Raw genomic sequence first — 54,594 nt, forward strand, 5'->3', positions numbered from 1 at the left:
GCTCGTTGAGCAGCAGCCGGCGCCCCACCCGGTCGAACAGCTGCGCGCCGAGCCCCTGTTCCAGCTTGCACAGCGCCTGGCTGGCGGCCGATTGCGTCAGCGCCACCCGGTCGGCGGCGCGCGTCACCGTGTCCAGCTCCGCCACCGCCACGAATACCTCCAGCTCGCGCAGGCTGATATGCAGGCTCATCCGTGTCTCCGCCATCAATTAATCGATTTTTCTACTGATATCTATTAATTTTATCTGTTTTTCTACTGATATACAGCGGTGTATCTTGGTCATATAGCAAAGAGGCATTAACTTATGACCAAACATTCAAACATCCTGCCCGGCCTGCTGCTGGCGCTGGGCCTGGCCGCCGCCGCCATCTGGGCCGCCGAGCTGCCGGCGATGAAAAGCCTGGGCCTGTCCGCCCTCACCCTCGCCATCGTCGGCGGCATGGTGATCGGCAACACCGTTTACCGCTTCATCGCCGGCCCCAGCCACCACGGCATCGCCTTTTCCAAGCAAAAGCTGCTGCGCGCCGGCATCATCCTGTTCGGCTTCAAGCTGACCTTTCAGGACATCGCCGCCGTCGGCTTCTCCGGCGTGCTGATCGACGCGCTGGTGCTGACTTCCACCTTCCTGCTGGCGTTTTGGGTCGGCCGCAACAAGCTGGGCCTGGACGAGCAGAGCGTGATCCTGATCGGCGCCGGCAGCTCGATCTGCGGCGCGGCGGCGGTGCTGGCCACCGAGCCGGTGCTGAAGGCGCACGCCGAGAAAGTGGCGGTAGCGGTGGCCACCGTGGTGGTGTTCGGCACCGCGGCGATGTTCCTGTGGCCGCTGATGTACGAGGCGGTGCGCTATCTGGGCATTTCCGAATTCAGCTACGGCCTGTTCGCCGGCTCCACCATCCATGAAGTCGCCCAGGCGGTCGCCGCCGGCAAGTCGGTCAGCGACGCGGCGATGAACACCGCCGTCATCACCAAGATGATACGGGTGATGATGCTGGCGCCGTTCCTGATCGGCCTGTCCGCCTGGCTGGCGAAGCGGCACCGCGGCAACAGCCACGAGAAGACCGGCATCACCATCCCCTGGTTCGCCGTCGCCTTCCTCGCCGTGGCCGGACTCAACTCCTTCAACCTGCTGCCGCACGCGCTGCTGCGACAGATCATCGCGCTGGACAACCTGCTCTTGGCCGCCGCGATGGGCGCGCTGGGCATCACCACCCACCTGTCGGCCATCCGCCAGGCCGGCAGCAAGCCGCTGCTGCTCGCCAGCATGCTGTTCGGCTGGCTGATCGTCGGCGGCGGGCTGATCAATGCCGGCGTGGCCATGCTGATCCGCTGAAGCCTTTGCCGGCGCGTCGCGCCGGGTCGTTTTACCGGGACACTATCGTCATATAAGATATTGCCAATTTATTGACATAGATTCCCCGCATGCGACACTGGATCATCGCCCTGCTGGCCCTGCTGCTGGGCACGGCCGCCGACGGCATCGAGCTGGGGCTGAGCCTGGCAGCCATCGCCGGCATCGTCAGCCTGGCCTTCGGCAAATCCGCCGGCGCCGGCGGCAATAGCGAAATCATTCCCGGCCAACCGCCTTCCCGCGCCCTGACCTTATGGCAGATGCAGCAGCGGCTGGAGGCGCTGGAGATAGAAGTGGAGTTGCTGCGCGAGCAAGCGCGCGCCCGCTCAGACGCCGCCCCGGCCGCTCCCGACTACAGCTGGCGGCCCGTGGAGCCGGACGAAGCGCCGCCGCCTGCCCCGCAGGAACCTCCGCCGCTCCCCGCGCCAGAACCTCCTCCCCAGGAGCCGCCGCTCGAGATCGAGTGGGAAGAGGTCGGGCCGCCTCATGCCCAGACCCCGCCGGCGCCTCAACCCGTCCGCGCCGCGCCGGACATCGCGCCCGCAAGACCCTCCGCTCCCACCCTGCTGGAGCGCGGCTGGCAGTACGCGCGCGCCTGGCTGCTGGGCGGCAATAGCGTGGTGCGGGTCGGCATGCTGCTGCTGTTCTTCGGCTTCGCCTTCCTGCTCAAATACGCGGCCGACAACAGCCTGCTGCCGATAGAACTGCGCCTGGCCGGCGTGGCGCTGGGCGGTTGCGCGCTGCTGGCCGCCGGCTGGCGGCTACGGCTGAAGCGCCGCGGCTACGCGCTGATCCTGCAAGGCGGCGGAGTCGGCACGCTGTACATCACCGCCTTCGTCACGCTGAAGTTCTTCCAGCTGTTGCCGCCGGGCCTGACGTTGGCCTTCCTGGTGCTGCTCGGCGCCGCCAGCGCCTGGCTGGCGATACGCCAGGACGCGCCGTCGTTGGCCGGGATGGGCATCACCGGCGGCTTCCTCGCCCCGATCCTCACCTCGACCGGCGGCGGCAGCCACGTGCTGCTGTTCAGCTACTACGCGCTGCTCAACGCCGGCATCTTCGGCATCGCCTGGCGCAGGTCCTGGCGCAGCCTGAACCTGCTGGGATTCTCCTTCACCTTCGTCATCGCCACCGCCTGGGGCGTGTTGCAGTACCAGCCGGAGCAGCTGGCCAGCACGCTGCCCTTCCTGGCACTGTTCTTCGGCTTCTACCTCGGCATCGCCGTGCTGTACGGGCTGCGCCAGGGCCTGGCCCTGCGCCATTACGTCGACGGCACACTGGTATTCGGCACGCCGCTGGTCACCGCCGGGCTGGCGGCCGGCCTGCTGCGCCATACCGATTTCGGCATGGCCTGGTTCGCGCTGGCGTTGGCCGCGGTCTATCTGCTGCTGACCTTCTGGCTGCGCCGCCGCGCCGCCTTGCCGCTGCTGGCGGAATGCTTCCTGGCGTTGGGCGTGATCTTCGCCACGCTGGCGGTGCCGCTGGCCTTCGATGGCCGCGTCACCACCGCGCTGTGGGCGGTGGAAGGCGCCGGCCTGCTGTGGGTCAGCCTGCGCCAGAATCGCCGCCTCGGCCTCTGGTTCGCCCTAGGCCTGCAGCTGTGCGCCGGCGCCGCCTGCCTGAGCCATCTGCCCGCCCAGGCCGCTGGCTGGCCGGTGCTGAACGCTTCGTTGATCGCCTGCCTGCTGCTGGCAGCCTCCGGGCTGTTCAGCGGCTGGCAGTTGCAACGCCGCGGCGGAAACGCCGCCGTGCCGCCGTCCTGGCTGGCCGTCTGGGCCGGCCTGTGGTGGCTGGGCGGCGGCATCCGCGAATTGAAGCTGTACCTGCCGGCCGGTTACCTGGCCGATGGCGTCATGCTGCTGCTCTGCGCCAGCGCGCTGGCTTGCGGCCTACTGCGGCGCCGGCTGGACTGGAAGCTGCTCGCCTATCCGGCGCTGGCGCTGCCGGCGCTGACGCTGGGCTGGAGCCTGCTCGGCGCCTTGCCTTACCTGCAGCGGCTGTCGGAACTGGGTTGGCTGGCGGCGCCCGCCGCGCTGGCCGCTTCGCTATGGCTGCTGCGCCGCCACGAAGAGGAAACCGCCGACGCCGGCTGGCTGCACGCCTGCTGGCAATGGGCGCTGGTCGCGCTGCTGGCGCGCGAAGCCGGCGGCTGGCTGTGGCAATGGCTGCCGGACGGCGTCTGGCGCCACGTGGCCTTCCCGTTCGCGGCCAGCGCGCTGCTGTTGCTGGGCGGACCGCTGAGCCGGCTGGAATGGCCGGTGCGCCGCCACCGCGCCGCCTACCTAGGCTACGGCCCAGCGCCGCTCTTCCCGGCGCTGGCGGGCTGGATGCTATGGTCGCTGCTGTCCGATGGCAATCCAGCCCCGCTGCCGTGGCTGCCGCTGCTCAATCCGCTGGACCTCGCCGTCGGCTTCAGCCTGCTGGCGCTGTGCGCCTGGCTGCTGCGCCTGAACCGGCACTGGCCGACGCAGCCGCGCGCCGCGGCCGCCTGGCTGCTGTGCCCGGCCATCCTGCTGGCGGTCAGCGCCGATGTGCTGCGCGCCTTCCATCACTGGGCCGGCCTGCCCTATTCGCTGGACATGCTGTGGAGCGCTTCCGACAGCCGCATCGTTCTGGCGCTGGGCTGGTGCGCGCTGGCGCTGCTGGCGCCGCGGCTGGCGGCCGGCCGCGAGAGCGGCCGCGTCGTCGCCTGGTGGAGCGCGGCCGCCGGCGCCGTCCTGCTGCTGTGGATGCTGCTGGCCAATTTGGAAACCGGCTCGCCGCTGCTGCTGCCGTGGCTGCCCTTGCTCAACCCGCTGGAGCTGGCGCAACTGGCGGTGCTGGCCTGCGTCTGGCTCAACTGGCGCCGCGCCGGCTTCCCCCGCCCCCGCTCCTTGCCTTGGCTGGACTACGCGATCGCGGCCTGGCTGCTCGCCTTCGGCTGCGCCATCGTGATGCGCGCCTTCCATCACTGGCAGGGCGTCGACTACCGGCTGGACGCCGCCTTGCGCTCGCCGCTGCCGCTGACTGTGCTGATGCTGTGCTGGGCGCTGCTGGCCCTGGCCGCGCCGCGGCTGGCGGCCGGCCGCGAGGGAGCGGCCGCGGTGACCGCCAGCCTGCTGCGCCTGCTCAGCCCGGTGCTGCTGCTGTGGAGCGTGCTGGCCAACCTGCAGGGCGAGCGGCTGCTGCCCTTGCCGCACCTGCCGCTGCTGAACTTGATGGATCTGTCCCAACTGGCCGTATTCGCCGCCTGCTGGCTGAACTGGAAACGCGGCCTGCTGCGCTGCGCGCCGCTGGAGCCCTGGCTGCGCTGGCTGGCCGGCGGCTGGCTGTTCCTGTTCGGCAACGCCGTGGCGCTGCGCAGCCTGCACCATTGGCTGGACATCCCTTACCGCTTCGGCGCGCTGCTGCACTCCACCCTCGCCCAGGCGACGCTGTCGCTGGGCTGGACGCTGGCGGCGCTGGGCCTGATGGTGGCCGCCACCCGCCGCGGCCAGCGCCTGCCCTGGCTGTGCGGCGGCGCCTTGCTGATGCTGGTGGTGGCCAAGCTGTTCGCGGTGGACCTGGCTTCGGTGGGCAGCATCGCCCGCATCGTCAGCTTCATCGGCGTCGGCCTGCTGTTCCTGCTGATCGGCTATCTGTCGCCGCTGCCGCCGCGCGCCCACCAGCCGGAACAGGATAGGCCGTGACCCGCGCCGCCGGTCATCCTGACGCGCGGCCATCCTCGTCTCGCCGTCTCCCGCCCGGCCGGATCGGTTGCCGCCTGATCCGCGAGCCCGCTGGCCAAAACCCACGGCAGAAATGAGAACGCCCGGCTCAAGCCGGGCGTTCTCCAAAGCAACCGCGCTAACTCAGCACGGGCATTTCTTCATGCTCTTGCCGCCGTAGCGCTGCTCCTGGCAGTAGCGGAAGAACTCTTCGCGGCTCATCACCTGGGCGTCCGGGTCGAAACGGCGGCGGCGGCCGACGTACAGATCGTAGTCGCGCTGCCCCACCATCAACCGGGCGGTCTGCACCATCGCCCGCCATACCTCAGCCATCTACGCCTCCTTGCCGGTAAACCGCCGGCACTTCCTTGGCCGTCGCCCACTTCACCGCCAGCGACTTGCGGATCACATGGATGCCGAACACCAGCATCGACAACACCACCGCCATGAACATCGCGGTCAACGCGGCGTCCACATAATCATTGAAGATGATCTGCTGCATCTGCGCCATGCTTTTCGCCGGCGCCAGCAGCTGGCCCTTGGCCGCGGCGGCGGAGAATTTGTCGGCATGGGTCAGGAAGCTGATCTTGGGGCTTTCATGGAACAGCTTCTGCCAGCCCGCCACCAGAGTGGCCAGCAGCAGCCAGGCGGTGGGAATGGCCGTCACCCACACGTAGCGGGTCTTCTGCATTTTCACCAGCACCACCGTGGCCAGCATCAGCGCGATGCCCGCCAGCATCTGGTTGGCGATGCCGAACAGCGGCCACAGCGTGTTGATGCCGCCCAGCGGGTCGACCACGCCCTGGTACAGGAAGTAGCCCCAGGCGCCCACCGCCAGGCCGGTGGCCACCAGGTTGGCGCCCCAGGACTCGGTGTTGGCCATCGGCTTGATGAAGAAGCCCAACAGGTCCTGGATCATGAAGCGCAGCACCCGGGTGCCGGCGTCGACGGTGGTGAGGATGAACAGCGCCTCGAACAGGATGGCGAAGTGGTACCAGAACGCCATCATCGCCTTGCCGCCTATCGCCCCGGACAGGATGTGGGCCATGCCCACCGCCAGCGTCGGCGCGCCGCCGGCCCGCGACAGGATGGTGTGCTCGCCGACGTCGGCGGCCAGCTGGGTCAGCATGTCCGGCGTGACGATGAAGCCCCAGCCGGAAATCGCCTGGGCGGCGTCGGCCGCGGTCTTGCCGATCAGCGCCGCCGGGCTGTTCATCGCGAAGTAGACGCCCGGGTCCAGCACGCAGGCGGCGATCAGCGCCATGATAGCGACGAAGCTTTCCACCAGCATCGCGCCGTAGCCTATCATCCGCGCCTGGGTTTCGCTCTCCACCAGCTTGGGCGTGGTGCCGGAGGCCACCAGCGCGTGGAAGCCCGACACCGAGCCGCAGGCGATGGTGATGAACAAGAAGGGGAACAGATTGCCGGCGAACACCGGGCCGCTGCCGTCGATGAACTTGGTGACCGACGGCATGTGCAGCTGCGGCGCCACGATCAGGATGCCGATGGCCAGGCCGACGATGGTGCCGATCTTGAGGAAGGTGGACAGGTAATCGCGCGGCGCCAGCAGCAGCCATACCGGCAGCACCGAAGCGATGAAGCCGTAGCCGATCAGCGTCCAGGCGAGCGTGGTGCCCTTCAGCGTGAACAGCGGCGCCAGCGTGGCGCTCTTGGCGACGTCGCCGCCGTAGACGATGGCCAGCATCAGCAGGATGAAGCCAAGCACCGACACCTCGCCGATCTTGCCCGGCCGGATGAAGCGGGTGTACACGCCCATGAACAGCGCGATCGGAATGGTGCAGGCGATGGTGAAGGTGCCCCACGGGCTGTCGGCCAGCGCCTTGACCACCACCAGCGCCAATACCGCCAGCAGGATCACCATGATCATCAGCACGCCGATGGAGGCGATGACGCCGGGAATGTCGCCCAGCTCCTGGCGTATCATCTCGCCCAGCGACTTGCCGTCGCGGCGCATCGACAGGAACAGGATCATGAAGTCCTGCACCGCGCCGGCCAGCATCACCCCGACCAGAATCCACAAGGTGCCGGGCAGATAGCCCATCTGCGCGGCCAGCACCGGGCCCACCAGCGGGCCGGCGCCGGCGATGGCGGCGAAGTGGTGGCCGAACACCACCCATTTGTTGGTGGGCACGTAGTCGAGCCCGTCGTTGAACTTCTCGGCCGGCGTCAGCCGGCGCGCGTCCAGCTCCAGCACCTTGTCGGCGATGAAGCGGCTGTAGAAGCGATAGGCGATGGCATAAACCGACAAGGCCGCCACCACCAGCCAGACCGCGTTGATCGTCTCGCCCCGGTTCAGCGCCACCATCGCGAAGGCCGTGGCCCCCGCCAGCGCCACCAGCAGCCAGACGACGCACTGCTTGAGTTGTTGCATAAGGAAGTCCTGTTCTCTCTCTCCCCCAGCTCACGCGATCGGCAGCCCATCTGCCGGTCTGCATCCGGGTGTGGTTCTACATTATTGATTCTGTCGTCATGATAGGTGAAACACAAGCCTGTCAGGCATTCAAACGCGTGTTACTATTTTTGTTCGATGACGCGGAATACGTACGCAATGGCACAACACATTCTCATCGTGGAAGACGATGCCAGGCTGGCCGAGCTGATCGCCGCCTATCTGACCAAGCACGGCTACCAGGTCAGCCTGCACGGCCGCGGCGACACCGCGCCGGCGGCCATCCTGGACACGCGTCCCGATCTGGTGGTGCTGGACGTGATGCTGCCGGGCAAGGAAGGCTTCGACGTCTGCCGCGACGTGCGCCCGCACTACGGCGGCCGCATCCTGATGATGACCGCGCGCGACGAGGATGTGGACGAAATCCTGGGCCTGGAGCTGGGCGCCGACGACTACCTGGCCAAGCCGGTGGAGCCGCGCCGGCTGCTGGCGCGCATCCGCGCGCTGCTCAGGCGCAGCGGCGCCGCCCGCCAGGACGGCGGCGGCGTGGCGGTGGAGAACGATTGCATCGCCTTCGGCCAGTTCAACATCAGCCAGGCCACCCGCGAGGCGCTATTGGGCGATGAGCAGATCGAGCTGACCACCGCCGAATTCGACCTCTTGTGGCTGCTGGCCACCCACGCCGGCCAGGTGCTGTCGCGCGACGACATCATGAGCGAATTGCGCGGCATCGGCTTCGACGGCCTCGACCGCTCGATCGACGCCCGCATCTCGCGGCTGCGCCGCAAGCTGGGCGACAACCCCGACGCGCCGGCGCGGATCAAGACCGTGCGCGGCAAAGGCTATCTGTTCTCGCGCAGCGATTGGGAATAGGCATGCCGTCGAAGAACCTGCGCAGCTGGCTCAAGCCATCGCTGGGGACCTTGTTCGCCCGCTACTTCCTGGCCACCATGCTGGTGCAGCTGTTGATCATCATCGGCTTCGGCTTCCTGGTGACCAAGCTGTACGAGAAGAGCGACCAGGTCAGCAAGCTCGAATTCATGAACGGCACCATCGCGCTGCTGCGCGACCGCCTGCAGGCGCAGCCGCCGCAGGATTGGGACACCCAGCTGGCGGCGATGGCCAGCCGCTTCAGCTACCCGCTGAAGCTGGTCGACCAGCTGCCGGCCGAACTGGAGCGCGACGCCCGCCCGCAGCTGCGGCAAGGCAAGCCTTACCTCGACGGCGACAACCAGCTGCTGTACGCCACCCTGCCCGGCAGCCCGCGCCTGCTGGCGCTGGGGCCGCTGGACGTGCAGTCCAGCGACAGCAACTGGATCAGCGAAGACATCGAAGTGCTGCTGATCTGGATGCTGCTGTCCGGCGCCACGCTGGGCACCCTGCTCTATTTCAGCCTGCAGCCCTTGTGGAAAGACCTGCTGGAAGTGCGCCGCACCGCCGAAGTGTTCGCCGAGGGCGACTTCAGCGCCCGCGCCCGCACCGCCAAGAGCCGGCTGTTCGCGCCGCTGCCGCTGGCCTTCAACAGCATGGCCTCGCGGCTGGAGCGCCAGCTGGAGACGCGCCAGGCGCTGTCGCACGCCATCGCCCACGAAATCCGCACCCCGATCGCCCGGCTGCGCTTCGGTCTGACCATGCTGGAGGAAGAAGAGGATGCGGCCGAATGGCAGCGCTACCGCGACGGCATGGAGCGCGATCTGCAGGAACTGGAAGAGCTGATCAGCACCAGCATGGAGTTCGCCAAACTCAAGCGCAGTGAAGTGCCGCTGCACCTGGAGACGATAGACCTGTTCGACTGGTTCGACGACCTGATCGACCTGGTCACCCCGCTGAAGCCGCCCGGCCTGGAATTGACGCTGGACTGCGCGCGCGAAGAAGGCGCCTTCGACCGCAAGCTGATGTACATCGCCACCCGCAACCTGCTGCTGAACGCCTTCAAGTACGCGCAGCAACAGGTCAGGATGCGGGTCTACCACCAGGGGTCGCAATTGATCATCGAAGTGGACGACGACGGCTGCGGCATTCCGGAGGCCGACCGCGAGAAGGTTTTCGAACCCTTCCTGCGCTTGGACCGCAGCCGCGACCGCGCCACCGGCGGCCACGGCCTGGGCCTGTCCTTCGTGCGGCTGATCGCCGAACACCATCTGGGCCACGCCAGCGCCGGCGCCAGCGAGCTGGGCGGCGCCCGTTTCCGCATGATCATTGCGCAACCGGACGCGCGCCAGCCATAAGTCACTCACTGTCACAATCCGCCGACAGGAAGCCAACAGACCACTTGCGCCGCCTTGCGGATAATTCACACATCTAAAACGTTAAGGATTATTGCGAATGGTTTCCTCAAGACCGGCGGCATTGCTGGTGCACGGCCTGGGTGGCACCGCCTACGATCTGGGCGCGCTCGGCCGCACACTGGAAGACGCCGACATTGTCACCCACTCTCCGGTACTGCCCGGACACGGTGGCAGCCCGGAAGATCTTCTCGGCGTCGGCTGGGAAGAGTGGGTGGAAAGCATTCGCAGCGAATACCGCGCGTTGAAGGCCAAGCACAAGGTGGTGCACCTGGCCGGCGTTTGTCTGGGCGGCCTGGTGGCGCTGGAAGTGGCGCGCCGGGAAAAGCATCAGGACAAGCTGGCGCTGTACGCGCCGCCGATGTTCCTCGATGGCTGGAGCCTGCCCAAGCTGACCTGGCTGCGCCACGCGGTGTACTGCCTGCCGCAGCTGGCCAAGAAGATGCGCGTGCCGGAAGTCTCCCCGTTCGGCATCAAGAACGCCCGCATCCGCAAAGCCATCCAGCAGCGCTTCGAGCGCGGCGACCGCTTCCACTACGCCTACATTCCGCTGATGTGCATCCGCGAAGTGGACCGCCTGCGCCGCCAGCTGATGCCGCGTCTGGCCGAAATCACCTGTCCGACGCTGATCGTCCACGCCGACGAGGACGACATCACCAGCCCGCGCTCCGCCCACTACCTGCTGCAATACCTGGGCGGCCCGGTGGACTTCATGCCGCTGTCCAACAGCTACCACATGGTGATGGTGGACAACGAGCGCGCCGAGGTGCTGCAGCGCAGCCTGAAGTTCTTCAACAGCCACGCCCGCCAGCAAAGCGCCGAGCAACCCTGCGGCTGGACGGCCTTCGCCGCCGCCTGACACCGGCCCCGCCGCGCGCTGCCGCGCAACCCGCCCGCCCCTGGCCGGCGGGCTTTTTTTATTCGCCGCCCGTATCGAACATTCCTTTGGAATTGCAAATTCCATTCAAAAAATCAAATCAAAAACAATAGCTTGCAATAGTTTGCAACCAAGCGGCGTTTGAATCATAATCGCCGCCCTCGTTAACACTTCAGCAACATTTGGCACTGGAAATGAAAAAACCACTCGCTGCTTCCGTAATGGCCCTGAGCGCCCTGAGCGCCCACGCCGCCGATCTTGGCGCCTACGCATTCGGCACTGCCGGCGCATCGTATTCCACCATCGAGCGCGGCGACAACCTGCCGAGCAGCGCCAGCGTCAACTCTGGCAAGCAAACCGACGCCGCCTGGGAAATGGGCGCCGGCTATCGCTTTGACCGCAGCCTGGCCGTCGAAGTCAGCTATGCCGATTTCGGCAAGAGCGACGCCAACTTCAACTTCTGCGGGTTCCTGTCCTGCGTCAACGGCAATCTCAGCGCCGCCACCACCGCGGTGCGCGCGTCGCTGCTGACCTTCCTGCCGATCAACGACAAGGTGGAGCTGTTCGGCCGCCTCAGCCTGAACCGCGTGCAGACCAAGGTCAGCCTCGGCAGCGACAGCCAGGACTTCAACCGCACCCGCGCCGGCTTCGGTTTCGGCGCCCACTACGCGCTGAGCAAGCAACTGGCGCTGCGCGGTGAGTTCGAATATCTGGCGGGCGCCATGGACCTGCAATACAACGGCTACTCGCTGGTCAAGACCTCCGGCCAAAGCGCGCTGAAAGCCGGCCTGAGCTACCAGTTCTAAGCCCGCTCCCGATTGCCCGCCGCCCGGCGGGCAATTTTCATTGCCCCTCCGCCTCATCGCCGCGATGTCGCCTCTGCTACAATCTGCCCCAACTTCCTTGCGAGACAGATCCCACCATGAGCCACCCGCATAGCGACGCCGTCAAATCCTTCCTGCTGGATCTGCAAGACCGCATCTGCGCGGCGCTGGAGCAGGCCGACGGCGCCGGCCAGTTCGCCGAGGACGCCTGGCGGCGCGAAGCCGGCGGCGGCGGACGCAGCCGGGTGCTGAAAGATGGCGAGGTATTCGAGCAAGCCGGCGTCAACTTCTCCCACGTCCACGGCGACGCGTTACCGGCTTCCGCCACCGCGCACCGGCCGGAACTGGCCGGCCGCCGCTTCGAGGCGATGGGCGTGTCGCTGGTGATCCACCCGTCCAATCCGCACGTGCCCACCAGCCACGCCAATGTGCGCTTCTTCATCGCCGAAAAAGACGGCGAGGCGCCGGTGTGGTGGTTCGGCGGCGGCTTCGACCTGACGCCGTTCTACCCGCGAGAAGAAGACGCCGTGCACTGGCATACGGTGGCGCGCGACCTGTGCGCGCCGTTCGGCGCCGAGGTCTACCCGCGCTACAAGAAATGGTGCGACGAATACTTCTACCTGAAGCACAGGAACGAGGCGCGCGGCATCGGCGGCCTGTTCTTCGACGACCTCAACGACTGGGGCTTCGAGCGGAGCTTCGACTTCATGCGAGCGGTCGGCGACGGCTTCCTGGGCGCCTACCTGCCCATCGTCGCGCGGCGCAAGGACCAGGCCTGGGGCGACCGCGAGCGCCAATTCCAGTTATACCGCCGCGGCCGCTACGTCGAATTCAACCTGGTGTGGGACCGCGGCACGCTATTCGGCCTGCAGTCGGGCGGCCGCACCGAATCCATCCTGATGTCGATGCCGCCGCTGGCGCGTTGGGAATACGGCTACCAGCCGGAACCCGGCAGCCCCGAAGCGAAGCTCTATGCCGACTTCCTCCCGCCGCGCGACTGGCTGTGACGCGGCCGGCCGGTTACAAAGCATCAACGTACAAGGCCGGCCAGATCGGTTATGCTAGCCAGTTGGCTTAAACGAACAACCCTGAAGCCCGACTTCCGATGCATACCACCTCCGGCTCCGCCACCGCCCCGCACCGGGCCCTGGAACCCGCCCTATGGCTGCTGTTCGCGCTGATCTGGTTCGGCAGCCTGGGTTATCGCGGCCTGATCCACGCCGATGAAGGCCGCTACGCGACGATCTCGCTGTTCATGCTGCACAGCGGCGACTGGGTCACCCCGCGCCTGAACGGGCTGTTGTATTTCGAAAAACCCATCCTGCAATACTGGATGGGCGCGCTCAGCTTCGCCATTTTCGGCGTCAACGAGTTCGCCGCCCGCTTCTGGCCCGGCCTGACCGGCTTCCTGAGCGTGGCCGCGGTGTCGCTGACCGCGCGCCGTTTGTGGGGCGCGGCCGCCGGCCGCCACGCCGCGTTGGCCGCCGGCGGCATGGCCTGGATCGTCGCCAACAGCCACTTCCTGTCGCTGGACATGGGCGTCAGCTTCTTCCTCACCGCCGCGCTGTGCGGTTTCCTGCTGGCGCAACAAGATAACGCCAGCCGCGCGCAAACCCGCTGGGCGATGTGGATCACCTGGGCGGCGATGGCCGGCGCCACGCTGAGCAAAGGCCTGATCGGCCTGTTGATCCCCGGCGCCACGCTGGTGCTGTACAGCCTGATCAACTGGCAATGGGCGTTCTGGAAACGGATGCACTGGCTCAGCGGCCTGTCGCTGTTCTTCGCTCTCACCGCGCCGTGGTTCGTGCTGGTTTCGGAACGCAACGCCGATTTCGCCCATTTCTTCTTCATCCGCGAGCACTTCGAGCGCTTCCTCACCACCGAGCACAAGCGCACCGGCGCGCCCTGGTATTTCGTGCCCTACCTGATTCTGGGCCTGTTGCCGTGGACCACCTTGCTACCGCGCCTCGTCAAGGATGCCTGGGCCGATCGCGCCGCCGGCCTGCGCATCGGCCGCCTGCTGTTGATCTGGTGCGTGTTCATCTTCGCCTTCTTCAGCAAGTCCAGCTCCAAGCTGCCGTCCTACATCCTGCCGATGTTCCCGGCGCTGGCGCTGATGCTGGCCTATAGCTTCGGCCGGATGCGGCCGGCAGAGCTGAAAAAGCATATCCTCCTGCCCGCGCTGCTGTGGCTGGCGCTGCTGGCCGCCTGGCCGTTCGCCGGCCGCTTCGCCAACCAGGATTCGCCGCTGGACGTGATCCAGCCCTTCGCGCACTTCATCGCCGCCGGCGCGGCGGTGTTTTTGCTCGGCTCGATTTACGCCTGGCGCGCGCTGGGGCAACAGCGGATGCTGGCCGCCATCGCCGCGTTGTCCTTCGGCAGCCTGATCGCCGTCACCTTGGCCGCCAGCGGCCACGACAGCTACGGCCGGCTCAAGGGCAGCAAGGAAATCGTCAAGCAAATCCAGCCCTACCTGACGGCGGACAGCGAAGTCTACTCGGTGCGCTACTACGATCAAACCTTCCCCTATTACGTGGGCAGGCCGGTCAAACTGGTGGATTTCGTCGATGAGTTCGAGTTCGGCGAGGGACAGGAGCCGCAGCGCTGGATGCCGCGGCTGGAGCAGTTCACCGCCGCCTGGCGCGCCGCGCCCAAGGCAGTGGCGATGCTGACCGACGGCACCTTCCAGGAATTGCAAAAGCAAGGCCTGCCGATGAAAGTGATTTATCAGGACCCGCGGCGGATGGTGGTGGCGAAGCCTTAGCCCCCTCTCCCCCAGCCCCTTTCCCCCCAGGGGAGAGGGGAGTACGTTTTGGATAGGAATGCATGAAACTGATTGAATTCGGATTGATACTGTTCGGCGTGCTGCTCAACGCCGCCGCGCAGCTGTGTTTGAAAGCCGGCGTGCGCCAGATCGGCCACTTCGACTTTTCCGCCGCCAACGCGCTGCCGATAGGCTGGTCGCTGGCCACCAACCTGCCCATCATCGGCGGCCTGTCCTGCTACGCGGTCAGCGTGGTGGTATGGATCATGGCGCTGTCGCGGGTGGAAGTCAGCGTGGCCTACCCGATGCTGTCCATCGGCTACGTGGTCAACGCGCTGCTCGCCTACTGGATGTTCGGCGAAGCGCTGGCCGCGCAAAAACTCATCGGCATCGCCGTGATCATCGTCGGCGTGGTGCTGGTCGCCCGCAGCTGACATAGAGGTTAGACATGGAATTTCTGCCCTTCACCCGTCCCGCGATAGACGAGGACACCATCGCCGCCGTCGGCGAGGTGCTGCGCTCCGGCTGGATCACCACCGGCCCGCGCTGCCAGCAACTGGAAGCCGAGCTGTCGGCCTTTTGCGGCGGCCGCCCGGTGCGGCTGGTCTCCTCCGCCACCGCCGCGCTGGAGATGGCGCTGCAAATCGCCGGCGTCGGCCCCGGCGACGAAGTGATCACCTGCCCGCTGAGCTGGGTGGCCACCGCCAACGTGATTTTGAAAGTCGGCGCCACGCCGGTATTCGTCGACGCCGACCCGACCAGCCGCAACATCGACCTGGCCAAGGTTGAAGCCGCGATCACCCCGCGCACCCGCGCCATCATCCCGGTGGACCTGGCCGGCCTGCCGGTGGACCGCGAGCGCCTGTACGACATCGCCCGCCGCCATGGCTTGCGCGTGGTGGAAGACGCCGCCCAATCCATGGGCGCCAGCTGGCAGGGCAAGCGCATCGGCATGGAAGGCGACCTGGTGTCGTTCAGCTTCCACGCCAACAAGAACATGACCAGCGGCGAAGGCGGCTGCCTGGTGCTGAACAACGCCGACGAGGCGCGGCTGTTCGAAAAGCTGCGGCTGCAGGGCGTCACCCGGCTGCCGGACGGCACCATGGACGTGGACGTGCTGGGCGGCAAGGCCAACCTCACCGACATCGCCGCCGCCATCGGCCTCGGCCAATTGAAAAAACTGGACGGCTTCAACGCCCGCCGCCGCGAGCTGGCCAAGCTGTATTTTGCGCATTTCGACCGTGAACTGGGCTGCGAGCTGCCGCCGGCCGACTTCGAGCAGAGCAACTGGCACATGTTCCAGCCGCTGCTGCCGCTGGCCCGCATGAGCATCAGCCGCGGCGAGTTCATCGCCCGGATGAAGGCCGAACAGATCGGCGTCGGCGTGCATTACCCAGCCATGCACTTGTTCACCCTGTTCCGCGCCAAAGGCTACGCCGAGGGCGACTACCCGGCAGCCGAAGACATCGGCGCGCGCACCGTCACTCTGCCGCTGTTCCCGGCGATGCGCGACGACGACGTGGCGCGCGTCTGCGCCGCCTTCAGCCGCGTGCTGCGTCCTGTTTTAAGCTGAGACCCATGAATACAAGCATCCATCTTTCCGTCGTCATCCCGGTCTACAACGAGCAGGACGTGCTGCAGGCGCTGTTCGACCGCCTGTACCCGGCGCTGGACGCGCTGAACGTGCGCTACGAGATCGTGTTCATCAACGACGGCAGCCGCGACAAGAGCGTGGCCATGCTGTCCGAGCAATTCAACCTGCGCCCCGATGTCACCCGGGTGGTGCTGTTCAACGGCAACTTCGGCCAGCACCGGGCCATCCTGGCCGGCTTCGAGCACAGCCGCGGCGAACGGGTGGTGACGCTGGACGCCGACCTGCAAAACCCGCCGGAAGACATCGCCGTGCTGCTGGCCGAAATGGACAAGGGCCACGACTACGTCGGCTCCATCCGCCGCCAACGCAACGACAGCCTGTGGCGCCACCTGGCCAGCCGGGCGATGAACCGCCTGCGCGAGAAGCTCACCCGCATCAAGATGACCGACCAGGGCTGCATGATGCGCGCCTACAGCCGCCGCATCATCGACACCATCAACCAGTGCAACGAGCTGCACACCTTCATCCCGGCGCTGGCCTACCAGTTCGCGCAGAACCCCACCGAGGTGACGGTCGGCCACGAGGAGCGCTTCGCCGGCGAATCCAAATACTCGCTGTACAGCCTGATCCGCCTGAACTTCGACCTGATGACCGGCTTCTCGCTGGTGCCGCTGCAGTGGTTCTCGCTGATGGGCATGGCCATTTCCGCCGGCTCCGGCCTGCTGGTGGCCTACATGCTGCTGCGCCGCCTGTTCCTGGGTCCGGAAGAAGGCGGCCTGTTCACGCTGTTCGCCATCGCCTTCTTCCTGATCGGCATCGCGCTGTTCGGCATCGGCCTGCTGGGCGAATACATCGGCCGCATCTACCAGGAAGTCCGCGCCCGCCCGCGCTACGTGATCCAGGCGGTGCTGGAGCAAGGGGACAAGCGATGAGCCGCGCCGTCGTCTTCGCCTACCACAATGTCGGCGTGCGCTGCCTGAAAGCGCTGATCGGCCGCGGCGTGGAAGTAGCGCTGGTGGTGACCCACCAGGACAACCCCAACGAAAACATCTGGTTCCAGAGCGTGGCGCAAACCGCGCGCGAGCATGGCATCCCGGTGATCACGCCGGACGATCCGAACACGCCGGAAGTGGCGGCGCAGGTTGAAGCCTGCCGGGCCGACTTCCTGTTCTCCTTCTACTACCGCCACATGCTGAAGGCGCCGCTGCTGGAGGCCGTCAAGCGCGGCGCGTACAATATGCACGGCTCGCTGCTGCCCAAGTACCGCGGCCGGGTGCCGATCAACTGGGCCGTCATCCACGGCGAAACCGAAACCGGCGCCACGCTGCATCAAATGAACGTGAAGCCGGACAATGGCCCCATCGTCGACCAGATGGCGGTGCCCATCCTGCCCGACGACAGCGCCGACGAAGTGTTCTCCAAGGTGACGGTGGCGGCGGAGATGGTGCTGTGGCGCAGCCTGCCCGGTTTGATGGACGGCAGCGCGCCGCATGTTCAGCAAGACCTGAGCCTGGGCGGCTACTTCGGCGGCCGCAAGCCGGAAGACGGCCGCATCGACGCGCAGGCGCCGGCCCGGCGGCTGCATGATTTCGTGCGCGCGCTGACCCTGCCCTTCCCCGGTGCCTTTGCCGACACCCGCGCCGGCCGCCTGCTGTTGTGGAAAACCCTGCCGGCCGGCCAGGCCGCGCCGGCTGGAGCCGCCGAGCTGTACCGCGAAGACGGCCGCCTGTGGCTGCGCTGCGCCGACGGCGGCCGCCTGGCGGTGCTGCGCGCCGAACTGGCCGGACAGGCGCTGGACGCCGGCAATTTCGCCGCGCTGGCCGGCGGCGACGCGCTGCCCCTGGGCGGCTAAACAGAATTCGACTATTCCGCCTGCGGGCGAACGAGGAAAACCCAATGAAAAAAGTACTGATCCTGGGCGTGAACGGCTTCATCGGCCACCACCTGACCAAACGCATCATCGAGACCACCGACTGGCACATCTACGGCATGGACATGCACGATGACCGCGTGGCCGAATGGAAAGACCACCCGCGCTTCCACTTCTTCGAAGGCGACATCACCATCAACAAGGAGTGGATCGAATACCACGTGAAGAAGTGCGACGTGGTGCTGCCGCTGGTGGCCATCGCCACCCCGTCCACCTACGTCAACAACCCGCTGCGCGTGTTCGAACTGGACTTCGAGGCCAACCTGCCCATCGTCCGCCAGTGCGTGCAGTACAAGAAGCATCTGGTATTCCCGTCCACCTCCGAAGTCTACGGCATGTGCCACGACGACGAGTTCGACCCGGAAAACTCCGAACTGATCTGCGGCCCGATCAGCAAGCCGCGCTGGATCTACTCCTGCTCCAAGCAGCTGATGGACCGCGTGATCCACGCCTACGGCATGCAGGAAGGCCTGAACTACACGCTGTTCCGCCCGTTCAACTGGATCGGCGGCGGCCTGGACAACATCAACACGCCGAAGGAAGGCTCCAGCCGCGTGATCACCCAGTTCCTGGGCCACATCGTGCGCGGCGAAACCATCAAGCTGGTTGACGGCGGCCACCAGAAGCGCGCGTTCACCTATGTCGACGACGGCATCGCCGCGCTGATGAAGATCATCGAGAACAAGGACGGCAAGGCTTCCGGCCAGATCTACAACATCGGCAACCCGGCCAACAACTACTCGATCCGCGAACTGTCGCAAATGATGCTGGACCTGGCCCGCGTCTACCCGGAATACCAGCTCAACGCCGATCAGGTGAAGGTGGAGGAAACCACCTCCGGCGCCTACTACGGCAAGGGCTACCAGGACGTGCAGAACCGCGTGCCCAAGATCAGCAACACCATGGCCGACCTGGACTGGAAGCCGACCGTCACCATGGCCGACGCGCTCAAAGGCATCTACGACTACTACCGCGACCAAGTCGCCGCCAGCCGCGACCTGTCGGAGTAATATCGGCGCAGGCCGAACTTCGGCCCCTCGCAGTGCCGCTCATTCCCGCAAGGGGTGGGCGGCATTTTTCATGCCTGAAACCCTATGGTGTCCGCTGCGCGGACAGATATTTGCATGGCGGAGGCTGCCCGCCGGGCAGGTCAGGGAGCTGTCTCGCCAGCTCCCCGACCCCCCCAGGCGACCCCTCAGCCCGAGAAACCCCGGCAAAACAGCCCGAGCCCAGGTGCCGCCGATCAAAAAAACGGCGGCTTAAAAGCCCCTGGCCTCAGGCTGTTTTACCGGCACGGGCAGAAGGGGATAATGGCAGCTCCCGACAAACCATTCGCTACATTCGATCCCTGCAGGCAATCCTGACGAAAAGCATCGATAGTCCGCCATGACTACCCATATAGACATCTGCGCCTACAACCCAGCCTGGCCTCCCCGCTTCCAGGTGGAACGGCTGCGGATACTGGCCGCGCTGGGCCCGCTGGCCTGCGCCTGCCGGATCGAACACATCGGCAGCACCGCGGTGCCCGGCCTCGCCGCCAAACCCGTCATCGACATCATGCTGGGGCTGCCGAAGCTAAACGATCTCGAACCGTATTTCCCAGCGCTGGCCGCCGCCGGCTTCCACCGCCAGCCGCAAATGGCCGCCGCCATGCCGGACCGGCATTATTTCACCCAGCCCGTCCTGCCGCCGCGTCAGGCTCACCTGCATGCCGTGGCGCTGGATTCGGACTTTTGGCGCGACAAGCTAGCCTTCCGCGACGCGCTGCGCGCCGACGGCCATCTTGCGGAACACTATGCCGATTTGAAACGGCGGCTGGCGGTCACCCACGGCGGCGACCGCGCCGCCTACACCGATGCCAAGAGCGGCTTTATCGCCTCCGTGTTGGCGATGACAGCCGGAAAACCGCACGGCAAGTCCGCAACACGGTAAACTCGCCGGCGATTCCGAATACTTGAACCTGCCACAACAATGAAAAAACTCGCCCTGAAGATAGACGTCGATACCTGGCGCGGCACCCGCGAAGGCGTGCCGCTGCTGGTGGACATGCTCAAACGTCGCCAGGCGAACGCCACCTTCCTGTTCAGCCTGGGCCCGGACCACACCGGCCGCGCCATCAAGCGCGTGTTCCGCCCCGGCTTCCTGTCCAAGGTGTCGCGCACTTCGGTCGTCGAACACTACGGCATCCGCACCCTGCTGTACGGCACCGTGCTGCCGGGCCCCGACATCGGCAAGCGCGAGGCCGCGCTGCTCAGAAGCGTGCGCGACGCCGGCTTCGAAGTGGGCATTCATTGCTGGGACCACATCAAGTGGCAAGACCATGTCGCCGGCGAAGACGCGGTGTGGACCCGCGCCGAAATGCATAAGGCGGCGCGCCGCTTTCAGGAAATCTTCGGCGAGCCGCCGCGCACCCACGGCGCCGCCGGCTGGCAGATCAACGACGCCGCGCTGGCTTACCAGCAGGAACTGGGCATGCTGTACGCGTCCGACGGCCGCGGCACCCACCCGTTCCAGCCGGTGGACGCCGCCGGCCGCAACCTGGGCGTGCCGCAGCTGCCCACCACGCTGCCGACGCTGGACGAGCTGATCGGCCTGAACGGCCTGACCAACGACAATGTCCACGAACACCTGCTGCGGCTGACCGAAACCGCGCCGGACACCGGCCACGTCTACACGCTGCATGCCGAGCTGGAAGGCATGCGTCTGGCCGAAACCTTCGAGCGCCTGCTGCAAGGCTGGCAGGAGCAAGGCTACCAGCTGGTCAGCTGCCTGGACCTCTTCAACAGCCTGGACCGCGCCGCGCTGCCCAACGGCCGGGTGGCGATGGGAGAAATCCCCGGCCGCAGCGGCACGCTGGCGCTGCAGGCATAAGCCGCGCATCGCCCTCAAGACAAAACCCGCCAATTGGCGGGTTTTCGCATATTGGGCTAGCCACTCACGCGTCTTTTGGCGAAGGGCCATACTGATTGTCGCCCGCTTGGCTATCCTGGCAATGAAACACCAGCAAAACGATGGCGCCGACCACAGGAATGAACAAGATCCACATCCACCAGCCGCTGCGGCCGATATCGTGCAAACGGCGCATCGACACGCCTATGGTAGGCAACACTAGCGCCAGCGAATAAAGATTCGTCAGCCACCGATTGTGATCGCCGAACACATCATGCTGAACAACCAGCAGCATGAGGCTGATGATCAGATTGGTCAGCACGAAATACCAATACTCCTGACGTCGCGCGCGGCCGCGGAACACCGCGTACTTGGACAAAACTGAGAAATACCAATGCATCGTGATTCGCTTTTCAGATTCGCGGACAGGCACGCATGCTGATGCCGCGCCGCAGGACTCCATTTCAAGACATGCCTTTGCATGCTACAAGCATGCTAATGCCATGTAAATGAGCATCCTATGCTCTCGAACCATCCAGGAGCCTCACCGTGGAGATCGCCCAAATCGAACGCCTACTGCTGATCAACCTGGCCTTTCATTACGCCATCCTGATCCTCTGGTTTGGCGTTTTTCATTGCTTCCACGGCTGGCTGTACCGGCTGCACAGCCGCTGGTTCCGCTTGTCCGAACCGGCCTTCGACCTGCTGAACTACGGCGGCATCGGCCTCTATAAAATCCTGGTTCTGGTGTTCAACCTGGCGCCGCTCTTGGCGCTGTGGCTGACCGGGTCCTGAAAACAAAACGGCGGCGGTCGAATGACCGCCGCCGTCCGGCATGCGACGCGTCGCTTCAGCCTTCGCGCTTGTTGAGGAATAGCGTCAGGCTGAGTCCGCCTTCGCCGTCGTTGACCGACTGGATGTTCTTCAGCGTGATGCCGGAGGGCAACAACACGCTGATGCCGTGGCCGACGCCGTAGCGCGACAGCGTTTTTTCCAGCTGCTTTGCCATGCCCTTGGCCGGCAGCTTCGCCTCGTCGTCCAGCTCGAAGCCATAGGATTCGGCGGCGCTGCCCAGCGCCTCTTCCACCTGCGCGCGCGGCACGAAGCGCTCGGCGGCGTCGGTCAGCGACTTGGCCGCCACCTCCTCCTGCTGGCTCTCCACCAGCGTCAACAGCTCGTCCTTGAAGCGCGCCTGCTCCATCGGGTCCTCGATCTCGCCGCTCAGCTGCTCCACCACGCTAGCCAGCATCTTGCTGCTGGACGCCTTGTCCGGCACCCGCAGCGCCTTCAGGAAATCGTCCAGCCAGAACTTGGCCTCGCGGCTGAGGCGGTCCACTGCGTACACCGTCGGGCCGTGCTCCAGGATCAGCGCGCCCTTGTCTATCAGCCGCGGATTGATGCCGGAGGCGTGGCTGATGTCGAACACGCCGGCGCCGTCGATGATGGTGAGGAAATCGTCGCGGATTTCCGACTTGAACACCCCCAGCGCGCGCATGTCGCGGTCGCCGTCGGACAGGCCGGAGAATTCGATGATCAGCAGGTCGCCGGCGCTGATGTTGGGGTGCTGCGAGCGGCCGTACAAATGCTTGGCGATGCGCTGCGACACCGCCAGGAAATCGATCTCGCCGCGGAAGAACTGCCGCGTGTAGTGGTAGATCTCGTTCAGGTTGAGATCGGTCTCATGGACGAACTGATGTTTCTTGCGATCGGAGACGATGCCCTTCAGATAGCCGTCCAGCAGCATGCCCGACACCGCCTCGTCGACCGAAGTGGTGCGCTCAGACAATTGCAGCGGCTCGCCGCGCGTCGGGTTGCCCACCCGATGCACCACCATGCATTCCACCCTGGATTCCGCTATCACCATCGCCATCGCTCCGCAAAAGAATGCGCGATTATTGTCGCCGCTCGCCGCCTTGGCAAGGACTCTATGGCCAGGCCGGCGCCAGCGCCGCCGCCAGGAAATCCACCAGCAGCCTCACCTTGGGGCTGAGCTGGCGGTTGTGCGGATACAGCGCCCAGATGCCCTCCTCCGGTTCGGCGTAATCGGCCAGCACCTCCACCAGCGCGCCGCTGGCCAGATGCGCCGCCACATAATAGTCAGGCAACTGCGCCAGCCCCATGCCGCGCAGCGCGGCGTCGGCCAGCACCTGGGCGTTGTTGCAGCGCAGCGGCCCGCGCACCCGCACCGCCTGGCGCTTGCCGCCCGCCTGCAGATGCCAGCTATCCTGGCCCAGCAGCAGGCAGTCGTGGCCGGCCAAATCCTGCGGCCGCGCCGGCGCGCCGCGGCGCGCGAGATAGGCCGGCGCCGCGCAAATGTGGTGGCGGCGCTGCGACAGCCGGCGCGCCATCAAGGAAGAATCGGTCAGATGCCCTATCCGTATCGCCAGGTCGTAGCCGTCGTGCACCAGGTCCTGCAGTTGGTTGGACAGATTGAGGCCGACCTCCAGCTGCGGGTAGCGCTGCATGAAATCCAGCAGCAGCGGCGCGATATGGCTTTGGCCGTAAGCCAGCGGCGCGGTCAGCTTCAATTTGCCCTGCGGCGCCGCCTGCAGCCGCGACACCGCCTGCTCGGCCTCGGCCAACGATTCCAGTAGCTGGCGGCAGTGCGTCAGATACAGCCCGCCGGCCTCGGTCAGGCTGAGCTGGCGGGTGGTGCGGTACAGCAGACGCGCGCCCAGCCGCGCCTCCAACTGGCTGACCTGGCGGCTGACCTGCGCCACCGAGATCCCCAGCAACCGCGCCGCCTGGGTGAAGCTGCCGCTGTCGGCCACCGCCACGAATTCCTGGATGCCTTCCCAAGCCGCCATTATTTCCCCATGGAAAAAATCATTTACCGATTGGCCCGATTATGAATGCCGAAGAGAAAAATACAATGGCCGATTGCGCGGCGCAGGCCGCCCGACATCCCGCTAGAAAAAAGGAATCCCGCATGAGCCCGTCCGTCATCCGTTGCAAAGCCGCCGTGGCCTGGGCCGCCGGCCAGCCCTTGAGCATCGAAGAAATCGAAGTGCAGCCGCCCCAGGCCGGCGAGGTGCGCGTGAGAATGGTGGCCACCGGCGTCTGCCATACCGACGCCTTCACCCTGTCCGGCGCCGATCCGGAAGGCATCTTCCCCTGCGTCCTCGGCCATGAGGGCGGCGGCATCGTCGAATCGATCGGCCCCGGCGTCAGCAGCGTGGCGGTGGGCGACCACGTGATCCCGCTCTACACGCCGGAATGCCGCGAGTGCAAGTTCTGTCTGTCCGGCAAAACCAATCTGTGCCAGAAGATCCGCGCCACCCAAGGCAAGGGCCTGATGCCGGACGGCACCACCCGCTTCTCCAAGAACGGCCAACCCATCTACCACTACATGGGCACCTCCACTTTCAGCGAATACACGGTGCTGCCGGAAATCTCGCTGGCCAAGGTGAACCCGGCCGCGCCGCTGGAGGAAGTGTGCCTGTTGGGCTGCGGCGTCACCACCGGCATGGGCGCGGTGGTCAATACCGCCAAGGTCAAGGCCGGCGACAGCGTGGCCATCTTCGGCCTGGGTGGCATCGGCCTGTCCGCCATCATCGGCGCGCGCATGGCCGGCGCCGGCCGCATCATCGGCATCGACATCAACGAGGGCAAGTTCGAGCTGGCGAAGAAGCTGGGCGCCACCGACTGCGTCAACCCCGGTCATTTCGACAAGCCTATCCAGGACGTGATCGTGGAGATGACCGACGGCGGCGTCGACTTCTCCTTCGAATGCATAGGCAACGTCAAGGTGATGCGCGCGGCGCTGGAGTGCTGCCACAAGGGCTGGGGCGAGTCGGTAATCATCGGCGTGGCCGGCGCCGGCCAGGAAATCGCCACCCGCCCGTTCCAGCTGGTCACCGGCCGGGTGTGGCGCGGCAGCGCCTTCGGCGGCGTGCGCGGCCGCACCGAGCTGCCGGAATACGTGGAACGCTATCTGCAAGGCGAATTCCGCCTGGACGACTTCATCACCCACACCATGCCGCTGGAGCACGTCAACGAAGCGTTCGAGCTGATGCACGAGGGCAAGAGCATCCGTTCGGTGATCCATTACCGCCCGGCCGGCCAGGACGCGGTCTGATGCTGGAGAAAATCAGCGAGAACCAGGCCTTCGGCGGCTGGCAACAACAGTGGCGGCATCGTTCCGCCATGCTGGATTGCGACATGCGCTTCGGCATCTACCTGCCGCCGGCGGCGCGGTACGGCAAGGTGCCGCTGCTGCTGTGGCTGTCCGGCCTCACCTGCACTGACGAAAACTTCAGCCACAAGGCCGGCGCGCAAAGAGTGGCGGCGGAGCTGGGCATCGCGCTGGCGATGCCCGACACCAGCCCGCGCGGCGAAGGCGTGGCCGATGACGCGGCCTATGATCTGGGCCAGGGCGCCGGCTTCTACCTCAACGCGACGCAAGCGCCGTGGAGCCGCCACTACCGGATGTACGACTACGTGGCCGACGAGCTGCCGGCGTTGCTGGAAGCGCAGTTCCCGCTCAACGGCCGCCGCGCCGTCGCCGGCCACTCGATGGGCGGCCACGGCGCGCTGATCTGCGCGCTGAAGCGGCCGCAGGACTACGTGTCGGCGTCGGCCTTCAGCCCGATCTGCCGCCCGACGGCGGCGCCTTGGGGCCGCAAGGCCTTCGCCGCCTACCTGGGCGCCGATGAAAGCCGGTGGAAGGAATGGGATGCCAGCCATCTGCTGGCCGAACGCGGCTGCAGCCTGCCGCTGCGAGTGGACGTGGGCCTGGCCGACCCCTTCCTCGCCGAACAGCTGCAGCCGGAAGCGCTGGAACTCGCGGCCCAGGCCAGCGGCTGCCGGCTGGAGCTGAACCGCCACGCCGGCTACGACCACAGCTACTACTTCGTCGCCAGCTTCATCGAGGCGCAGCTGCGCTTCCACGCCCGCCATCTGTTCCCGACCTGAGCCGGACGGAAAACGCAAAAAAGCCAGGCATCGCGCCTGGCTTTTTTTCGTATCTGGTGGAGGGAGAAGGATTCGAACCTTCGAAGGCTGAGCCGCCGGATTTACAGTCCGGACCCGTTGACCGCTGGGGTAACCCCTCCAGAGCGGCGCATCTTATCGGCTCGCCCCCGGACTGTCAACCTTGCCGGCGCCGTTTTTTGCTCGCTCCATCCCGATTCACAAGCCCTTCCCGCAGCCGTTTTCCTCTTGCAGGCGCGCCCGCGCCACCACTCAACCTGCTTACGGAAAAACGATGCCTCTCTCCACCCATCGCCCGGTTTGCAGTCTGATCTCCTCCCGCGCCCATACCGACCTCGCCGCCCTGCCGCTGCTGCGGGACGCGCCCGAGGCGCTGATCACCCATCTGGCGCGGCACACCACTCCGGTTGACGGCAAACAGCGCAAACTGCTGTTCCTGCGCGGCGACCCGGAGAATTTCATCGGCCTGGTGCTGCGGGGCGGCGTCTATCACTCGCTGCAGGAGCCGGATGGACACGAGGTGATCATGGACCGCACTCAGCCCGGGGAAATGGTGGGCGAAAGCGCCTTGCTGCAATCCGGACGCCGCAGCAGCAACGCGCTGCTAGGCAGCAACAGCCAGCTGCTGCTGCTGCATCAGCAGCACTTCGCGCCGTTGCAGGACTGCGCGCAGCTGATGAACCGAGTGCAGCAGCAATTGTGCGCGCGGCTGCAGCGCATCAGCAGCTTCGTTGAAACCGTATGCCTGTACCGGCTGGAAGCCCGGCTGGCCCGCCACCTGCTGGCGGAAATGGAGCAAAGCGGCCGCCCCGGCCCCGATGGCGTGACACTGCCGATGCCGGCCAACCAGGGCACGCTGGCCGCCATGCTCAATGCCAGCCGCCCGCGGCTGAACGCCCAACTCAAGCAATGGCAGCGCGACGGCCTGATCCAGCTCTCCCGCCAGACGCTGCGGATACTGGATCCCGATAAGCTGTCCCGCATCGCTCGCCAGCTTCAGCCATGAAGACAAAGGAATATTTTTAATAAAAATAACATTCATTTGTCACCAAAGAGACAGTTCCGTTATGCCTGTTCCGCCATCCTGCAATCCCAAACGTCATAAAGGATGGCCATCATGCAAAGCTTTTCCCAGGCAGCATCGGAATCCACTGACTCCAGCTTCTCCATGGTATGGCGGGAAATACACGCCAAACTGCAGCGTCGCGCGCGGCATCTGTGCAAGGGCGATATCCACCGCGCCGACGAGTTGCTGTCCGACACCGCGTTCAAGGTGCATCTCTACCTGCAGCACTCTTCCGCCCGGGTGCAAAACCTGGCCGGTTTCATGTTCCTGGCGCTCAACCACGCCTTTCTGGACTTGAAGCGGCGCCAGCGCCGGGAAATCAAGGTCATCGATCCCGACTCCGATCCCGACGGCGATCAGGCGCTGTCCTGCACCGGCCATGGCCCCACCCCCGAGCAGCAATTATCCCTGCGGCAACAGCTGGCCGAACTGGAATGCGCATTCGCCGCGCTGAACCCGGACCAGCAGCAGCTGTTCCAGCTGAAATTCGAAGAGGACCTGTCCTATTGCCAGATCGCCGCGCGGCTCGGCATCAACGAAGCGCTGGCCCGCAAGCGGGTGGAACTGCTGCGCAAGGCGCTGCGCAAGCAGCTGAACCCGGGTTTCACGCTCTCCGATGGCAGCCGTCCATATCAGCAGAAGCGCCAGCGGCAGTCCGCCGCCAATGGCCCGCTCTGCGCCCCCTGCGCCGACGACAAGGACAAAGCAGCATGAAATCCCTTCTCCACGCCATGCCGCTCCGGCTGCGCCGGTGGCTTCGCCTCCGGCATATCCTCCCCCGACGGCCCGAGACAACGCCCCCGCCGCCTGCCGCGCGCTATGAACGCCGAAGCCGGCTGGACCGCCTGTCCCGCCTCACCCTGACCTCTTCCGACGAGGAGGGCCGGACATGACCGCCAAACTGGGCAGCCTGATCAGCGGCCTGAAACGCGCCGTGATCGAGGCGCAACGCAGCGTCTGCCACCAGCACATCGAGGAATTGCAGCAATTCTTCGTTCCGGACCAAGAGCAGAACCCGGCGCAAAGCTTCCCCGAGGGCGCCTGGACCGCCCGCATGGTAGGCATGAACGTGCCGCGCGAAGTGAGCCGCAACGGCGTGGTCACGATGGAGCACCACGAGGTTCAGGTGCCGCTGATCACGCTGCTGCCGCTGAAAAGCTTCGCCATTGAAAAAGTGGAGGTGCTGACCACGCTCAGCCTGTCGCTGACCGAGCCGCCCGACGGCCAGCCGGACGCGGATGACGAGGCCGCCGACGTGCTGGTTTCCATGCGCAGGCAGGACGAACAGACCGCCGAAATCAAGATCGTCATCCAGGGTCTGGAGCCTCCAGCCGGCTACCAGCGCGTGGTGGCGGCCTACGAGAAACTGTTGAACGCGCAGCTGCCCACCTAAGCGCCGCGGCCCCCCTCTTAAAAGAAAGGAAACACCATGGCCGATACCTCGGACAACAACCTGTTGAGCATGGCCCAGCAGTTTTCCGGCCTGCCGATGAAATCGCTGATCGGCGGACCGCTGCAGGCCGCCGCCCAGGCGCAGCAGAGCCTGGCGATGACGCAGACCCAGGCCATCCTGGAAACCGGCTTCATCCGCCTCGGTGACCGCAACGGCAAGCTGACCGGCTACAAGCCGCTGACTGCCGTCATCGAGATGGCGTCCAGCCGCCCCGGCCCCGCCGGCCAAGCCTCGTCGGCGCTGACGCTCAATCTGCCGGTGCTGACCTTGATGCACATCCCGTCGCTGGCCATCAGCTCGGTGGACATCGCCTTCGACATGGAGGTGAAGTCCAGCTTCACCCGGGAAACCGACGAGCAGTCGGCGTCCAAGCTGGAAGCCGGCGCAGCCTGGGATGCCCGCGCCGGCTGGGGCGCCTTCGGCGTCGAGCTCAAGGGTTCGGTCTCCTACGACTCCTCCCACTCCCGCGACGACAAACAGGGCGTCAGCAAGAGCAACGACGCGCGCTACCACGTGGAGGTGAAGGCCGAGCAGCAACCGGTGCCGGAAGGACTGAGGCTGCTGCTGCAGGCCTTCGGCAAAAACATGGACATGGCGCAGGCGCCGGCCGACGCGCCGGCCGTCCCGCCGCCGGCCGGCGCCAAGAGCTGACCCCGCGGCGCGGCGGCCGGCGATTCGCCGCCGCGCCCCTTCCGGAGGCCGTCACAGGATGAACGCCATGCTGCTCCATTTCATCTCCCTGCCCTCATCGGCGCAGATCGCCGCCTGGGCTGCGTCCGGCTGCCTATGCGCCACGCTCGTCCATCTGCTGCTGCGCAAGCTGGCGCCCGACCATGTCACCCAGAAGCAGAGTGACGAGGTCGGCGTCATCATCGCCGTGGTCGGCATCTTCTATGGCCTGATCATCGCCGCATTGCTGGTTCGGGCGATCAACCACTTCGACGCCTCGACCGACATCGTAGAGCGCGAAGCCGAGCTGGCCGGCTCGCTCTACCGGATGAGCGCCCAGGGCCTGCCTTCGGCGCGTCAAACGGTGAAGGACAATCTGCTGGCCTATCTGGACGCCGTCGTCGCCCGGGAGTGGCCGCGCCAACAAGGCGGGGAAGAAGTGCCATCCGGCTCGCCCGAACTAGGCCGGTTGAGCCGCGCGCTGGCCGGCGTCCGCCCGGCCGACCGGCGGGAGGCTGAATATCTGAATCTGGCGCAGAGCCAGCTGAACGGCCTCTACGCCAGCCGCCACGCGCGGCTGTCCGACCAGGCGATGACCATTCCCTGGGACATCTGGTCGGTCAGCCTGATCGGCGAAGTGCTGCTGATTTTCTTCGCCTGGCTGATGCACGTGCCGAGCAAGGGCGTGCACTTCTTCCTCACCTGCGCGATGGCCGCCTCCATCTCCATCGTGCTGGCCATCATCCTGATCTACGACACCCCGTTCTACGGCGACATCAGCGTGTCGCCGGAGCCGTACCGCAAGGTGCTGCATGCCATCCGCGCCGACAGCCTGGACGGCTGAGCCGCGATAAACGCCAGCCCCGTTCACGCGCCGGCCTCCGCCGCGTCCATAGGGCAAGCGCGCAGCAGCGCCCTCTTCATCCCATTCGCGATCCAGGAGAAATCATGGCAGACAACACCGCAGTCAACGGACAGATCACCGACGCCGTCACCCAAACCAATGTCAAGGTGGTGGCGGAAGCGCCGGCCCAGGCGATGGCCTCGCTGTACCAGCTGGCCAGCCATTCCGCCGGCTTGGCGCTGCAGAACTCGGTCCACAGCCAGCAAGCGCTGAACCAGATTTCCAGCGCGGTGATTTCCAAAGCGGTGTCGATGATCCTGTCGATCGGCGAGAAAAGCAGCTGAGCCGCCATCTCTCACGGAGAGCTAGATCATGCCCTTCCCCAACTTCAAGAACCTGTTCGGCGCCAAGCCGCCCGCCGGCCAGGACAGCGCCCAGCCCAAACCGGACCAGCCGGCCGCATCCGCCGCCAAAAACGAGCCGGCCCAGCCCCCTGGACCGCCGCCCGCCCCGCCGCCGCCCAGCCCGATGCGCGGCTTCACCAATCAGTTGAAAACCGCGCCGGATGCCAGCCCGGACACCAGCGCGCTCAACAGCCAGATCGTGCAGGCGGTACAGCTTTCCAACAGCGAAACCGCCGCCTACGCCGGCAGCCAGATCGCGGTCGCGCCCAATATGATGATCAGCCAGGCCGGCGGCCTGGTGGCGCAGGCCGGCGCCAACTACTTCGACAGCGCGAGCAAGCTGGCGCTGGCCAGCAAGAGCGTGCTGCTGAAGAACATGACCGAGAAATTCGCCAAGGAGGACCTCAAGGGCGCGGCCGAGGACGCGCTGGGCATTCTGATCACCGACCTGCTGGTCGGCACCGCCGCGGCGGTGGCGGCGGCCGCCGGCGCGATGGAGGGCGAGGCCGCGCACTTCGCCCTGGACAAGATCGATCAGAGCCTGAGCAAGTATCAACAGTTTCTGGATAAAAAAACTAATTAGCGATTTTATTCGATTTTCTAGCGAACAAATTGAAAACCAAACTGAAAGAGAGCAATTTCATGTGCGAAATTATCAACCACATCAAAGACATTGTACCATTGGAAACTCCAACCATTTCTTTACTAACATTGCAGGTTAGCGAAAGGATCCATGAATTAATCTCACTTATCGAACCAAGGCTGCCAACCAAAACCGACCAACAAATGATTATTGAAAAAACATTCTGGCCCAAAGGGCATGCCTATTGCATGGCAAACCTCATCATGCCTTTTACTGGAAATAATTTCCTTCCACAAGAGGCCGATGCTATTGACAGAACAAAAGAATCGATTAGAAATTTCATGGGTGGGAAAACTAAAATGATTGAATCTACCGATTCAGAAAACACTGCTATCTTTCCACAGGGCGACCAAATAGAGTGGAAAACTTTCTCATCAGCACAAAGGGACCAGTCTATCATCAGTGGCATCGTTGCAAAAACCACATCCAACCATGCATTCAATGGCTATCTAGCCCATAGTATCTTTCAAAAAGATGGGAAATATTATGCAGTCAGAGTAGGGGCTGGAGCATACCCAGTCTCTGGCCTAGGCAGCATAATTGATTTCATCAACACACAGCTCGGCCCACAAATATGGCAATACAGCGATTGGGCAGTCGATTATAAAAAACATGGCCGCGAAAAATTCCAACAATTCTATGGTAATGATGCTCTAAAGAAGACCGAAAATCTCTTACGATCAGAAACACCTGACTTTTATATAGACCTACTCCTTGAGAGACAATTAAGACAAGATGATTTTCATGTCCACAACCACCTAGAAGGCGAATCAGAATACAATCTAAAAACTTTAATAAACCTAGGATGGTGCACCAGAACAATTCAAAAAAACATAATGGAAAATATTTAATCAAAACTGCCACGCAGGTATGGTCCATCGGACCATACCGCGATCCATTTACTCCTCCCTGCCATTCTCGCTCGTTTAGGGCGGCTAACAAAATTCCTGATGCGGCGTTGCGCCGGCTTGTCGTACTCAAGTACTGCCTGCGTCGGCGCGCCTTGCCTCAGCCGTGAAACTGATTTTTGTTAGCCACTCTTAGCCCAGTCCCCGCTTCCCCAGATCGCTATTTCCTTCACACCCTCTCTCCCCCGCCGTCCCCATCAAGACAGTCCCGATAGCGAAGCCAGCTCAACACGCCATGGACACACCCGACCAAGACGCCAACGACGCCGCGCCGCGCGGCGGGTTGCTGCGCGGCAGCATCCCGGAATTGAGCAAGAGCCCGGTGCACCTGCTGTCGGCCATCGTCACGCTGGCCGCGGACAAGCTGTGGGACGTGATGCTGCTGGACATGGCGAAGACGATGCCGCTGCAGGAAAAAACCCGCTTCTTGCTGTGCGCCGGCCTGCTGCTGCTGGGCTTCACCGCCCTCAGCGCCTCGATGACCCAACTCTGGGTGGACAAGGACGATCCGGGCATGGCGCTGGCCAAGGGACTGGCGATGGGGATTCTGGCCGGGCTGCCGTACTCGTTCGGCTCAACCGAGCTGGGGCTGCTGTTCATCGGCTGGTCCGGCATCAACGAGCTGCAGAAGCTGGAGAAATAAACCGTTCACTCACCCAAGGAGAACCCGCAATGCGCGTCACCCTCACCTCCCGCAGCCATCTGGCCGCCCTGCTTCTCGCCGCCTGCGGCCAGGCGTCGGCCGCCGCCGCGCCGCTGCCCGCGCTGGGCGCCGATCCCAAGCAGAACACCGTCTCCGGCCTGTCGTCCGGCGCCTTCATGGCGGCTCAGTTCAGCGTCGCCAACTCGGCCCGCGTGGCTGGCGCCGGCATCGTCGCCGGCGGCCCGTTCTACTGCGCCGGCTTGGGCGGCCTCAATGGCCCCGAACGCTTCCTCACCACCGCCACTACCCAGTGCATGCGCCCGCTGGGCGCGGCCCCCTCCGGCGCGGCGGCCTGGCAGGCAGCACAGAAATTCGCCGGCCAGGGCCTGATCGACCCGGTGGACAACATCAAGCGCCAGCGGCTGTACATCTTCACCGGCGCGTCGGACAGCATCGTGCTGCCCAAGGTGGTGGCGCAAACCCGCGCCTTCTACCAGAGCGCCGGGGTGCCGGACGCCCAGGTCCGATACGTGGACAACGTCAACGCCGGCCACGCGCTGATCACCGCCAACGCCACCGACCTGAAATGCCCGGCCAACGCCGCGCCCAATCTCAACAACTGCGGCTTCGTCCAGTCGCAGGACATCCTGCGCCAGCTGTACGGCCAGTTGAAGCCGCCCGCCGCCAAACTGTCCGGCCAACTGAAGGATTTCGACCAGACCGAGTTCTCCAAGAAAGGGTATACAGGGCTGTCCGACATCGGCCACGTTTACATCCCGGCCGCCTGCGCCAAGGACAGCTGCCGCGTGCATGTGGCCTTCCATGGCTGCACCCAGGAAGACAGCCGCATCGGCAACCGCTTCTACGCCACCACCGGTTACAACGAGATCGCCGACAGCAACCGCATCGTGGTGCTGTACCCGCAGATCCGCACCGATCCCAAGCGCAACCCGCAGGGCTGCTGGGATTTCTGGGGCTACAGCAGCAAAGACCCAAGCAACCCCGACTACTACGCCAAGAGCGCGCCGCAGATGTCTGCCGTCCGCGCGATGGTGGACCGCCTGAACAGCCCCCGCAAATGAAGGAGAAAGCCATGGATCCCCAATTCCTGTCCGCCTGGCTCCAGAACGTGAATGACAGCTGGCAGCGGCTGGCTCAAACCGGCCTGCCCGATGAGCGGGAGTGGAAAGGCGCGCTCAAGGCTTGGCTGGACAGCGGCCAGCGGCTGTCGGAATGGCAGCAGGAAGCGCAGCGGCAATGGACCGAAGACTGGCGCGCGCGCGCGGGCGCGGACTCGTTGCTGGCCTTCTACCGCCAATGCGACGAAGTCTGCACCGAATTCGTCCGGCAAAACCTGCTCTGGCAGCTGGAGTGGAGCGCCGGGCTGCGGCGCCAGGCCGGCGAGTTGGCGGGCTCTCTGCTGCAGACGCGGGGCGAAGGCGACGCGCTGCTGGCGCTCAACGCCGCCGTCCAGGGCGGACGAAAAGACTGGGACGAAAAACTGGAGATGTTGCAGCAGACGCTGAGCGAACTGTCGCCGGCGCTGGCGCAAAACCTGCAGCAATGGCTGGCGCCGCCGCCCGCGGACGCGCCCGCCGCCTGAATTCCTCAACCGAAATGGAGAAACCGCCATGAAAACCAACGCAGCCGGCATCAGCCTGATCAAACAATTCGAGGGCGTCCGCCTCGCCGCCTACCAGGACATGGTGGGGGTCTGGACCATAGGCTACGGCCATACCGGTCCGGATGTGAAAAAAGGCATGGCCATCACCCAGCAACAGGCAGACCAGTTGCTGGCCGAGGATCTGCAGACATTCGAAACCGGCGTCGGCAAAGCCGTGACCGTGCCGCTGAACGAAAACCAGTTTTCCGCGCTGGTCAGCTTCAGCTACAACCTGGGTCTGGGAAACCTGCGCAGTTCCACGCTGCTGCGCCTGCTGAACAAGGGCGACTACGCCGGCGCCGCCGCGCAGTTTCCGCGCTGGGATCGGGCCGGCGGCCAAGTCGTGCCGGGCCTGCTGCGCCGCCGCCAAGCCGAACAGGCGCTGTTCCTGACGCCCGCCCCCTGCTGAGCTTCACAAGCCGCTTCATCCTCCGTCCTGACAACAGCCCCCCCGGCTCTGCCGCGGGCTGTTTTCGCATTCAATCTCCGGAGATACGTCATGCAAGACGAACTGAGCACTCTGCACGCCCATGTTTCCCAACTGCTGAGCCAGCACCTGATTGACTGGGCCGGCGAACTGATGAACGGCGCGGCGGGAGAGGACGACAGCCGCCGCCTTACCAAGCTGCGAGCGCTGCTGGCCACCCGCGATGCGCTGGCGCCGCTGCTGGGCGGCGAACAGCAGGATGCCAGTCATGGCTGAGGCGCCGCTGAATCCCGCCCTGCGCCAGGTGGCGGAACAATACCTGGGCCGGCCGTTGCAACTGCAGGAAGCGCAAACCCTGATGGCGTTCCAACAAAACACGCAAAGCCCCTCTCCTCAGCTCGCGCCCATCCAGCAAGCCCGGCAGCAGACACAGCAAGCCATCGCCCAGAGCCAGAGCCGCGCCGGCGCCGGCGTGCGCGACATCCTGGCCTCCATCCAGGCCAGCTCCAGCCAGGCGCTGCAGATTCAGGAGGCCGAGGAGCAGGCGATTCTCAAGTTGTTGGAAGGCACGCAGGACCTCGCCGAGCTTCGCCCCTCCGCGCTGCAGCCGGCGATGGCAAGCCTGCAGCCGGGCAGCCAGCTGGCGCTCGGCCAGATCGCCGAGCATCTGTCCAACCTGGCTCGCCAGGAAGTGGAGAAGTGCTTCAACCAGTACTTCGGTCCGCTATCCGCGCAGTTGCAGGAAGTGGTGCGGAAGCTGCAGGCGCAGGAGGCCGCGCAAGCCTCCACCGAGGCGGCCGCGGCGGAAAACGACATTCACAGCGACGATGCCCCACCGTCCAAGCAGTAGCACCGGGACATGGCGTCCACGCCGGTCGCCATGTCCGACGGTGCGCCTGACCAACACACCGCACTCCAGGAGCCAAGCATGTCCTTCCCGACCACCGTAAACGATCAGATCACCGATGCTGTCACCCAGGCCAACGTCAAGGTGCTGGCCGAGTCGCCGGCCATGGCGATGGGCTCGATCTACCAGAGCATGGCCCACTCCACCGGCATCCTGTTCCAGAACGCCGTCTCGGCTCAGCAGCAGCAGAATACGCTGGCCCAGGCTGCCGCCAATATGGGCGTGATGCAGATTTACAGCATGGACACCATGTCCGGCGCCGCCGCCACCGAGAAAGTCAGCCAAGGCGGCATCGCCGACAACCTGACCAGCCTGCTCACCGTGCTGCAGTCGTTCCGCTGATTCCCGCCTCATCCACGATAGGAGCTAGAAAATGGCTAACAACACCGCCGTAAACGATCAGATCACCGACGCCGTCACCCAGACCAACGTCAAGGTGCTGGCCGAAGCCCCCGCCATGGCGATGGGCTCGTTGTTCCAGACCGCCTCCCACTCCACCGGCATCCTGTTCGAAAACGCCACCTCGGCCCAGCAGCAGCAGAACACGCTGTCCCAGGCCGCCGCCAACATGGGCGTGATGCAGATCTACAGCGTCGACACCATGGCCGATGCCGCCGGCACCGAGAAAGTGTCCCAGGCAGGCATCGCCGACAACCTCAGCAGCCTGATGACGGTGCTGCAATCCTTCCGCCGCTAAGCGCGCGCCGACCGGAGATTAAGGCATGGCGAACAACACCGCCGTAAACGATCAGATCACCGACGCCGTCACCCAGGCCAACGTCAAGGTGCTGGCTGAAGCCCCCGCCATGGCGATGGGCTCGCTGTTCCAGACCATGGCACATTCGACTGGCATTCTGCTCGAGAACGCCACCTCGGCCCAGCAGCAGCAGAACACGCTGTCCCAGGCCGCCGCCAACACCGGCGTGATGCAGGTCTACAGCGTGGACACCATGGCCGACGCCGCCGCCACCGAAAAGGTGTCGCAAGGCGGCGTGGCGGACAACCTGTCCAGCCTGATGACCGTGTTGCAATCGTTCCAGCGCTGATTTTCCACACTCAATAAAGCAGGAGGCATTCAATGGCATTCCCGACCGCAGTCAACAACCAGATCACCGACGCCGTCACCCAGGCCAATGTCAAGGTGCTGGCAGAATCGCCCGCGATGGCGATGGGCTCGATCTACCAGAGCATGGCGCACTCCACCAGCATCCTGTTCCAGAACGCCGTGTCTGCGCAGCAGCAGCAGAACACGCTGGCCCAGGCTGCCGCCAACATGGGCGTAATGCAGATCTACAGCATGAACACCATGGCCGGCGCGGCCGCCACGGAAAAAGTGGCGCAGGGCGGCATCGCCGACAACCTGACCAGCTTGCTGACGGTGCTGCAAAGCTTCCGGAACCGCTGAGCGCCGGCTTTACCCTGCCCTAGCATTTCGCCCCGCTCGCGGGGCGCTTTTTTTGCGGGCCTCACCGCCTGGCAAACACCGCCGCGATCGCTTCCACCGCCGCCCGCACCCGCGCCACCCGCTGCAAATCGGGATGCAGCACCAGCCACATGTCCACCGGATCGGTCCGCTCCGGCCACACCCGCTCCAGCCCGGCGTCCTGATCGGCGAGGAAGCAGGACAGCATGGCGATGCCCATGCCGGCCAGCGCCGCCTGCCGCAGGGCCAGCTGCGAATTGGCTTGCAGCGCGATGCGCGCCTGGTCCACGCTTTCGCCGCACAGCCGCTGCCAGTGGCGCGGCACGGTGTCGCGCGGGAACATCAGCAGCTCGTGGCCGGCGAAGCCGTCGCCGGGCAGCGGCCGCCCGCGCCGCGCCAGGTAATCCGGCGACGCATACAGGCTCATGTCGATGGCGGCCAGCTTGCGCACCAGCACCTCGCCCTTGTCCGGCCGCAGGCTGCGGATGGCGAAATCCACCTCGCCGGCCGCCACATCGCTGAGCGACAAGCCGGTCAGCAGCGTGAACTCCAGCTCCGGGTGCCGCCGCGACAGCTCCGCCAGCGCCGGAATGACAAAGGCTCCGGCCACGGTGTCGGTGGCGGCGATGCGCACCGGCCCGGCCAGTTGGCGGTCGCTGTGCGCGGCCTTGCGGCTGAAGGCGTCGGCGGCGGCCTCCATCCGTTCGGCGTCGGCCAGCAGCATCGCGCCGGATTCGCTCAATTGGTAGCCCTGCGGCATGCGCAGGAACAGCCGGCTGCCGATTTCCTCTTCGAAAGCCTGCAAGCGCCGCCCCACGGTGGCTTGGTCGACGTCCAGGCGCAAGGCGGCGGAACGCAAGGTGCCGGCGCGCGCCAGCGCCAGGAAGTAACGCGCGTTGTCCCAATTCATGCGGATCCCGCCCCAGTAAGAAAATGCAAAATTGCATCACCATTCATCATAATTGTCTATTTTTTCGCATCACGTTATCGCCTAGCATCTGCCTGTCTTGACTTTGCGCGGATCCTCCCATGCCCCACCGTTCCCACCCGCAAGCCGGCTTGCCGGCCCTGCTGACGCTCAGCGCCGGCATGTTCATGGCGATACTGGACACCAATATCGTCAACCTGGCGCTGCCCGAGCTGCAGCGCGGCCTGCACGCCAGCCTCAGCCAGCTCACCTGGGTAGTAGACGCTTACGTGCTGACCTTCGCCGGCCTGATGCTCAGCGCCGGCTGGCTGGCCGACCGCCTGGGCGCGCGCAAGGTGTTCGCCTGGGGACTGGGGCTGTTCGTGCTGACCTCGCTGCTGTGCGGCCTGGCCGCCAATGTGGAGCTGCTGATCGGCGCCCGCCTGCTGCAGGGCATGGCGGCGGCGCTATTCATGCCCAGTTCGCTGGGCCTGCTGCGCCATGCCTTCCCGCAACCGGCCGAACGCGCGCGCGCGGTGGGCGTCTTCGGCGGGCTGGTGGCCACCGCGGCCGCCGCCGGGCCGGTGCTGGGCGGGCTGATCCTGGGGCCATTGGGCTGGCGCGGCGCGTTTCTGGTCAATGTGCCGGTGGGCCTGGCCGCGCTCTTGGCCACCGCGCGCGCGGTGCCGGCCCAGCCGCCCGCGCCCGGACGCCGACCTGATGTTCCCGGCCAGCTGTCCGGCATGCTGACGCTGCTCTTGGCCAGCTGCGCGCTGATAGAAGGCCCGCGCCTGGCCGGCGGCTGGCAGCTGCCGGCGCTGCTGGCCGCCAGCGCCGCCTCGGCCTGCTTGTTCTGCCTGCTTGAACGCGGCAATCCGCAGGCGATGGTGCCGCCGCAACTGTTCCGCCATCCGGCTTTCGCCGCCGCCAACTGGGTGGGCTTCGCCATCGGTGCCGCTTACTTCGGCAGCCTGCTGCTGCTCAGCCTGTATCTGCAGCAAGGCTTGCGGATGGACGCGCTGCGGGCGGGACTGGCGCTGCTGCCGCTGGCGCTGTGCCTGACCGCCGGCAATATCGCCGCCGGGCGGTTGCTGCCCAGGATGGGCGCGCGCCGCCAGATCCGCGACGGCCTGCTGCTGGCCGCCGCCGGCTACCTGCTGCTGGCGCTGGCCAGCCGCCTCGGCCTGCCCTGGCTGCTGGCGGCGATGCTGCCGCTGGCGCTGGGCACCGCGCTGGCCATCGCGCCGATGACGGCGACAGTGCTGGAGAGCGCGCCGCCGCAAATGGGCAGCACCGCGTCCGCCGTGCTCAACGCCATCCGCCAGGCCGGGGCTCTGGTAGGCACCGCCGGCGCGGCGCTGGTCGCCGGCCGCTGCGCGGACCTGGGCCAGGCGCTGCTGTACGGCATGGCGCTGGCGGCGCTGCTCTCGCTGAGCGGCGCGCTGGCGGCCGGACGGATTCCCCGTCCCGACGGCCTGCGCGGCCTGGAGGCGGCCGCGCCCAGCCCCGTCACAAGATGACGCGCCTCGCCGCCGCCTCCCATTGCCGGCGCAGGCCAAGGCGGCAGCCGACGGCGCGTTCGCGTTGAAACAACCACGGGTACAAACGGTATAGATAGCGCATCTTTGGCCGCGCCCTTCATGACATGTTGATGATGGATGTCAGAATAGCCGCTACAATGTTCCAAATAAACGCGCAATCCAGAACCAATTGTCCAGATATGAAAACAATGCCCTCCCCCGACAACCTGCTGGCCTTCGACGCGCTGGCGCGCGCCGGCAGTTTCACCGCCGCCGCCGACCTGCAGGGCTGCCACAAGAGCCTGATCAGCGCCCGCGTCAAGGAACTGGAACGCGAGCTGGGCGCGGTGCTGGTGCTGCGCAGCACGCGCAAAATGGCGCTGACCGAGGCCGGCGAGCGGCTGCGGCCCCACGCGGCGCGGCTTAGGGAAACGATGGCGCAGGCGCGGATGGCGGTGGACCAGACCCAAAGCGGCCTGGCCGGGCCGCTGGCAATCAGCACCACCTCGTCGCTGGCGCAATACGTGCTGGGGCCGGTATTGAGCGAACTGGCCACCCGCTATCCCGATTTGACCCTGTCGCTGCGGGTGAACAACCGGCTGCAAGACCCGGTGGCCGATGTGCTGGACTTCTGCCTGCGCTCGGCGCGCTCGCACAAGGTGCACGATGAAAACCTGGTGGCCAGGCTGGCGGGCTACGCCAGCGAAAACCTGTACGCGTCCCCCGGCTATCTGGCGCGCCACCCGCCGCTGCGGCAGCCGGCCGACCTGTCCCGGCACCGTTTGTTGGTGATGGAGTCGGAACAGCGCGATGGGCTGCTGTTGAAAAAGGGGGAGCAGCTGTTGCGCCAACCCATCGCGGCGCAGCTGTATCTGGATCATTACCCGCTGCGGGCGGAGCTGGCGCTGGCCAGCCAGGGCATCACCCTGCTCGCCGACTACACCGTAGAGCGGCATCTGGCGCGCGGCGAGCTGGTTCGAGTGCTGCCGGAATGGCATTGCGACTACTGGCCCATCTACCTGGTGCATCCGTTCCGCACCCCGCTCACCTGCAAATACCAGACCTTCATCGACTTCGTCTTGCCGCGGGTGGCGGCGGCATTGCCGGACAACCGCGCTCAGGCGGGCAGCGACGGCCGCGCCAGCAGCACCCGGTAAAACTCGACGAAGGCGCGCGCCGCCGCCGGCGCGTGGCGGCCAGGCGGAAACACCGCGTAAACGCCGCCTTTTGGCAAGGTCCACTGCGGCAATAGGTGGACCAGCCTGCCCTGGCGGATGTCCTCCTGCACGCTGAACGAATCCAGCACCGACACGCCGGCGCCGGCCAGCAGCAAGGCGCGCAGCGAAGCGGCCGAATCCACCTTGATCCGCGCCTTCATCCGCACCGCCTGCTCCTCGCCGCCCGGCCCGGCAAACGGCCAGCTCAGCGGCGTTTTCAGCAGCGTCAGCGCCACCCAGTCGTGCTCGGCCAGATCCTGCGGCCGCTCGGGATGGCCGCGCGCTTGCAGATACGCCGGCGACGCCACCGGCAACTGAGCGAATTCCCCCAGCTTCAGCGCCCTGAGCGAAGAGTCTCGCAGCATGCCCAGGCGGATGGCCAGGTCCATGCCGGACGCCACCAGATCCACCATATGGTCGCTGGCGTGCAGCTCCAGCTGCAGGCCAGGGTGCTGGCGGATGAACTGGGTGGCCGCCGGCGCCACCGATTCCGCCATGTGGCTGACCGGCGCGGTCAGCCGCAGCGTGCCGGACAGCGCCGCCGCGCCGTGGCCGGCCTGCAGCAGCGCGTCGCGCAAGGTTGCCAGCGCCGGCTGCGCGTCCAGGTACAGCGCCTGCCCGGCCTCGGTCAGCTTTACCCGCCGCGTGGTGCGGTTGAACAGCGTGGCTCCCAGCTGCGTCTCCAGCCGCCCCACCTGCAGGCTGACGTTGGCCTTGGTCATCCCCAGCCGCTCGGCGGCGGCGGTGAAGCCGCCGGCTTCGGCCACCGCCACGAAGATCTGCAGTCCTTCCAGATTGTTCTCTACGCCTCGCGCCATATCAACTGTCAATTTTTCGATAACAATCAATTATGGTTTCAGCCGTTTATCGAATCAATCGAAAAGCGCATGATGCATTCCATCAGCGCTGCGACGCGGCGCCCCCATCCGATAGCAAACTAAGGAGTCTCACCATGAAAATCGCACTGATCGGCGCCAGCGGCTATGTCGGTTCCGCCCTGTTGCAAGAAGCCCTGTCCCGCGGCCACCACGTCACCGCGCTGGTTTCCCGTCCGGAACGCATCGAAGCGCAAGCCAACCTGGCCGCCGCCAAAGTCGACGTGCAGGACAGCGCCCAGCTGGCGGAACAACTGAAGGGCTTCGACGCCGTGCTCAGCGCCTTCAGCGGCCACGCCCAGGCAGAGCAGTTCGACTACTTCGTCAAGGGCATCCGCTCCATCATCGCCGCGGCCAAGGCCGCCCAGGCTCCGCGCCTGCTGGTGGTCGGCGGCGCCGGCAGCCTGGAAGTGGCCCCCGGCGTGCAGCTGGTGGACACCCCGGAATTCCCTGAGCAATGGAAGGCCTCGGCGCTGGGCGCCCGCGAAGCGCTGAACCTGCTGCGCGCCGAAACCGAGCTGAACTGGACGCTGCTGAGCCCGTCGGCGATGCTGCAGCCGGGCCAACGCACCGGCCAGTTCCGCCTGGGCAAGGACCAGCTGCTGGTCGACGCCGCAGGCAACAGCCACATCTCGGTGGAGGACTACGCCGTCGCCATGATCGACGAGCTGGAAAAAGGCGAGCATCAGCGCAGCCGCTTCACCGTCGGCTACTGATCGCCCATCAACGGGGAGGCCAGACAGCCTCCCCGGTTTCCTGCAGATGGCGCCAGCGCCAGTTGGCGCCATCCCGGAACAGCACGGCGGTCGCGTGGCGGCCGTTGCCGCTGCCGTCGCCCAAGGCCTGCGTTTCGTAGTAGGCCACCGTTGCGGCGTCGCCATCTCCCATCAGCAGCGTCATCCGCTCCAGCGTGATTTCCAGCCCCGGCCGGCTACCTGCCGCGCCCTGGAAGAAGGCCCGCAGCCCCTGCCAGTCCAGCCGCGCGCCGTTTGGCGCCACCATGGCGAAGCCGGCGTCGAAATCCATCATCAGCGCGGCCAGCGCCTCCTCGCCATGCGGCCCGTCGCCCAGCCAGCGCGCGATCTGCGCCAAAGTGTCGCGAACCTGCGCCCATACCGCCAATTCTTCATTCTTCATCACGCTTCTCCCATTTGAGGACGATTCAATAAACGCAATACCTCCGCATTGCCTATCCGGCTGCCCAGCCACAAGGGCGGCAACATGGCCAAGGCGGCGGCCAGAAAACACAGATGGAAGGCCCGCGCCGCCAACTCCCGCGCCGCGGGCGCCGCCGGATCGGCGATGCCTTGCCCGGCAAGCAGCAGATTCAGCAACACGCAAGCCAACGCCATGCCGACGCAGAAGCTCACCTGGCGGTTGATGTTCCACAAGGCGCTGGCCTCGCCCATCCGCGCCGGCGCCACTCCCAGGAAGGCCGTGCTCTGGCTGGCGCTGCTGCACAAGGTGCCGCCCAGGCCCATCAACGCGTAGCTGCCGGCCAGCCAAGGCAGTTGCCCGGAGCGGTCTATCGCCAGCAAGCTCAGGAAACCGATGCCCTGCGCCAGCGCGCCGGCCATCAGCAGCGGTCTCGGCCCCAGGCGGCGGTAACCGCGCCCGGTCAGCGCGATCGCGGCGAACGCGCCCAACGACCACGGCAGCATCAACAGCCCGGCCGCGGAAGCCGACACGCCCAGCACCTGCTGCAGATACAGCATCGCCACCAGGCTGACGCCCATGAAGGCGCCCGGCACCAGCAGATACATCAGCATCGACATCCGCAGCAGCGGATCGCGCAGCAATTCCAGCCGCAGGATGGGCCGCGGATGCCGGCGGCTATGCCGCGCGTAAGCCGCGCCCAACGCCAGGCCCGCAGCCAGCAGCGCGCCGCCGCGCGCCCAGGTGGACGGCTGCGCCAGATCGCCCAGCCCTTGCAAGGCCAGCAACAATGCCAGGCTGCCCAGCAGCAGGCCGAGCCAATCCAGGCCGGCGGCCGGCTCCGGCTCGCGCTCGTCCCGCAGCCAGCGCAGCGCCAGCACCAGCGGCACGATGGCCAGCGGCAGGTTGAGCCAGAAAATCCAGCGCCAGCCCAACGCGTCCAGCGCCAGCCCGCCCAGCGTCGGCGACAAGGCCGGCGCCAGCTGGCCCACCAGCAAAATCATCGCGGTCAGGCCCGGCCGCTCCGCCGGCCGGTACAAGCGATAGGTCATGGTCTGGCCCAGCGGAATCAGCAAGCCGCCGCCCAAGCCCTGCAGCGCGCGCCAGGCGATCAGCGCGCCGAGCGAGCCGGCCTGCGCCGCGCCGGCCGAGCCCGCCATGAACAGCAGCAGCGAGGCGACGAACACCCGCTTGCCGCCCCAGCGCGCCGCCAGCCAGTTGCCCAGCGGAATCACCGCGGTCAGCCCCAGAATGTAGGCGGTGCCCACCCAGGCCAGCTCCGCCACATCGCGATGAAAGGTGCGGGCGATGTCGGGAAAGGCGACATTGCCGACGAAAAGATTGGCCAGATCGATGAAAAACCCCAACAGGTACACTGCGGCCACGCGTTTGCGATACTCCATGCATCCAACCTCCTTGCTTGACGGAGGCCAGCTTAGTCTCGCCCGATGGCCGGAAAAACCACTGGCAATCGATTAAACTGTCAAAATAATTTTGACAATAAGGTCCTTCTGGACATGAGCCTGCAACGCTTCCGCATCTTCGCCGCCATCGTGGAAAGCGGCTCGCTGACCGCCGCCGCCGAGGCGCTGGGCCACAGCAAGGCGGTGGTCAGCTTCAACCTGAAACAGCTGGAGGCCGAGCTGGGCGTGGCGCTGCTGACCCGCAGCACGCGCCGGCTGCAGTTGACCGAAACCGGCCGGCGCTTCTACCAGGACTGCCTGCATGTGCTGCGCATGGCGCAGACGGCGATGGACGATGCGCGCCGCGGCCACGGCGGCCTGCAGGGCACGCTGAGCGTGAGCACCACACCGGAATACGGCCGCCGCCGGGTGATACCGGCGCTGGCGGCCTTCTCCCTGCTGCATCCGCGGCTGGCGGTGCGGCTGGAGTCGTCGTCGCGGCATGCCGACCTGATTTCGCAGCAAGTGGACGTGGCGATCCGGCTGGGCTCGCTGAGCGACTCCAGCTACCGCGCGCGGCTGCTGGAGGAATTCGACATCTGGCCGGTGGCCTCGCCCGGCTATCTGGCGCAGCCGGACAAGCAAGTGGAAAGCGTGGACGGGCTCGCCCGCGCCGACTGGCTGGCGCACAGCCGGCTGGCGGCGCCGCTGCGCTGGAAACTGACGGGAAAAGACGGGGAAGCGATGCTGGACGCGGGCGACGCGCCGCGCATCGTCGCCGACACCTCGGGCGCATTGCTGGACTTCGCGCGCCAGGGCTGCGGCGTGGCGCTGCTGCCGGACTGGCAGGTAACAGACGATGTGGCCGCCGGTGCGCTGGCGCGCCTGCTGCCGGATTGGGCATTTCCACGCCAAGGCGTGTACGCGGTCTACCCGGACACCCGCCACCTGCCGGAAAAAGTGCGCGCCTTCATCGACTTTTTCGCCGACTACCTCGCGCCGCGGCAAGGGGAAGGCTGAGCCTTCCCCCTTCCTGCAACCGGTCATGGTTGTGAATCCGCTACGCGGATAATGCTTTTCATAGCCGGGCCTGCCACCCGGCGGCAGGCTTGAAGGGGCCGGTGGCGCACCCAATACGCGGTTTCTGACCAGCCAAGCCTAAAAAACGGGCAGAAGATCGTTAGCAGATTCTTACAGCTTGAAGCGCGACACCACGCCCTCCAGCGACTGCGACAAGCGCTCCAGATCGGCCACCACCTGGCCGGCGCGGCCGATTTCGGCGTCAGATTGCAGCGCCTGCGACGACATCTGCTCGGCGGTGCGCGCCATGTCTTCGGTGGCCTTGGACTGCTCGCTGGCGGCGTCGCGGATTTCCGCCGCCTGGCGCACCACCAGCTGCATGCTGGAACGGATCTCGGCGATCTGGCGCTGCGCTTCTTCGGCCAGCTCCACGCCGCCCTGCACCGCGCCATAAGTCTTCGCCACCCGCTCGCGCGCCTGGCCCGAGCCCTGCTGCATGCCGCCGACCATGTCGTCGATCTCCACCGTGGCCTGGCTGGTGCGCTCGGCGAGCTTCCTCACCTCGTCCGCCACCACCGCGAAGCCGCGGCCCTGCTCGCCGGCTCGCGCCGCCTCGATCGCCGCGTTCAACGCCAGCAGATTGGTCTGGTCGGCGATGTCCTTGATCACGCCGGCGATGCTGCCCACCTGGGCGGAGCGGCGCTCCAGCTCTTCCATCACCGTCTTCACCTCGTCCATCGACGAAGCGACAGAGCCGATCTCGACGCTGACCTTGCCCACCGCCTGCGCGCTCTGTTCCGACAGCGCGCCGGCCTGCTGCACCGCCTCGGCGGTGCCGTGGCAATTGCCGGCGATGTGGCTGACGCTGACCGACAGCTGCTCGATGGTGGCGGCGGTGGTTTCGCTGAGGTCGGCGTTGTGGCGCGAGCCGGCGGACAGGCGCTCGGTCATCCGCGCCAGCTCGCCGGCGCTGCGGTGCAGCTGGCCGCTTTGTTCGCGCACCTGCAGGAACATCGCGCGCAGCTGCTCCATGAACTGGTTGAACGCCGCCGCAACCTGGCCGGTTTCATCGCGGCTGTCGGCCGGCAGGCGCATGGTCAGGTCGCCGTGGCCGGAGCTGAGCGCGCGCATCGCGTCGCGCAGTTGCACCAGCGGCCGGCTGATGAAGCCGGACACCTGCCAGATCACCAGCAGCGACAGCAGCAGCACCACCGCGTCAATCGCCGCCACCCACCAGATGGTGCGCGTCACCGCGCCGTAGACTTCGCCGGCGTCCATTTCCACCACCACGAACCAGTCGGCGTTGGGCATATAGCTGGAGGCGGCGATGGTCGGGCCATTGGGGCCGTCGAAATGCGCCAGGTTGAAGCCGGACTTGTTCAGCAGCTGCGGCGCGATCGCCGACAGGCCAGGCAGCTCTGCCAGCATGGTTTTCTTCTGCATCGCCGCCGGATCGCGGTGCAGCCGCACCTGGCCGGCGGCGTCCACCACGTAGACCTGGCCGCGCTCGCCCACCGCCATCTTGCGCACGCGCTCGGCCATCTGGGTGACGTCGAAGCCTAATGCCGCCACCGCGCGGTGGCCGGCCTGGCCCTTGTTGGCCAGCACGTTGACGAACATCATCACCTGCTGCTTGCCGGTTTCCGAGCCCAGCGTGAACTGGCTGTCGCGGCCGGAGGCCAGGAAGTCGGCCAGCCACTTGTCGTTGCCCTTGGGGTCGGCCTTGACCGTGGCGTGGTCGATGTAGATGTTGAGCGTGGCTTCGGAAGTCCAGGAGATGATGGACGCGCCCGAGGTCTGCATCAGCGCCTTGGCGTAGCGCTGCCAGGGGCCGACGCCGGATTCGGGCTCGCCGGCCGCGGTCCAGTCCAGCAGATAGGTGTTGGCCGCCAACTGGCGGGTCTGGCTCAAGGGCAGCGCGATGGAGGCGTCCAGCTCGTTGCGTATGCCCTCCACCGTCGCCTTCAGCTCATGCTGCTCCAGGCGCTCGGTCAGCGCCGCCTGGAACATGCGGGTGGAGACCGCGCCGGCGATGGCCAGCGCGATGAGCAGGATCAGCGCGACGCTGACCAGGATTTTCTGTTTGACCGACCAGTTCTTGAACATGCTTGCGGCTTACCCGAAAAAGGACTGAAACCGTCCGGCGCCAGGCCCGGACACAACAGCGGCCGGCCGCGGCCCTTGGGTTTGCCACCCAAGCGGACCGCGCCAGCCGGAAGAATGCGGCGCTGCGCCGCATCGGCAGGCACAGCCAGCTTGAAGCCACGCCTGCGGAATATCGGCGGCAATTGTAACAAGCCCGCCTATGTTCAATATGAATATTTGCGGCAAAACTTCTTCAGATTGAGGGATTGGCGCAACACCGCCTCAAGCGCGGCGCGCCGGCTCGCTGTCGTGCAGGAAGCGGGTGTAGATGTCGCGTGGCGGCTGCAGGCCGCATTCGGCCAGCACGCGGCCCGCCGCGCCGCGATGGTAGCCGCCGTGGGTGATCACCTGCAGCAGCATCTCCGCCCGGCTCATCCGGCCATGGCCGCCATCGGTGAAGGTGAAATCGATGGCCTCGGCCAGCTCGGCCGCGCTCAGCGAGGATGAGTATTCCACATACCAGGCATCGGTTTCGCGCACCGCGGCCAGCAGCGCCGCCAATTCGGGCGTGTCCGGGGTGTTGGTGGCGGCGTAGCCGTGCGGCTGCCGCGTCAGGTTGCCGCGGAAGATCCGGTCCACAACGTGGATGTGGTTGAGGATGCGGATGGCGAGATGGCGCTTGTCCGGATGGGCCGCGCCATCCAGCCGCGCCGCCTCCGCATGCAGCTCTTCATCGGCCCAGGCCTTGTAACGGAACAAGGAGGGAAACAGCTCGGGGAAACTCATCTTGCGGCCTTTCGCGCCGGGCGGCGCTGGGGTGGGACAAGTTTCCCATTGTCTCACAGCGGACTTTCCGATGTCATCGCGCGCCGTAGGCGATCAGGAACACCTCCACCGCCGACGCCACCCAGGCCGGCCGGCTCTCCTTGGGCGCCAGTTGATCCACCAGGCCGGTGATCAGCGCCACCTGGCATTCGGCATGCACCAGGCCGTGGAAATGCATCGCCGCGGTCCACGGCGAGGCTTCGCGCAGGCGGCCGGCCTGCATCTCGGCGGCCATGAACTCGGCCAGATTGCCCCAGCCGACCTTCGGCCCGTTTTCATAAAACAACAGCCCCACCTCGGAGCGGCTGCCGCTGCCCATCACGATGGCGCGCAGCGCGCGCAATTCAGGACTGAACAGATTGTCCAGGTAGGCCTCGCCGAAATCCTGCAGCACCGCCGCCAGATCGCCGCCGGGCACCAGCTTGACGTAGACCTTGGACATTTCCCCGGCCAGGCAAGCCATCACCTCCAGGAACAGCTCTTCCTTGGACGAAAAATAGTTGTACAGCGTGGCCTTGGAGCCGCCGGCCCGGGTGGAGATTTCCGACATCGACGCCGCCTCGTAGCCGCGCTCCAGAAACACCTCGGTCGCCGCGGCGATGATCGCCTGACGCTTGCTTTCGCTTTTTGTGCGCATACCCACCTTAATACTGAACCGTACGGTTCAATTTTCCTTGACATCGCCGCTAGCTTGGAAATATAACTATACCGTACCGTACAGTTAAAACCAACAGCAAACAGATCGAGACCATGAGAACCGCTAAATTTTTCCCGCCGCGGCCGCTGTCCATCGGCCTATTGGCCGCGCTGGCGCTGCTGGGCGGCTGCGCCGCCGTGCCGGACATGGGTCCGGCGCCGCAGATCAAACCGCTGCAACCATACCAGAATACGCAAAGCCTGCCTTCTGAACAGGGTCAATGGGCCGCTGGCCAATGGTGGCGCAAATACGGCGATGCGCAGCTGAACAAGCTGATGGACGAAGCGCTGAGCCAGGCGCCCGACCTCGCCGCCGCCCGCGCCCGCGTCGAGCGCGCCGAGGGCCTGGCGCAGCAGGCCGGCGCCGCGCGGCTGCCCAGCGCGGACCTGAACGCGGCGATCAACCGCGACAAGCAAAGCTACAACAACGGCATGCCGGCGCCGATAGGCTTCAACAGCAGCGGCCGCGCCACGCTGGACTTCAGCTACGAGCTGGACTTCTGGGGCAAGAACCGCGCGTCGGTCGCCGCCGCCACTTCCGAGCTGACCGCGGCCCGCGCCGACTCCGCCCAGGCGCGGCTGATGCTGACCACCTCGCTGGCCGCCGGCTACGCCGAGCTGGCGCGGCTGTTCGCCGAGCGCGACGCCGCCGCCCAGGCGTTGGACGTGCGCAGCCACACCGCGCAGCTGATGAGCGAACGCCAGCGCCAGGGCATGGAAACGCTGGGCAGCGCGCGCCAGGCAGAGTCGCGCGAGGCGGCCGCCCGCGCCGACCTGGCCGCCGCCGACGAAAACATCGTCCTGCAGCGCCATAGCCTGGCGGCGCTGATCGGCGCCGGGCCGGACCGCGGCCTGGCCATCGCCCGCCCCGCCGCCGGCTTGTTTCGCGAACAGCGGCTCCCCGACACGCTGGCGGCGGAACTGCTGGGCCGCCGACCGGATCTGGCGGCCGCCCGTCTCCGCGCCGAAGCCGCGGCCAAGCGCATCGATGCCGCCGAGGCCCAGTTCTACCCCAACGTCAATCTCACCGCCTTCGTCGGCGCCCAGTCTTTGGGACTGGGACTGTTCGACAAGGCCGGTTCCGGCATAGCCGGCGTCGGCCCGGCGATCAATCTGCCTATCTTCCGCGGCGGCCAGTTGCAGGGCCAATACCGCGCCGCGCGCGGCGACTACGACGCCGCCGTCGCCAGCTACGACGCCGCGCTGAGCCAGGCCTTGCGCGAAACCGCCGACGCCGTGGCCAGCCAGGCCGCGCTCACGCCGCAGCTGGAGCAGCGCCGGCTGGCGCTGCAAACCGCCGACGAAGCCTACCGCGTCAGCCAGAACCGCTATCAGGGCGGGCTGGCCAACTACCTGGACGTGCTGAACGCCGAAGACGGCGTCATCGCCAGCCGCCGCAGCCTGGCCGCGCTGGACGCGCGCCGCTTCGCGCTGGACGTCGCCCTGATCAAAGCCCTGGGCGGCGGCTACCAACAAACCGAACCACAGGCCGCCCGCTGAGGCCGCCGGCAATCCCACACAAGGAATCCCCATCATGAGCGAAAACGTACAAGCCCTGCCGGCCTCCGAAGCGCCCGCTGCCGCAGGCCGTCCCCTGCAACGCAAGAAGCTGTTCACGCTGCTGTTCGGCGCGGTGGCCGCCGCCGCCGTCGGCTACGGCGGCTACTGGACGCTGGTCGGCTCCCGCCATGTCAGCACCGACAACGCCTATGTCGCCGCCGAGATCGCCCAAGTGACGCCCGAAGTGGCCGGCACCATCCAGCAGGTGAAGGTGGTCGACACCCAGCCGGTGAAAGCCGGCGACGTGCTGGTGGTGCTGAACGACAGCGACGCCAAGCTGGCGCTGGCCCAGGCCGAAGCCGACCTCGCCCGCGCCGAGCGCCGGGTGAAGGGCTACTTCGCCAATGACGAGGGCCTGAGCGCCCAGGCCCAGGCGCGCAGCGCCGACGAGGCCCGCTCCGCCGCGCAGCTGGCCTCGGCCCGCGCCGACCTGGAGCGCGCGAAACTCGACCTGCAGCGCCGCCAGGCGCTGGCGAAAAGCGGCTCGGTGTCCGGCGAGGAACTGAGCAACGCGCAAAACGCCTACGCCACCGCCGCGGCCAGCCTGAAAGCCGCCGAAGCCGCCAGCCAGCAAAGCGCGGCCAACTACCGCGCCGCCGTCGGCAGCCTGAAAGCCAACCAGACGCTGACCGCCGACACCACGGTGGCAGACAACCCGGAAGTGACGCTGGCGCGCGCCAAGCGCGACCAGGCACGGCTGGACCTGGCGCGCACGGTGATCCGCGCCCAGGTGGACGGCGTGGTGGCCAAGCGCCAGGCCCAGGTGGGGCAGCGGGTGCAGTCCGGCACGCCGCTGATGTCGTTGGTGCCGCTGCAGAACGCCCACGTCGACGCCAATTTCAAGGAAGTGCAGCTGAACAAGGTGCGTGTCGGCCAACCGGTGGAGCTGACCGCCGACCTCTACGGCGGCAAGGTGGTCTACCACGGCAAGGTGGCCGGCCTGTCCGGCGGCTCCGGCGCCGCCTTCGCGATGATTCCGGCGCAGAACGCCACCGGCAACTGGATCAAGGTGGTGCAGCGGCTGCCGGTGCGCGTCGCGCTGGACCCGGCCGAGCTGAAGGCCCATCCGCTGCAGGTGGGCTTGTCGATGGAAGCCACCATAGACGTCAGCGAGTGAGGCCCCCATGTCTAGCGCGAATCCCGCCGTCCAGCAGCCGCTGACCGGCAATATGCTGTGGCTGGCGGCGCTGGTGCTGGCCGCCGCCAACTTCATGGTGGTGCTGGACACCACCATCGCCAACGTGTCGGTGCCGAATATCGCCGGCGGCCTGGCGGTGTCGTCCAGCCAGGGCACCTATGTGATCACCTCCTACGCGGTGGCCGAGGCCATCATCGTGCCGCTGACCGGCTGGCTGGCGGCGCGCCTCGGCACCGTGCGGCTGTTCGTCGGCTCGATGCTGCTGTTCGGCCTGTTCTCCATGCTGTGCGGCCTGGCCGGCTCGCTGGAGACGCTGGTGCTGTTCCGCGTGCTGCAAGGCCTGGCCGGCGGCCCGCTGATGCCGATGTCGCAGACGCTGCTGCTGCAGATCTTCCCCAAGCACAAGGCCGGCGCGGCGATAGGCCTGTGGAGCATGACCACGCTGGTGGCGCCCATCATGGGCCCCATCCTCGGCGGCACGCTGTGCGACCAGGCCAGCTGGCCGTGGATCTTCTACATCAACGTGCCGATCGCGCTGGGTTGCGGCTTTCTGGGCTGGAGCCTGCTCAAGCGCTACCAGAGCCAGGTGCTCAAGCTGCGGATAGACGTGGTGGGCCTGGCGCTGCTGATGGTGTGGGTGGCTTCGCTGCAGCTGATGCTGGACAAGGGCAAGGAGCTGGATTGGTTCGGCTCCCCCATCATCGTCGGCCTGGCCATCGCCGCGCTGGTCGGCTTCGCCGCCTTCCTGATCTGGGAGCTGACCGAGGCGCAGCCCATCGTGGACCTCAGGGTGTTCCGCCACCGCGGCTTCTGGGCCAGCGTGCTGACCATCTCCCTGGCCTTCGGCTCCTTCTTCGGCGCCACGGTGCTGACGCCGCAGTGGCTGCAGGCCTATATGGGCTACACCGCCACCCAGGCCGGCTACGCCACCGCGATGAGCGGCATCCTTGCGGTGATGGTGGCGCCGGTCGCCGCCAAGCTGTCCACCAAGCTCGACCCGCGCAAGCTGGTGTTCTGCGGCGTGATGTGGCTGGGCTGCGTCACGCTGTACCGCAGTTTCTCCACCACCGACATGGGTTTCTGGCAGGTGGCGCTGCCGCTGCTGTTCCAGGGCCTGGGCATGCCGTTCTTCTTCGTGCCGCTGACCGGCCTGGCGCTGGCCAGCGTCGAGCCGGCGGAAGTGGCCTCGGCGGCCGGCCTGATGAGCTTCATGCGCACGCTGTCCGGCGCCTTCGCCACCTCGCTGGTGACCACCGCCTGGGACGACAAGGCCAATTACAACCATGCCGAGCTGGTCGGCATGGTGGACGGCGGCGGCGACGCGCTGCGCGCGCTGACCGGCAGCGGCCTGTCCGACAGCACGGCCTGGGGCACCATCGAGCAAGCGCTGCAGGCGCAAAGCATCATGCTGTCCACCAACCAGATCTTCTGGCTGGCCGGCCTGTCCTTCATCGTCGCCGCCTGCGCGATCTGGCTGGCGCCCCGGCCCAGCCGCGTCGCCGACACCAGCCAGGCCCACTGAGCCATCCCGTTTTCACCAGCTTGCCCCGCGCCCTTGTGGCCGGGGCTTTTTTTCGTCCTGTATCGAAGGCCAGTCTTTACATACGGCCACCATCTTGTAACAGACTTTTACATATACAGCGTGCTATCAATATGCCGACACAATAACTCATGCCGGCGCTGCCGGCGGCGCCTCCGCCTTTCATTCAACGCAGACAGGAAACCCCCAGCAATGAAACATTCGATCCAGCGGCTGGCGCTCGCCGCCGCCGCCGCGCTCGCCTGCCAGGCCGCCGCCGCCGCGCCGCTGCAGCCCATCCGCCACGACGCCTTCGCCCAGGCCTGCCAGGCGCTATGGGGCAGCGCAAACGCCCGCAGCCATTGGGTGAAGGACGACGGCCAGGGCGGCCTCGCCTACGCGCCGCTGAACGGCGACGGCGACCGCATCATGGACTTCTCCAGCGCCGGCTACATGGGCGGCGGCGTGGCGCTGCCGGCCGCGCCGGTGAAGGCGACGGTGAAGCCCAGCGGCAACGCGGCCGGCGACCTCGCCAACATCCAGGCCGCCATCGCCAAGGTGGCCGCCTTGCCGGCGGTGAACGGCGTGCGCGGCGCGGTGCTGCTGGCGTCCGGCACCTTCCTGCTGAATGGGCCGATTCAACTGAATCAGGATGGGGTGGTGCTGCGCGGCAGCGGCTCCGGCGCCGGCGGCACCGTGCTGAAGGCGCAAGGCAGCGGCCACGCGATGCTGAGCCTGGGCGGCGCCAGCGCCCGCCTGACGCCGGTCGGTTCCACCGCCATCATCAGCGACAGCTATGTGCCGTCCGGCAGCCGCGTCATCCACGTGGCCAGCGCCTCCGGCTTCCAGCCCGGCGACGCGGTGATGGTGCGCCGCCGCGCCAGCGCCGAATGGATCCACTTCATGGACATGGACCAGCTGGTCCGCGATGGCCAGGCCCAGACCTGGATCAACGCCGGCAACAACAACGAAATCTGGCTGCGCACCGTCGCCGCCGTCAGCGGCAACCAGCTGACGCTGGACATCCCGCTGTCCGACTCCTTCGACAGCGGCTACCTGGGAACGAACGGCGGCAGCGTGCAGAAATACCAGGCCAGCGGCATCGCCGCCCAGATCGGCGCCGAGCACCTGGCGCTGGAAGGCCTGCCCAACGGCAGCGGCACCGACTACGGCGTCGCCAACCTGGACAATCTGGCCGACGGCTGGCTCAACGACATCCAGGCGCACAACTTCACCAACGGCGTGGTGGTCGGCAAGCAGGCGCGCCGCCTCACCCTGGAAAGCATCGCGCTGAATCACGACCACAACAACGTCGATTGCAAGGGCGCCAAGGCCTTCGAATTCAGCATCGCCGGCAGCCAAGTGCTGGTGGACCGCAGCGCGTCCACCGGCAGCAAGAAGTCGTTCTACTACGCCACTCAGGCCCAGGCCGGCGGCCCCAACGTGCTGCTGCACTTCAGCGGCCGCGCCGAAGCCTGCGGCAATATCGAACCGCACCAGCGCTGGGCCACCGGCCTGTTGGTGGACAACGCCGACATCAGCGGCGCGATCGCGCTGGGCAACCGCGGCGCCGATGGCAGCGGCCACGGCTGGAGCATGGGCTGGGGCGTGGCGTGGAATGCCAAGGCCGACCAGCTGGCCATCGCCGCGCCGCCCGGCGCCACCAACTGGGCGATCGGCAGCAGCGGCGCGCTGACGCCCAATGTGCCGGACGCCCAGGGCGTGCCGGTGCCGCCCAAGCTGGGGACAGTCGACTCGGTCAACGTCCGCGTCGGTCCGGACAGCCTGTACCTGATGCAGCTGTGCCAGCGGCTGGGGCCGCAGGCGGTGAAGAACATCGGCTATTGATGGATGTTTGAAATGAAATGATAAGAGGCCCAAACGGGCCTCTTTCGCGTTCAAAACGGCGCGCGCCTCAGTGCAAGTCTCCGTTTTCCCACATCTGCGCCAGCCGCTCCGGCCAGAACAGCTTGGGCAACTGCAGCACCGCCGGCGTCGACGGATGGGTCAGAATCGGATACCAGCGCCCGGTGATGCGCGCATTCGGCGCGTAACGGCGGAAGAACATCGCGGTGGACGCCTCGACGG

58 protein-coding genes and 1 tRNA gene (2 of these 59 only partly in view) are annotated in these 54,594 nt (G+C 66.3%); 44 read left to right on the forward strand and 15 right to left on the reverse strand.

What is annotated here, in order from left to right; genetic code table 11:
- A protein-coding gene (locus MY55_RS06285; protein ID WP_080964078.1) for a LysR family transcriptional regulator crosses the window boundary here: on the reverse strand, window positions 1-190 show its start. 680 nt of this gene lie to the left of the window's left edge; 190 of the gene's 870 nt are visible here — the first part of the coding sequence; it begins with the start codon at window positions 188-190; the stop codon falls past the left edge of the window.
- 114 nt (window positions 191-304) lie between these two features.
- Here MY55_RS06285 and MY55_RS06290 point away from each other — a divergent pair, with 114 nt between their 5' ends.
- Together MY55_RS06290 and MY55_RS06295 are read left to right on the forward strand one after the other, a co-directional pair.
- The gene (locus MY55_RS06290; RefSeq protein WP_043576842.1) at window positions 305-1,330 is read left to right on the forward strand and encodes a YeiH family protein; all 1,026 of its coding nucleotides are present in this window, start codon (window positions 305-307) and stop codon (window positions 1,328-1,330) included.
- Window positions 1,331-1,419: 89 nt separating this feature from the next.
- Entirely contained in the window at window positions 1,420-5,013 is a 3,594-nt protein-coding gene (locus tag MY55_RS06295; protein WP_065202117.1) for a DUF2339 domain-containing protein, read from the forward strand.
- Window positions 5,014-5,175: 162 nt separating this feature from the next.
- Here the strand turns inward: MY55_RS06295 and MY55_RS06300 are convergent, their stop codons facing one another.
- A complete protein-coding gene (locus MY55_RS06300; protein ID WP_047237168.1) occupies window positions 5,176-5,364 on the reverse strand; it encodes a YbdD/YjiX family protein in 189 nt (62 codons plus the stop codon).
- A complete protein-coding gene (locus MY55_RS06305; protein ID WP_047237167.1) occupies window positions 5,357-7,423 on the reverse strand; it encodes a carbon starvation CstA family protein in 2,067 nt (688 codons plus the stop codon). The genes MY55_RS06300 and MY55_RS06305 overlap by 8 nt, the downstream gene beginning before the upstream one ends.
- Before the next feature lie 177 nt (window positions 7,424-7,600).
- Between MY55_RS06305 and MY55_RS06310 the strand changes: the two genes are divergently transcribed.
- The 13 genes from MY55_RS06310 (at window position 7,601) to MY55_RS06370 (ending at window position 20,586) form a co-directional block, all read left to right on the forward strand.
- Window positions 7,601-8,314 (forward strand): winged helix-turn-helix domain-containing protein, encoded by a 714-nt coding sequence (locus MY55_RS06310; protein WP_043576835.1) that lies wholly within the window; start codon window positions 7,601-7,603, stop codon window positions 8,312-8,314.
- 2 nt (window positions 8,315-8,316) lie between these two features.
- On the forward strand, window positions 8,317-9,669 hold the full coding sequence (locus tag MY55_RS06315) for an ATP-binding protein (protein WP_047237165.1): 1,353 nt from the start codon (window positions 8,317-8,319) through the stop codon (window positions 9,667-9,669).
- A 97-nt stretch (window positions 9,670-9,766) separates the two neighbouring features.
- On the forward strand, window positions 9,767-10,585 hold the full coding sequence (locus tag MY55_RS06320; protein WP_043576830.1) for an alpha/beta hydrolase: 819 nt from the start codon (window positions 9,767-9,769) through the stop codon (window positions 10,583-10,585).
- 212 nt (window positions 10,586-10,797) lie between these two features.
- Window positions 10,798-11,409, forward strand: a complete 612-nt coding sequence (locus tag MY55_RS06325; RefSeq protein WP_081284638.1) for a porin — start codon at window positions 10,798-10,800, stop codon at window positions 11,407-11,409.
- Between the two features lie 116 nt (window positions 11,410-11,525).
- A complete protein-coding gene (hemF, locus tag MY55_RS06330) occupies window positions 11,526-12,434 on the forward strand; it encodes an oxygen-dependent coproporphyrinogen oxidase (RefSeq protein ID WP_047237163.1) in 909 nt (302 codons plus the stop codon).
- A gap of 98 nt (window positions 12,435-12,532) precedes the next feature.
- Window positions 12,533-14,191 carry a glycosyltransferase family 39 protein gene (locus MY55_RS06335; RefSeq protein ID WP_065202118.1) on the forward strand — a complete coding sequence of 553 codons (1,659 nt, stop codon included), beginning with the start codon at window positions 12,533-12,535 and terminating at the stop codon, window positions 14,189-14,191.
- A gap of 62 nt (window positions 14,192-14,253) precedes the next feature.
- Window positions 14,254-14,625, forward strand: coding sequence for an SMR family transporter (locus tag MY55_RS06340; protein WP_043576820.1), 372 nt, complete (start codon window positions 14,254-14,256; stop codon window positions 14,623-14,625).
- Window positions 14,626-14,639: 14 nt separating this feature from the next.
- The gene (locus MY55_RS06345) at window positions 14,640-15,764 is read left to right on the forward strand and encodes a DegT/DnrJ/EryC1/StrS family aminotransferase (RefSeq protein ID WP_047258255.1); all 1,125 of its coding nucleotides are present in this window, start codon (window positions 14,640-14,642) and stop codon (window positions 15,762-15,764) included.
- A 5-nt stretch (window positions 15,765-15,769) separates the two neighbouring features.
- Window positions 15,770-16,717, forward strand: coding sequence for a glycosyltransferase (locus tag MY55_RS06350; protein ID WP_043576815.1), 948 nt, complete (start codon window positions 15,770-15,772; stop codon window positions 16,715-16,717).
- Window positions 16,714-17,637: a formyltransferase gene (locus MY55_RS06355; RefSeq protein ID WP_065202119.1), complete on the forward strand. Its 924-nt coding sequence runs from the start codon at window positions 16,714-16,716 to the stop codon at window positions 17,635-17,637. Before MY55_RS06350 ends, MY55_RS06355 begins: the two co-directional genes overlap by 4 nt.
- 44 nt (window positions 17,638-17,681) lie before the next feature.
- Window positions 17,682-18,725: a bifunctional UDP-4-keto-pentose/UDP-xylose synthase gene (locus MY55_RS06360; RefSeq protein ID WP_047248609.1), complete on the forward strand. Its 1,044-nt coding sequence runs from the start codon at window positions 17,682-17,684 to the stop codon at window positions 18,723-18,725.
- Between the two features lie 376 nt (window positions 18,726-19,101).
- Window positions 19,102-19,647 (forward strand): GrpB family protein, encoded by a 546-nt coding sequence (locus MY55_RS06365; protein ID WP_065202120.1) that lies wholly within the window; start codon window positions 19,102-19,104, stop codon window positions 19,645-19,647.
- Window positions 19,648-19,686: 39 nt separating this feature from the next.
- Window positions 19,687-20,586, forward strand: coding sequence for a 4-deoxy-4-formamido-L-arabinose-phosphoundecaprenol deformylase (locus MY55_RS06370; protein ID WP_065202121.1), 900 nt, complete (start codon window positions 19,687-19,689; stop codon window positions 20,584-20,586).
- A gap of 64 nt (window positions 20,587-20,650) precedes the next feature.
- On the opposite strand, the gene MY55_RS06375 is transcribed toward MY55_RS06370, so the two are convergent.
- A complete protein-coding gene (locus MY55_RS06375; RefSeq protein ID WP_208856026.1) occupies window positions 20,651-21,067 on the reverse strand; it encodes a DUF805 domain-containing protein in 417 nt (138 codons plus the stop codon).
- Between the two features lie 86 nt (window positions 21,068-21,153).
- Between MY55_RS06375 and MY55_RS06380 the strand changes: the two genes are divergently transcribed.
- On the forward strand, window positions 21,154-21,399 hold the full coding sequence (locus tag MY55_RS06380) for a DUF6868 family protein (RefSeq protein ID WP_065202123.1): 246 nt from the start codon (window positions 21,154-21,156) through the stop codon (window positions 21,397-21,399).
- Between the two features lie 55 nt (window positions 21,400-21,454).
- Here the strand turns inward: MY55_RS06380 and MY55_RS06385 are convergent, their stop codons facing one another.
- Both MY55_RS06385 and MY55_RS06390 read right to left on the reverse strand, forming a co-directional pair.
- On the reverse strand, window positions 21,455-22,468 hold the full coding sequence (locus MY55_RS06385) for a nucleoid-associated protein (protein WP_043577155.1): 1,014 nt from the start codon (window positions 22,466-22,468) through the stop codon (window positions 21,455-21,457).
- A gap of 61 nt (window positions 22,469-22,529) precedes the next feature.
- Window positions 22,530-23,411 carry a LysR family transcriptional regulator gene (locus MY55_RS06390; RefSeq protein ID WP_065202124.1) on the reverse strand — a complete coding sequence of 294 codons (882 nt, stop codon included), beginning with the start codon at window positions 23,409-23,411 and terminating at the stop codon, window positions 22,530-22,532.
- A 122-nt stretch (window positions 23,412-23,533) separates the two neighbouring features.
- Between MY55_RS06390 and MY55_RS06395 the strand changes: the two genes are divergently transcribed.
- Both MY55_RS06395 and fghA read left to right on the forward strand, forming a co-directional pair.
- Window positions 23,534-24,682 carry an S-(hydroxymethyl)glutathione dehydrogenase/class III alcohol dehydrogenase gene (locus MY55_RS06395; protein WP_043576799.1) on the forward strand — a complete coding sequence of 383 codons (1,149 nt, stop codon included), beginning with the start codon at window positions 23,534-23,536 and terminating at the stop codon, window positions 24,680-24,682.
- Between the two features lie 2 nt (window positions 24,683-24,684).
- Window positions 24,685-25,518, forward strand: a complete 834-nt coding sequence (fghA, locus tag MY55_RS06400) for an S-formylglutathione hydrolase (RefSeq protein ID WP_167595292.1) — start codon at window positions 24,685-24,687, stop codon at window positions 25,516-25,518.
- A 54-nt stretch (window positions 25,519-25,572) separates the two neighbouring features.
- On the opposite strand, the gene MY55_RS06405 is transcribed toward fghA, so the two are convergent.
- Window positions 25,573-25,658: transfer RNA gene (locus MY55_RS06405), tRNA-Tyr, on the reverse strand.
- Window positions 25,659-25,810: 152 nt separating this feature from the next.
- On the opposite strand from MY55_RS06405, the gene MY55_RS06410 reads away from it, so the two are divergent.
- The 18 genes from MY55_RS06410 (at window position 25,811) to MY55_RS06490 (ending at window position 36,568) form a co-directional block, all read left to right on the forward strand.
- On the forward strand, window positions 25,811-26,542 hold the full coding sequence (locus MY55_RS06410; protein WP_047238408.1) for a Crp/Fnr family transcriptional regulator: 732 nt from the start codon (window positions 25,811-25,813) through the stop codon (window positions 26,540-26,542).
- Between the two features lie 111 nt (window positions 26,543-26,653).
- Window positions 26,654-27,316 (forward strand): RNA polymerase sigma factor, encoded by a 663-nt coding sequence (locus tag MY55_RS06415; protein ID WP_047238418.1) that lies wholly within the window; start codon window positions 26,654-26,656, stop codon window positions 27,314-27,316.
- 175 nt (window positions 27,317-27,491) lie between these two features.
- Window positions 27,492-27,995 carry a DUF2589 domain-containing protein gene (locus MY55_RS06420; RefSeq protein ID WP_047238409.1) on the forward strand — a complete coding sequence of 168 codons (504 nt, stop codon included), beginning with the start codon at window positions 27,492-27,494 and terminating at the stop codon, window positions 27,993-27,995.
- 36 nt (window positions 27,996-28,031) lie between these two features.
- Window positions 28,032-28,706 (forward strand): DUF2589 domain-containing protein, encoded by a 675-nt coding sequence (locus tag MY55_RS06425; protein WP_047238410.1) that lies wholly within the window; start codon window positions 28,032-28,034, stop codon window positions 28,704-28,706.
- A gap of 67 nt (window positions 28,707-28,773) precedes the next feature.
- On the forward strand, window positions 28,774-29,568 hold the full coding sequence (locus MY55_RS06430; protein WP_076098219.1) for a bestrophin-like domain: 795 nt from the start codon (window positions 28,774-28,776) through the stop codon (window positions 29,566-29,568).
- 104 nt (window positions 29,569-29,672) lie between these two features.
- Window positions 29,673-29,912: a RebB family R body protein gene (locus MY55_RS06435; RefSeq protein WP_011134288.1), complete on the forward strand. Its 240-nt coding sequence runs from the start codon at window positions 29,673-29,675 to the stop codon at window positions 29,910-29,912.
- A gap of 28 nt (window positions 29,913-29,940) precedes the next feature.
- The gene (locus MY55_RS06440; protein ID WP_076098220.1) at window positions 29,941-30,555 is read left to right on the forward strand and encodes a hypothetical protein; all 615 of its coding nucleotides are present in this window, start codon (window positions 29,941-29,943) and stop codon (window positions 30,553-30,555) included.
- Window positions 30,556-30,614: 59 nt separating this feature from the next.
- Window positions 30,615-31,466: a hypothetical protein gene (locus MY55_RS23330; protein WP_157889268.1), complete on the forward strand. Its 852-nt coding sequence runs from the start codon at window positions 30,615-30,617 to the stop codon at window positions 31,464-31,466.
- Window positions 31,467-31,758: 292 nt separating this feature from the next.
- A complete protein-coding gene (locus MY55_RS06445) occupies window positions 31,759-32,166 on the forward strand; it encodes a hypothetical protein (protein ID WP_047238412.1) in 408 nt (135 codons plus the stop codon).
- 29 nt (window positions 32,167-32,195) lie between these two features.
- Window positions 32,196-33,248 (forward strand): extracellular catalytic domain type 2 short-chain-length polyhydroxyalkanoate depolymerase, encoded by a 1,053-nt coding sequence (locus MY55_RS06450; protein WP_047238413.1) that lies wholly within the window; start codon window positions 32,196-32,198, stop codon window positions 33,246-33,248.
- A gap of 11 nt (window positions 33,249-33,259) precedes the next feature.
- Entirely contained in the window at window positions 33,260-33,769 is a 510-nt protein-coding gene (locus MY55_RS06455) for a hypothetical protein (protein WP_047238414.1), read from the forward strand.
- A 28-nt stretch (window positions 33,770-33,797) separates the two neighbouring features.
- Window positions 33,798-34,238, forward strand: a complete 441-nt coding sequence (locus MY55_RS06460) for a lysozyme (protein ID WP_065202125.1) — start codon at window positions 33,798-33,800, stop codon at window positions 34,236-34,238.
- A 90-nt stretch (window positions 34,239-34,328) separates the two neighbouring features.
- Entirely contained in the window at window positions 34,329-34,532 is a 204-nt protein-coding gene (locus tag MY55_RS06465) for a hypothetical protein (RefSeq protein WP_047238416.1), read from the forward strand.
- A complete protein-coding gene (locus MY55_RS06470) occupies window positions 34,525-35,106 on the forward strand; it encodes a hypothetical protein (protein ID WP_053006865.1) in 582 nt (193 codons plus the stop codon). The genes MY55_RS06465 and MY55_RS06470 overlap by 8 nt, the downstream gene beginning before the upstream one ends.
- Before the next feature lie 78 nt (window positions 35,107-35,184).
- Window positions 35,185-35,505 carry a RebB family R body protein gene (locus MY55_RS06475; RefSeq protein WP_047238417.1) on the forward strand — a complete coding sequence of 107 codons (321 nt, stop codon included), beginning with the start codon at window positions 35,185-35,187 and terminating at the stop codon, window positions 35,503-35,505.
- A gap of 31 nt (window positions 35,506-35,536) precedes the next feature.
- Window positions 35,537-35,860: a RebB family R body protein gene (locus MY55_RS06480; RefSeq protein WP_065202126.1), complete on the forward strand. Its 324-nt coding sequence runs from the start codon at window positions 35,537-35,539 to the stop codon at window positions 35,858-35,860.
- 25 nt (window positions 35,861-35,885) lie between these two features.
- The gene (locus tag MY55_RS06485; RefSeq protein WP_065202127.1) at window positions 35,886-36,209 is read left to right on the forward strand and encodes a RebB family R body protein; all 324 of its coding nucleotides are present in this window, start codon (window positions 35,886-35,888) and stop codon (window positions 36,207-36,209) included.
- A 32-nt stretch (window positions 36,210-36,241) separates the two neighbouring features.
- A complete protein-coding gene (locus tag MY55_RS06490) occupies window positions 36,242-36,568 on the forward strand; it encodes a RebB family R body protein (protein ID WP_047239064.1) in 327 nt (108 codons plus the stop codon).
- Window positions 36,569-36,629: 61 nt separating this feature from the next.
- Here the strand turns inward: MY55_RS06490 and MY55_RS06495 are convergent, their stop codons facing one another.
- Complete coding sequence (locus tag MY55_RS06495; RefSeq protein ID WP_065202128.1) at window positions 36,630-37,496, reverse strand: LysR family transcriptional regulator; 867 nt, start codon at window positions 37,494-37,496, stop codon at window positions 36,630-36,632.
- Window positions 37,497-37,615: 119 nt separating this feature from the next.
- On the opposite strand from MY55_RS06495, the gene MY55_RS06500 reads away from it, so the two are divergent.
- Complete coding sequence (locus tag MY55_RS06500; protein ID WP_065202129.1) at window positions 37,616-39,013, forward strand: MFS transporter; 1,398 nt, start codon at window positions 37,616-37,618, stop codon at window positions 39,011-39,013.
- Window positions 39,014-39,222: 209 nt separating this feature from the next.
- Window positions 39,223-40,170 carry a LysR family transcriptional regulator gene (locus MY55_RS06505; protein WP_052258471.1) on the forward strand — a complete coding sequence of 316 codons (948 nt, stop codon included), beginning with the start codon at window positions 39,223-39,225 and terminating at the stop codon, window positions 40,168-40,170.
- On the opposite strand, the gene MY55_RS06510 is transcribed toward MY55_RS06505, so the two are convergent.
- Entirely contained in the window at window positions 40,131-41,048 is a 918-nt protein-coding gene (locus MY55_RS06510) for a LysR family transcriptional regulator (protein WP_043581479.1), read from the reverse strand. The two genes, MY55_RS06505 and MY55_RS06510, sit on opposite strands and share 40 nt — an antisense overlap.
- 134 nt (window positions 41,049-41,182) lie before the next feature.
- Between MY55_RS06510 and MY55_RS06515 the strand changes: the two genes are divergently transcribed.
- Entirely contained in the window at window positions 41,183-41,821 is a 639-nt protein-coding gene (locus MY55_RS06515; RefSeq protein ID WP_043581480.1) for an NAD(P)-dependent oxidoreductase, read from the forward strand.
- 7 nt (window positions 41,822-41,828) lie between these two features.
- Here MY55_RS06515 and MY55_RS06520 read toward each other — a convergent pair whose 3' ends face one another.
- Entirely contained in the window at window positions 41,829-42,242 is a 414-nt protein-coding gene (locus MY55_RS06520; protein ID WP_053006822.1) for a hypothetical protein, read from the reverse strand.
- Window positions 42,242-43,663: an MFS transporter gene (locus tag MY55_RS06525; RefSeq protein WP_065202130.1), complete on the reverse strand. Its 1,422-nt coding sequence runs from the start codon at window positions 43,661-43,663 to the stop codon at window positions 42,242-42,244. The genes MY55_RS06520 and MY55_RS06525 overlap by 1 nt, the downstream gene beginning before the upstream one ends.
- Window positions 43,664-43,777: 114 nt before the next feature.
- Between MY55_RS06525 and MY55_RS06530 the strand changes: the two genes are divergently transcribed.
- On the forward strand, window positions 43,778-44,683 hold the full coding sequence (locus tag MY55_RS06530) for a LysR family transcriptional regulator (protein ID WP_043581489.1): 906 nt from the start codon (window positions 43,778-43,780) through the stop codon (window positions 44,681-44,683).
- 171 nt (window positions 44,684-44,854) lie between these two features.
- On the opposite strand, the gene MY55_RS06535 is transcribed toward MY55_RS06530, so the two are convergent.
- The 3 genes from MY55_RS06535 to MY55_RS06545 form a co-directional block, all read right to left on the reverse strand.
- Window positions 44,855-46,789, reverse strand: a complete 1,935-nt coding sequence (locus MY55_RS06535) for a methyl-accepting chemotaxis protein (protein WP_047238063.1) — start codon at window positions 46,787-46,789, stop codon at window positions 44,855-44,857.
- A gap of 261 nt (window positions 46,790-47,050) precedes the next feature.
- The gene (locus MY55_RS06540) at window positions 47,051-47,554 is read right to left on the reverse strand and encodes a DinB family protein (protein ID WP_047244265.1); all 504 of its coding nucleotides are present in this window, start codon (window positions 47,552-47,554) and stop codon (window positions 47,051-47,053) included.
- Between the two features lie 73 nt (window positions 47,555-47,627).
- Window positions 47,628-48,230: a TetR/AcrR family transcriptional regulator gene (locus MY55_RS06545; protein ID WP_065202131.1), complete on the reverse strand. Its 603-nt coding sequence runs from the start codon at window positions 48,228-48,230 to the stop codon at window positions 47,628-47,630.
- 113 nt (window positions 48,231-48,343) lie between these two features.
- Between MY55_RS06545 and MY55_RS06550 the strand changes: the two genes are divergently transcribed.
- From MY55_RS06550 to MY55_RS06565, 4 genes are all read left to right on the forward strand, one after another.
- Window positions 48,344-49,789 (forward strand): efflux transporter outer membrane subunit, encoded by a 1,446-nt coding sequence (locus tag MY55_RS06550; RefSeq protein WP_043580990.1) that lies wholly within the window; start codon window positions 48,344-48,346, stop codon window positions 49,787-49,789.
- A gap of 34 nt (window positions 49,790-49,823) precedes the next feature.
- The gene (locus MY55_RS06555; protein ID WP_065202132.1) at window positions 49,824-50,966 is read left to right on the forward strand and encodes an HlyD family secretion protein; all 1,143 of its coding nucleotides are present in this window, start codon (window positions 49,824-49,826) and stop codon (window positions 50,964-50,966) included.
- Window positions 50,967-50,973: 7 nt separating this feature from the next.
- Entirely contained in the window at window positions 50,974-52,509 is a 1,536-nt protein-coding gene (locus MY55_RS06560) for a DHA2 family efflux MFS transporter permease subunit (RefSeq protein ID WP_065202133.1), read from the forward strand.
- 210 nt (window positions 52,510-52,719) lie between these two features.
- On the forward strand, window positions 52,720-54,354 hold the full coding sequence (locus MY55_RS06565) for a hypothetical protein (RefSeq protein ID WP_065202134.1): 1,635 nt from the start codon (window positions 52,720-52,722) through the stop codon (window positions 54,352-54,354).
- 67 nt (window positions 54,355-54,421) lie between these two features.
- On the opposite strand, the gene MY55_RS06570 is transcribed toward MY55_RS06565, so the two are convergent.
- Window positions 54,422-54,594 carry the final stretch of a hypothetical protein gene (locus MY55_RS06570; RefSeq protein WP_152681556.1) on the reverse strand. 460 nt of this gene lie beyond the right edge of the window, so only the last 173 of its 633 coding nucleotides appear in the window; its start codon lies off the right edge, out of view — the gene reads right to left on this strand; the stop codon is at window positions 54,422-54,424.

The organism is Chromobacterium subtsugae (assembly GCF_001676875.1).
Classification (GTDB): Bacteria; Pseudomonadota; Gammaproteobacteria; order Burkholderiales; family Chromobacteriaceae; genus Chromobacterium; species Chromobacterium subtsugae.

Excerpts from the sequence above, each read along its gene's own strand:
- MY55_RS23330 (WP_157889268.1), top strand. The coding sequence starts at position 30,615 with ATGTGCGAAATTATCAACCACATCAAAGACATTGTACCATTGGAAACT.
- MY55_RS06310 (WP_043576835.1), top strand. The coding sequence starts at position 7,601 with ATGGCACAACACATTCTCATCGTGGAAGACGATGCCAGGCTGGCCGAG.
- MY55_RS06535 (WP_047238063.1), bottom strand. The coding sequence starts at position 46,789 with ATGTTCAAGAACTGGTCGGTCAAACAGAAAATCCTGGTCAGCGTCGCG.
- MY55_RS06565 (WP_065202134.1), top strand. The coding sequence starts at position 52,720 with ATGAAACATTCGATCCAGCGGCTGGCGCTCGCCGCCGCCGCCGCGCTC.
- MY55_RS06340 (WP_043576820.1), top strand. The coding sequence starts at position 14,254 with ATGAAACTGATTGAATTCGGATTGATACTGTTCGGCGTGCTGCTCAAC.
- MY55_RS06490 (WP_047239064.1), top strand. The coding sequence starts at position 36,242 with ATGGCATTCCCGACCGCAGTCAACAACCAGATCACCGACGCCGTCACC.
- MY55_RS06420 (WP_047238409.1), top strand. The coding sequence starts at position 27,492 with ATGACCGCCAAACTGGGCAGCCTGATCAGCGGCCTGAAACGCGCCGTG.
- MY55_RS06540 (WP_047244265.1), bottom strand. The coding sequence starts at position 47,554 with ATGAGTTTCCCCGAGCTGTTTCCCTCCTTGTTCCGTTACAAGGCCTGG.
- MY55_RS06435 (WP_011134288.1), top strand. The coding sequence starts at position 29,673 with ATGGCAGACAACACCGCAGTCAACGGACAGATCACCGACGCCGTCACC.
- MY55_RS06335 (WP_065202118.1), top strand. The coding sequence starts at position 12,533 with ATGCATACCACCTCCGGCTCCGCCACCGCCCCGCACCGGGCCCTGGAA.
- MY55_RS06450 (WP_047238413.1), top strand. The coding sequence starts at position 32,196 with ATGCGCGTCACCCTCACCTCCCGCAGCCATCTGGCCGCCCTGCTTCTC.
- MY55_RS06510 (WP_043581479.1), bottom strand. The coding sequence starts at position 41,048 with ATGGCGCGAGGCGTAGAGAACAATCTGGAAGGACTGCAGATCTTCGTG.
- hemF (WP_047237163.1), top strand. The coding sequence starts at position 11,526 with ATGAGCCACCCGCATAGCGACGCCGTCAAATCCTTCCTGCTGGATCTG.
- MY55_RS06385 (WP_043577155.1), bottom strand. The coding sequence starts at position 22,468 with ATGGTGATAGCGGAATCCAGGGTGGAATGCATGGTGGTGCATCGGGTG.
- MY55_RS06495 (WP_065202128.1), bottom strand. The coding sequence starts at position 37,496 with ATGAATTGGGACAACGCGCGTTACTTCCTGGCGCTGGCGCGCGCCGGC.
- MY55_RS06430 (WP_076098219.1), top strand. The coding sequence starts at position 28,774 with ATGCTGCTCCATTTCATCTCCCTGCCCTCATCGGCGCAGATCGCCGCC.
- MY55_RS06545 (WP_065202131.1), bottom strand. The coding sequence starts at position 48,230 with ATGCGCACAAAAAGCGAAAGCAAGCGTCAGGCGATCATCGCCGCGGCG.
- MY55_RS06530 (WP_043581489.1), top strand. The coding sequence starts at position 43,778 with ATGAGCCTGCAACGCTTCCGCATCTTCGCCGCCATCGTGGAAAGCGGC.
- MY55_RS06325 (WP_081284638.1), top strand. The coding sequence starts at position 10,798 with ATGAAAAAACCACTCGCTGCTTCCGTAATGGCCCTGAGCGCCCTGAGC.
- MY55_RS06555 (WP_065202132.1), top strand. The coding sequence starts at position 49,824 with ATGAGCGAAAACGTACAAGCCCTGCCGGCCTCCGAAGCGCCCGCTGCC.
- MY55_RS06465 (WP_047238416.1), top strand. The coding sequence starts at position 34,329 with ATGCAAGACGAACTGAGCACTCTGCACGCCCATGTTTCCCAACTGCTG.
- MY55_RS06395 (WP_043576799.1), top strand. The coding sequence starts at position 23,534 with ATGAGCCCGTCCGTCATCCGTTGCAAAGCCGCCGTGGCCTGGGCCGCC.
- MY55_RS06445 (WP_047238412.1), top strand. The coding sequence starts at position 31,759 with ATGGACACACCCGACCAAGACGCCAACGACGCCGCGCCGCGCGGCGGG.
- MY55_RS06460 (WP_065202125.1), top strand. The coding sequence starts at position 33,798 with ATGAAAACCAACGCAGCCGGCATCAGCCTGATCAAACAATTCGAGGGC.
- MY55_RS06345 (WP_047258255.1), top strand. The coding sequence starts at position 14,640 with ATGGAATTTCTGCCCTTCACCCGTCCCGCGATAGACGAGGACACCATC.
- MY55_RS06415 (WP_047238418.1), top strand. The coding sequence starts at position 26,654 with ATGCAAAGCTTTTCCCAGGCAGCATCGGAATCCACTGACTCCAGCTTC.
- MY55_RS06475 (WP_047238417.1), top strand. The coding sequence starts at position 35,185 with ATGTCCTTCCCGACCACCGTAAACGATCAGATCACCGATGCTGTCACC.
- MY55_RS06470 (WP_053006865.1), top strand. The coding sequence starts at position 34,525 with ATGGCTGAGGCGCCGCTGAATCCCGCCCTGCGCCAGGTGGCGGAACAA.
- MY55_RS06350 (WP_043576815.1), top strand. The coding sequence starts at position 15,770 with ATGAATACAAGCATCCATCTTTCCGTCGTCATCCCGGTCTACAACGAG.
- MY55_RS06560 (WP_065202133.1), top strand. The coding sequence starts at position 50,974 with ATGTCTAGCGCGAATCCCGCCGTCCAGCAGCCGCTGACCGGCAATATG.
- MY55_RS06515 (WP_043581480.1), top strand. The coding sequence starts at position 41,183 with ATGAAAATCGCACTGATCGGCGCCAGCGGCTATGTCGGTTCCGCCCTG.
- MY55_RS06375 (WP_208856026.1), bottom strand. The coding sequence starts at position 21,067 with ATGGAGTCCTGCGGCGCGGCATCAGCATGCGTGCCTGTCCGCGAATCT.
- MY55_RS06520 (WP_053006822.1), bottom strand. The coding sequence starts at position 42,242 with ATGAAGAATGAAGAATTGGCGGTATGGGCGCAGGTTCGCGACACTTTG.
- MY55_RS06320 (WP_043576830.1), top strand. The coding sequence starts at position 9,767 with ATGGTTTCCTCAAGACCGGCGGCATTGCTGGTGCACGGCCTGGGTGGC.
- MY55_RS06360 (WP_047248609.1), top strand. The coding sequence starts at position 17,682 with ATGAAAAAAGTACTGATCCTGGGCGTGAACGGCTTCATCGGCCACCAC.
- MY55_RS06370 (WP_065202121.1), top strand. The coding sequence starts at position 19,687 with ATGAAAAAACTCGCCCTGAAGATAGACGTCGATACCTGGCGCGGCACC.
- MY55_RS06440 (WP_076098220.1), top strand. The coding sequence starts at position 29,941 with ATGCCCTTCCCCAACTTCAAGAACCTGTTCGGCGCCAAGCCGCCCGCC.
- MY55_RS06315 (WP_047237165.1), top strand. The coding sequence starts at position 8,317 with ATGCCGTCGAAGAACCTGCGCAGCTGGCTCAAGCCATCGCTGGGGACC.
- MY55_RS06410 (WP_047238408.1), top strand. The coding sequence starts at position 25,811 with ATGCCTCTCTCCACCCATCGCCCGGTTTGCAGTCTGATCTCCTCCCGC.
- MY55_RS06365 (WP_065202120.1), top strand. The coding sequence starts at position 19,102 with ATGACTACCCATATAGACATCTGCGCCTACAACCCAGCCTGGCCTCCC.
- MY55_RS06485 (WP_065202127.1), top strand. The coding sequence starts at position 35,886 with ATGGCGAACAACACCGCCGTAAACGATCAGATCACCGACGCCGTCACC.
- MY55_RS06290 (WP_043576842.1), top strand. The coding sequence starts at position 305 with ATGACCAAACATTCAAACATCCTGCCCGGCCTGCTGCTGGCGCTGGGC.
- MY55_RS06500 (WP_065202129.1), top strand. The coding sequence starts at position 37,616 with ATGCCCCACCGTTCCCACCCGCAAGCCGGCTTGCCGGCCCTGCTGACG.
- MY55_RS06355 (WP_065202119.1), top strand. The coding sequence starts at position 16,714 with ATGAGCCGCGCCGTCGTCTTCGCCTACCACAATGTCGGCGTGCGCTGC.
- MY55_RS06390 (WP_065202124.1), bottom strand. The coding sequence starts at position 23,411 with ATGGCGGCTTGGGAAGGCATCCAGGAATTCGTGGCGGTGGCCGACAGC.
- MY55_RS06295 (WP_065202117.1), top strand. The coding sequence starts at position 1,420 with ATGCGACACTGGATCATCGCCCTGCTGGCCCTGCTGCTGGGCACGGCC.
- MY55_RS06305 (WP_047237167.1), bottom strand. The coding sequence starts at position 7,423 with ATGCAACAACTCAAGCAGTGCGTCGTCTGGCTGCTGGTGGCGCTGGCG.
- MY55_RS06525 (WP_065202130.1), bottom strand. The coding sequence starts at position 43,663 with ATGGAGTATCGCAAACGCGTGGCCGCAGTGTACCTGTTGGGGTTTTTC.
- MY55_RS06480 (WP_065202126.1), top strand. The coding sequence starts at position 35,537 with ATGGCTAACAACACCGCCGTAAACGATCAGATCACCGACGCCGTCACC.
- MY55_RS06550 (WP_043580990.1), top strand. The coding sequence starts at position 48,344 with ATGAGAACCGCTAAATTTTTCCCGCCGCGGCCGCTGTCCATCGGCCTA.
- MY55_RS06455 (WP_047238414.1), top strand. The coding sequence starts at position 33,260 with ATGGATCCCCAATTCCTGTCCGCCTGGCTCCAGAACGTGAATGACAGC.
- MY55_RS06300 (WP_047237168.1), bottom strand. The coding sequence starts at position 5,364 with ATGGCTGAGGTATGGCGGGCGATGGTGCAGACCGCCCGGTTGATGGTG.
- MY55_RS06425 (WP_047238410.1), top strand. The coding sequence starts at position 28,032 with ATGGCCGATACCTCGGACAACAACCTGTTGAGCATGGCCCAGCAGTTT.
- MY55_RS06505 (WP_052258471.1), top strand. The coding sequence starts at position 39,223 with ATGCCCTCCCCCGACAACCTGCTGGCCTTCGACGCGCTGGCGCGCGCC.